This is a genomic window from Methanothermococcus sp. (assembly GCF_015523155.1).
Classification (GTDB): domain Archaea; phylum AGJL01; class Methanococci; order Methanococcales; family Methanococcaceae; genus Methanofervidicoccus.
In genome coordinates this window covers 1-55,826 of the sequence record NZ_WAKW01000002.1, presented here as the reverse complement: position 1 = coordinate 55,826, position 55,826 = coordinate 1, and the positions used below count along the sequence as shown (strand labels likewise).

Here is a 55,826-nt window from a genome sequence, read left to right as displayed (position 1 = left end):
ATGATGCGATAAGAACAGTAGCAAATCTTGATGAACCTGATGAAATGAATTTTGTTAAAAAGCACTGCAAACAGGAGGTTGAGGAAAAACTAAAAAATGGTATTGATGAAAAAACTGCAAGGGAAACGAGTTTATATAGGATATTCAGCGATAAGCCCGGCACTTATGGTGCAGGTGTTGCCAATTTAATTGATGAAAAGAACTGGGAATCAATCGAAGATTTGGCAAAGGTATTTGTTGAGTGGGGAGGTTATGCCTATGGTAAAAACATCTATGGTATTGATGCAAAAAAAGAGTTTGTAAATCGACTGTCCAAGATAGAATTAACCGTAAAAAATGAAGATTCTCAGGAATGGGATATTTTTGAAGGAGACGACTTTAACAGCTATCATGGAGGACTTATTGCAGCAGTTACCCATTACTCTGGAAAACAGCCGAAAAGTTATATCGGGGATACATCCAATCCGAACAAGCTTAAAACAAAACACTTAAAGGAAGAGGGAAAGCAGATATTTAGAACAAAAATATTAAATCCAAAATGGATTGAAGGTATGAAGAAGCATGGCTATAAAGGAGCAGGGGACTTTTCAAAGTATATCGACCATATATTTGCATGGGATTGCACATCCAACATAGTTGATGATTGGATGTATGAAGAGATTGCTAAGAAATATGTATTTGACAAAGAAATGGAGGAATTTTTTAAGGAAAACAATCCGTATGCATTGATGAACATTACAGAACGGCTGTTAGAGGCGATAGAAAGAGAAAAATGGAATGCCGATGAAGAGATGAAAGAAAAATTGAGGAAAAAATATTTAGATATTGAAGGTATGATTGAGGAAAAACTTTAATTTTAAGTAAATATTAAATTTATTTTTATTTTATTAATTAAAGTATAATGGTGAGGTCATTGGATTTTTTAAATTTATATATTATTTCCATAGCTTCGATAACCTTCGGGTATGTAATTGCAGAGATGATGAATGAAACAAATATAATAAAATTAATTGGAAAAAAAACCTCAAAAATAGCAAAAATAGGCATTCATCCAGCATTATCTACCATCCCTGCTTTATATCTTATAAGTCCAAGATTGGCTCATACAAATGCAAGTGCAATATTAAAAAAAGGTAAAATTAAACCTTTTGATTTATATGGGGCAATTTTAGGTTCTAATTTTTCATTGAGAATAATGTATATATATAGATATTATTTACCTGTTTTATTCCCGCTTCTTGGTGTTGTTGCACTATATTTTATAGGTTTAAGAATTATTTTTGATATTTTTCTTTTAGCTGTTGTTATGATTATTGGAAGAAAAAGATATAAAAATATGGAATATGGTAATGAGATAAATAGTAATATTAACCTTGAATTTTCGAGAAAGGTTTTTAAAAGAGGCATTTTAAGGGGTTTGAAACTATCTATAAATTTTACAGTAAAATTTAGTTTTATATTTTTAATTGTAATTTTAATGATATATTTTGGTTTGTTAGATGAAATAACAAAGATATTAACCCCAATACTTAAAAGTCTTGGATTGGACTCCTTTGGAATAACCTATATTTCAACTTCTATTGTATCACCAAGAGTGTCGTATGGTATTGCAAAGATTATGTTAAGCTATAACTATTCAATATATACAGTTTTAGGTTGTATGTTTCTTGGCAATGGTTTGTTTGTTTTAGCCTATGAATGGTGGTCAAGAATTTTGCCGTATTATTCTGGATTATATCCAAAAGATGTTGCTTTTAAACTTCTTTTTATTCAAGCGGTTCTTCCCTCAATGTATAGTGTTGTATTAGGGATATTATTACTTAAATTAAATGTATAAATTAATATGCTTAAAATAAATATGCCGTGGGGGTGATTCGAACACCCGACAACTGGATCTTCAGTCCAGCGTTCTCCCAGGCTGAACTACCACGGCATTGTAGGGCAAATCTTAAACTAAACAATGTATTCATCATATATATACTTTTCGCCGAAAAGTTTATATAGTAGGAATTAAATTGTTATTGTGCAAAAGATAAAATTGCAAGAGCCCCCATAGCTTAGTAGGTAGAGCGACGGACTGTTAATCCGTAGGTCGCAGGTTCGAGTCCTGCTGGGGGCGCCATTTTTTTTATAAATTAATAAACATTATGGGACCGTAGCTCAGCCTGGTTGGAGCGCTCGGCTCATAACCGAGTGGTCAAGGGTTCAAATCCCTTCGGTCCCATAAATAGCAATGCTCCAGTGGTGTAGTCCGGCCAATCATGCGGGCCTTTCGAGCCCGCGACTCGGGTTCAAATCCCGGCTGGAGCACTTAAATTTAATGTTCAGCATTAGGTTCCAAACCTTACGAAGTAAGGTTTGGACTTTGGATGGCATCCTTTTTTAAAGGATGCGTTTGAATCCCGGCTGGAGCACTTAATTTATTATGCAGGGGTTGTCGAGCCTGGCCAAAGACGCAGGACTTAGAATCCTGTCCAGTAGTGGTTCCAGGGTTCAAATCCCTGCCCCTGCACTACTTATTTGGGGTAGGGATGAAAGTTATTATTTTTTATTGTGGCCGGGGTAGGGTAGTGGCTATCCTGGGGGACTGTGGATCCCCTGACCCGGGTTCAATTCCCGGTCCCGGCCCTTTTACTTTTTTAACGATTTTAAGAGTTATTTGGTCTTTTTTATATTTATTTTTTTCTTAAAAATTAGTCCCCCTATCCAAGTCCTTTTGAATTTCTTTTAATAATTTCTTTTTTCTGCTGTTGGAGTGAGCATAAACCATAGTTGTTTTTATATCCTTATGTCCAACATAATCTCCAACAATATCCAAACCATAACCCTTATTTAGCAAATCTACCACCCTTCCATGTCTAAGGGAATGTAGTGTAATTCGTTTATTTTTTGGGATAATCCCCTTACCTATTAGGTCGTTTATAGTTCCCTTAAACACTTTCCTAATCCAGTAGTCTCCAACTTTGCCACCGTTTTTATTTTGGAATAGATTAGAGTGAAAGAATATGCTTGGAAATACTACTACTATTATTATATTGAACTTTGCAATTATTATTTAGATGAATTTAAGAATAGGAAAAAATTTGATTACCATTTAAAAAATTTCATAAAAGAAGCTGTTAAAGAGTTTAACAAAACCGCCAAAAAATATAGATGCAATATGTAATTATGCTTGGAAAGTTTATTCATCTTTGAAAACTGTTGAGGATAAAAAGAGAATTTTATATATACATTATTTGTATGCAACCATAAAATTATTGAGGCATTTAAGGATATGAAACTCGTAGAAGTTAAGAAAATATTAACTTCTGTAAAAGTAAATGAAGAAATTTTCAAAAGAAATTATTTAGTATATAATAGTGATAATTTTAGATTTCTTATTTATGACCGTGATAATAACTTAATTGAAGATATTTCGGAAAAAGATGAGGTCATGGAGTTATGCAAATACTTTAAAATTCCTGTGGGTGTGGTTTAACATGAAACTCGATAAGGTAATATTTTGGGGCATTGTAGTTCTTGCATTTACTGTTGCATTAACATACTCCACAAATAGGTTAATGGATGAGGTGAGGAAATGAAAGTAATGAGCAAGGGACTGCAAATATACAACTTAAAAAGATTTTTAAAAAAACATGGTATTGATGAAGATTTAATTGATTTGGAAGCATTAATTGACCCTACATTATCTTATCCAGAAAATAAAGAGATAGTAGCAAATTACATAAAGAACATGATTGAAAATAAAGAATACGATGAAGAAAAATATGATGATAAATACATCCAACATTTATTAAATATTGCCAGGGAGCTCCATGAAGAAAGAAGCAAATCTGCACAGGAACGGGATGAAAAAATTAAGAGTAAAAAAGTTATTGATTTAGAAAAATCGAAACACCCTGCAAAAGATTTGGAACAATGGGCTAAAAATCCTGGAAAAATGGACATACTTGGGATAGATTTTAACCTGATTTTTCAAAACCTTTGAAGAAAGTATTGAGAAGGTAATATGGTTGTTAAGGTTGCGATAGATAATAATATATTTGGATACTTACCTGAAAAAAGCGAGAGGGGGGATTATGCCTGCCTTTTCTTCAAATTTGCATGCATCAATCCACATATAAAAGTTATTGTTCCTCTTGGCGTGTCTATTGAATTGGCAAAAGCCCCTAAATTAGTTAGGAAAGAAGCACAGAAATATAAAAATTGTGTTGTTTGGTCAAGCAATAAAAAAATATTAAACAAAGCCAAAAAAATAAATATTCCAAAACCTTTGCTTGATAAAGGTATTAAAAAGGATGACTTATATATTGCCATTGAATCATCTTTGTTGGGATGTCAATATTTAATAACATATAATAGGAAACACCTTATTAATCATCGAAATCTAATAAAAAAAGAGTTTAAAGGAATAAATTTATCACTCCCCGAACTACTAATGCCAAATGAGTTTTTGAAGTTATTTTATATCCCCAAATAAAACCTCATCAACCCCTTTTTTATTAAGCTCATCTGCAAATTTTTCAAGTTCTTCCCAATACTTTTCTGTCGGCATTTTATTTATCCTATCCTCTGCCCTTCTTATCCATGCTGGGAGCTCATCATAATCAACATATTTTATTTTTCTTATTCTGGATTGTTTTTTAAATTTCTCGGTGTATTTTTTTGTGGTTTTTCCGTATTTCATATTTTCACCCAAATACATGCTGTTTTTTATGGAATTCCTACGGAACTATGTAATAACTTATGACAATATTGTATAAAAAATATTAAATCCCCAGTGCTTCCCGTAATCCTCCTTTTTTTAATTTATTGTAAGTAGTATCGAATAACTCATCTAACTCATCATCACTTAATTTTTCAATTTTGTTTTCTGCTTTAATAATCCATGCAGGTTTTTTATATTCCTCTTTTTTAGTTTTAGTTTTAACAATCATATCCCCACCAGAAATATTATCTCCCGATGAATTCATGAACTTAGTGTATATCCCTAAACACTAAATTTATAACACCACCTACTTTTTTTGCTTCTGTTCCAAATTTTATCATCTCCTCACAAAACTCTTCATGACTCATTTTATTTATCCTATCCTCTGCCCTTCTTATCCATGCTGGGAGCTCATCATAATCAACATATTTTATTTTTCTTATTCTGGATTGTTTTTTAAATTTCTCGGTGTATTTTTTTGTGGTTTTTCCGTATTTCATATTTTCACCAATATTTTTTATCTTTATTTATCTATAAATTCTTTCTTTATTAATTTTTTAGATTATATTTACAATTCTCTTTCTTCCTATTTTATATGTTTTTACCAGTTTTTTCTGTTCTAAGGAATTTATGTATTTGATAATTGCAGGAAGGGATACATTAAACTCTTTAGCTAATTCAGTTATTGTCTTTTCCCCTTCATTTAATGAAGCCAATATTTTTCTCTCAAATTTTGTTAAATTATATGGATGAGCTATTTTTGGAAATTCCACTATTCTCTTATCATGCACATAAACAATTTTATCGATTTTCTGGAACTCGTAAAGAGAAGCGTACAATAATGCAAAGGAGGTTATTTTTCTCCCACCAGTTAAATTTACAATAATATTATCATCTTCTTTTTTTATAATCTCCCTAAATATTTCTACATTCTTTTCAAATTCTATGCCATTTACCCTTATTTTTTTATATTCTAAACCCAACATCTTACATAGATTTTCTGCTTTTTTAACTGCATCATCTATAGTCTCATAGTCTTTTTCAGTAAGATACTTTTCATCATCCTTAGCATATATAATTATAACCTTTTTTGCTCCAAATTCAGCAATTGGTTTATAAATATGTTCTATATGGTATCCAATATTTATTATATGGGTAGTCATGTTCTCACGGGTGGTGTTATTATATCATTTTTAATAATTATAATTATTTATCATCATTTATCATTTAACATATTTATATTTTTAAGTATTATTTATATATGCTTATATATAAATATATAGATAAATAATATATGATTTTGAAAATCTAAATAAAAATAATAAAAATAAAATTTAAATTTTTTCCAATTTAATTTCATAATCATGAATCACAGGATTTGCCAATAATTTTTTACACATTTCTTCTACTCTTTCCATTACCTTATTTTCATCATCCCCTTCAACCATGAGTTCTACACACTTAAAGGTTTTTGCATCTTTTACTTCATCGTATCCTAAGAAGTTCAGAGCTCTCAAAACTGTTCTACCTTCTGGATTTAAAACTCCTTTTTTTAATTTAATTACAACTGTTGCTTTATACATATAAATATTACCTCCTTACTCCATACATCCTATTCTTTTTGCTACAACTTCGTATTTTTCAACAACATCTCCCATGTCCTTTCTATAAACATCCTTATCAAGAACATCCTTTGTTTCTTTGTCCCATAATCTCATGGTGTCTGGGCTAATTTCGTCTGCAACTACTAATTTTCCATCCTTTGTTCTTCCAATTTCGATTTTGAAATCTACAAGGGTTATGCCCTTTTCATCAAAGAATTTTTTCAAGGTTTCATTTACTTTCAATGCCAATTCTTTTAATTCTTTTAATTCCTCTTCTGTTGCAAGGTTTAAGGCAAGAGCTATATCATTATTTAACATTGGGTCTCCGTAGTCGTCGTTTTTGTAGTCGAACTGCACAATAGGGGTTGCTAACTCTTTGCCTTCTTCAAATGGGTATCTTCTGCATAAGCTCCCTGCTGTAATATTTCTAACTATAACTTCAATTGGTATGATTTCCACATTTTTAGCAATCATGTAGATTGGTTCAATGTATTCTATGAAATGGGTGGGAACATTATTTTCATTTAAAAGTTTGAATAATTTTGAAGATATTAAGGCATTTAGGTGCCCTTTTCCTTTTTTCACATCGTGTTTTTTCCCATTTCCTGCTGTAATATCATCTCTAAATTCAATTAAAACCTTGTCATCATCTATTTTGTATATGGATTTTGCCTTTCCACTATATATTGGTTCCTTTTTTAATATTTCATTGATAGCTATATCCATTTTATCACTAATTTCTATTTATTACTTTATTTTACACCATCTACTTTCTATTTAGTTTTTAGTTTCTATTTTCTTTTATTTGGTGTTTATTTACTTTCTATTTTTCTATTAATCTTATGGCACTTAAATAATTTACACTCTTTTAGCAACTTCTTCTGCCATTTCAAATGTTTTCAATGTTCCGCCTAAATCAGGTGTTGTTAATTTATTTTCAAGAACCTCTTCCAGTGCCTTCTCTACTCTATCCGCAGCATCGTTTTCTCCCAAATACCTCAACATTAAAACTCCTGTTAATATTGTTGCTGTTGGATTTGCTATACCTTTTCCAGCAATGTCTGGTGCTGAACCATGAACAGGTTCAAACAATCCGTATTTGTCCCCAATATTTGCAGAAGGAGCCATTCCAAGACCTCCCACTGTTCCTGCTGCACCATCCGATAAAATATCTCCAAATAAGTTTGATGTAACAACAACATCAAAGGTTTCAGGTCTTGTGATGGCATACATGTTCATGGCATCTATATAGAAATCGTTTGTTTTTATTTCTGGATAGTTCTTTGCAACTTCGTAGAATATACTTTTAAATACACCATCCGTTAATTTCAAAACATTTGCCTTGTGTGTGCATGTAACTTTTCCTTCTTTCCCTTGCTTTTTTCTATCTTTTGCCACCTCAAATGCAAATTTAAATATTTTTTCACAGGCATCTCTTGTAATTACTCTTGTTGCAGTATATACGTCTTTTGTTAGTTCTGCCTCTATTCCTTTATATAATCCTTCTGTGTTTTCTCTAACTATTATATAGTCGATATTGTCCTTTAAACAGTTTATTCCCTTATATGCCTTAACAGGTCTAACATTTGCATAGGTATTTAATATTTTTCTCAATTTAACAATCACATCAGCGGCGGTTTCTCCTGCTGCACCGAATAATACGGCATCACATTCCTTTGCTATTTCCACGGTTTCTTCTGGAAGAGCCACTCCTGTTTTTTCAAAGACCTCATCCCCTGCCTCAGCATGAACAAATTCAAAATCAATTCCAGTAGCCTTTAAAACATTAACTGTTGCAGGAATTACTTCTTTTCCTATTCCATCTCCTTCAATTACACATATTTTATACAAATACATCACCTATAATTTATTATAATATTTTAAATAAAATTATAAATTAATTTAATATTATATAAAATAAATAGTTAATGGATTATATTAAAAAAATTTAAAAAATTTAAAAAATTGGTGATATATTGAGATATGACTTTCACACACACACAGTTTTTAGCGACGGAGAGTTAATACCATCTGAGCTCGTCAGAAGGGCAAAAGTTTTGAACCATAAGGCAATAGCAATTACTGACCACGGGGATGCAAGCAACTATAAGGAGCTCATTGAAAAAACCACTCTTGCAAAAGAAGAATTAAAGAACTACTGGGATATTCAACTTATAGTAGGTATAGAGCTCACCCACATTCCCGCAAAATCCATTCCAAAGATGGCTAAAAAATGTAAAGATATTGGTGCTGAAATTGTGGTTGTCCATGGGGAAACGGTTGTAGAGCCTGTTGAAGAAAAAACAAACTACTATGCATCCATATCCGAAGATGTGGATATTTTAGCACATCCTGGAATATTAGATGATGAAACCGCACAAAATGTTAAGGAAAACGGCATATTCCTAGAAATAACTTCAAGAAAGGGGCATTCTTTAACAAATGGGCATGTTTTAAATGTTGCAAGGGGGTACAATATACCTACGTTGATAAATTCAGATACTCATGCACCTTCTGATTTAATAGATATTGATTTTGCAAAAAAGGTTGGTTTGGGATGTGGAATGAGCAAGGTAGAACTGGAAAATACATTATCAAAATATCCAAAGGAATTAATCAAAAAAATTTAAAAAATTATGGCGGTATTATGCTTGTTATTGATGTAAATCACGGTGCATTGGATATTGCAAAAGAATATATTGATTTAGGACATAATGTCTCTGTTTGGGATATTTATGGAAAATTGGAAAAAGATAAAGATTTTTTAAAAAATTTAAATTATTCCATTGAAAATATAAACCTAATATCATCAAAAGAAAAACCAGATTTTGAAAAATACGATAATGTTATTGCTCCCATTCACTGTCCTATTGACTATGATTTTATCTCTTTTCATGATGCAGTCTCGGAGCTCATACATAAGAAATACGGCAACATATATAAAAAGTTCATAGAGATTACAGGAGTGAAGGGGAAGACCACAACAACGGAGCTCATATACCATATATTAAGGGAGGGCTATAATATCTCCTTAAACAATAGCAATAAAGGTTCTATCACTCCTGTATCTATATTAAATCATATCAATAAATTAAATGAAGCTAATAAACTTGATTCTTATGACTTATTTATATTTGAAGTATCCTTGGGAATTACGACATGTAGATACGGAGCTCTTACAAATGTGTTGGAAAACTATCCAATTGGAGGGGGTAGAAGAAACGCACTTACTGCCAAACTATCAACTTTAAAAAACGCAGATAAAGGATATATTAATAAAAATATTTTTGATAAATACAAAACTGCGGTTAAAAATATTAAAAATATTAATTCATCCCAAAACAATTTAACAACCATAAATCCAGAAAATGCTGAAATTGTATCAAAATATCCTTTAAAATATAAATACAATAACAAAACTATTGAGTTTAGCAGATGCATATTCGGAGCTCACTATATAGAAGATTCCCTATTTGCTCTGAATATATGTAAAAATTTTGTTGATTGTGAATATATTATTGACAAAATAAAAACTTTTGAAATAAAAAATAGGATGAATATTAGTAAGATAAACAACCACTACATAATTGAAAATATAAACCCCGGTCTTGATGTTAAATCTATTGATTATGCCATTAACAACTTTGCAGATGTTTTTAATGGGGTTGTAATTGTCGGCGGGGACTTTGGATGCACCTGTGAAGAAATAGATGTAAAAAAATTACTAAATGTTATTGAGAAATATAAATCCAAAAATATTAAATTTATACTTGCAGGAGCTCTTGGAAAAGAACTGAAAAAATATGTTAATTATCCACATATCGATAGTTATAATCCCAAACCTACTAAATACGATAAAAACACATTGATAATATATAGAAAATCATAAATTATATAATTATTCGATATTAAAAGAAGATAATTTATTTTTAGATGAACATGCCATAATTCAAAATAGCCTCTAAAACCATTATTGTAATGGTAATTCCTAAAACTTTTTCAGGGCTTATTTTAATTTTAGATATATCAACATCCATATACCTAACAAGCCCAGCGCTTGTGCTAAGTCCAGTATCTTCATTTTTTCTAGCCATAGTATCACATTTATTTTTATCTCATCTACATTATATATATTTTCTACATATATATAATTATCTTCTCATTTACCTTTAATTTTTTAATTTTATTTTTTAATTCAACATAGATTGAAGTGGTGATGGTATTCTTCCACCTCTATTTATAAACTCCTCTGATGAGTATTCATTTACAGGCATTATTGGGGCTTTTCCTAACAATCCACCGTATTCTACATAGTCTCCAACATCCTTGTTTGGAACAGGTATTATTCTAACTGCTGTGGTTTTTTTGTTAATTACCCCTATTGCCATTTCGTCGGCTATTATTGCAGATATTGTTGAAGCAGGTGTCTTTCCAGGTATGGCTATCATATCAAGACCTACTGAACATACGCAGGTCATAGCTTCAAGTTTATCCAATTTCAATGCACCATCCTCAACTGCCTTTATCATTCCAGCATCTTCACTAACTGGGATAAACGAACCACTTAAACCTCCCACATAACTTGCTGCCATTGCCCCTCCTTTTTTAACTGCATCATTTAATAAAGCTAATGCAGCAGTTGTTCCGTGTGTTCCGCATCTTTCAAGACCAATTGCCTCCAAAATATTTGCTATACTGTCCCCTACCGCAGGAGTTGGTGCAAGAGATAAATCCACAATTCCAAATGGAACATTTAGCTCTTTTGATACCTCCCTTCCTATGAGCTCACCTACTCTTGTGATTTTAAATGCGGTTTTTTTAATCTCGTTGCATACCGTTCCTATGTCTGCACCTTTAAGTTTTTCAACGGTTGCCCTTACAACGCCAGGTCCTGAAACCCCAACATTTATTACTGCATCTCCCTCTCCAACCCCATGGAATGCCCCGGCCATAAATGGATTATCCTCAGGAGCATTTGCAAATACCACAAGTTTTGCACATCCCAATGCATCTTCTGTCATCTCAGATGTTTCCTTTATTACTTCCCCCATTCTCTTAACTGCATCCATGTTTATTCCAGCTTTTGTTGTTGCCACATTTACTGATGAACATACTGTATCAGTTTCCTTCATCATGTATGGTATGGAGTCAATTAACATAGCCTCGCTTCTTGTGATACCTTTTTGAACAAGTGCTGAATAACCACCAATGAAATCTATATTTATATCCTTTGCAGCTTTGTCAAGTGTTTTTCCCACTTCCACGCATGCTTTAATTGCCTCTTTCCTATCCATATTTTTTATGGCACTTCCAATAATAGAACCTATTGGAGTAACTGAAACCCTCTTTGTAACTATTGGAATTCCATATTTTTTAGATACTCTTTCAGCAGTTTCCACGAGATTCTCTGCATTTGAAACTATTTTATTGTATATATTTTCTTTTAGAGTATCTATATCTTCACAGGCACAATCCTTTAAGTTTATACCCATTGTAGTTGCTCTAATATCTAAATTTTCATGCTCTATCATTCTAATTGTTTCTATAATTTCTTCTGGAACATACATAATATCATCCTTCTTCGTTTTTTAGTTTTTTATTTTTTTTATTCTTTATTTTTTATTCCATCTACTATTTTATTTTATATTATTTTTTTATTCCTTATTTTTTTTATTATTTTAAACTTTTTAATTCCTTACATATTAATGAAGGCATTACAGAATCCTGACCACCATATTTGGAGCTCCTCCTATCGCAATAACCAACACTTGCAGGGGTGTTTGTTTTAGAGAATATTAACTGTCCAATCCTTTGATTTTTATAAAGTATTACAGGTTTATCATAAGCTACAATCTCCAATGTAATTTTCCCCATAAATCCTGCATCAATCCATCCTGCTGTTTGATGGGATTGTAAAAACACCCTTCCAAAGGAGCTTCTACCTTGATACTGGGCACATATATCATTCGGGAGTTTTATATACTCGTTTGTAGTTCCAAGTAATCCTCCACTAATCACAGCATCTACTTTGTATTTTTCCCTATAATATTTTACAGTATCTTCATCTAATTTGTGATATAAGGGGCATACCATTATTGAGTTTTCTATTTTAAATTTTTCGTGTTTAAGTTTTTCCTTTAAATCATAAACTTCATCGTTATATACTATAAACTCATCTCCAAGTGTAACATCATAAGAACATGGTCCAACAAAATCCCGATTAAAAGGTTCAATCAATAGTTTATTGGATTCCACATATTCAAAAATATCTTTATCACTTAATATCATTATTTCACCATGATTAATTAAATAAGCCTTGCCTCTGGTATGTAGAATTTTAGAACTTTTTATGAGAATAGCAAGATTATTTTGCGAGCTCTTTTAGAATACTTAATCTTTTAGAACACATTTAAATATTATTCAAAAATGCACAGAACATAATATATATCATATATTTATCTTAAAGAGTTATTTTTCAAGTATCACAAATTTTTCTTTTTTTGAAGGCATGACTTTTATTTTTGCGTCATCGTAATCCCTATAAAGTGTTTCTCCTTCAAACAGCCTATCTAAAAATATGGCAATTGCTGCAACTTCTGAATGAGGTTGATTTCCAATGGAAATGTTATAATCTGCCAGTTCATAAGCTTCCTTTGGAACCTTTTCTGCACCGATTATTATTATAATATTTTTATCATTCATATTTTTCTTAATGTTATCTATTGCTTTATTTATATTTTCCCCATACATGGTTAAATGAACAACAATTCCATTGTTTTCTTTAAATCTTTTTACATAGGATTTCCATGAATCTACTACTTTAAATTTAAAATCTCCGCCCCAATTTTCCACTACCTTATTTACACTTTCTCTTACATGATTATCCTCACATGTGAATATTATCTTATCTGCACCCAGAGCTCGCGCAGTTAATGCAACATGTGTGGATATTCTTTTATCTCGTTCTCCTCTATGACCCAATCTCAAAACTTCAATAGTCATTAAACCACCTAAAAAATTATATTAAAATTAAAAAATATAAATCGGGCGAAATAAAGATTTCACCTATTAACAACATTCGTTGAGAAAAATTAATTTAAATATTTATTTCCATAATCTACTTTATAAACCTTAAATCCTGGCTGAACTCCATAGTTTGTAGGGTCAATAGATTCTTTAACAAGTTTAATGTGTTTTAAACCTGCTCCATCAAGGAAATGAAGCTTTGTATATATACTATCTTCGAGATTTCTTGATGAAATCCAAACGTAGGCATAATACTGACCATTTCCTACTGGTTCTAATCTAACAATTTCACTCATAGTTCCATTTTCATTGAATGTATTTTCATATATATTATTTCCATCCTTAACAATTATTTTGTGGAATCCTGTGATTTTTTCACTCATTAAAGTTTTTGTTTTTAAGTTATAGGTAACATCATAACTTGCCATGGTTGAATTTTTTACCATAATGAGATTCATAACCATATAGTTATTTGTTTCTTGTAATGGAACCTTTACAATAAGTGAGCCATTACTTAAAAATCCTTCTCCTTTTAATTTTTGATAATATCCTTTTTCCCTTTGACTATCCGGAGTATTTGGTGAAAGATTGAAGTCCCACATACCAAACATACTCCAAACAGGAGCAATATCTGTCATTCTGTTATAGGTAATTAAATAATCAGGGTTTGGATGTTCTGGATGGGTTGCATTTAATACCTCATCTGCTTCCCTACTTGTTAAACCATATTTATTTGTTAATACATTATATGCCTCGGTTCTATCCAAAGGCAGTATTTCATTTAATATTTTTACAGTTTTCGCTACGCTGTGGTTTGTTTTGTTCATTAATACACTATTTTCATCAAATGCTTCATCACCACTTGTGGCAAGCATTCTAAGTATCCCAATGGAAAGATTTTCATTTGATGTGGAAAATGCTCTTCCTACCCAGTAAGCCCTTGGTGAGTTTTGGCTACCTCCATCAAAGGTTACCATTTTTCTTGTAGCCCATGTATATATATGTCCATTATCCCACCAGCTGGTAATTACTGAATTATTTGGAGTTTCTGTTTTTATCCAATTTAAACTATCCAACCATCCGTTGTTTAATGTTGGTACTGTGTTCAATGGAACTGCATTTGCAAGGGGTGGAAGAACTAAGGTTATTGCCAATAATATGCTAACAACCTTTTTTATCTGCATTTCTTTATTTGATGAGATTATATCAACTATCTTATATACTACAAGTATTGCAAGTGTGAGCAACATACCATAGGCTGCAATAGGAACATAGGTTGTAGGTACCAATATCTCCAATAATTTGGGTGCTGCAATTTTAAGTGCCACCAAAAATGAAATACCAATTATAGGATACAATGTCCATTTTGTTAAATCATCATTCCTTCTTTTTATTATATTTATTATCTGTCCGGCAAATATACCTACCCCTATGGATAATGGTGGAACCATTAATCCTATAAATCTAACACCTTTTGTAGATGCGTAGAATGTTGCAAATAACCAAAGTGTTAATAATATGGCATATTTTGCATCAAATTTGATACTCATTTCTTTGTATCTCATTGAAAGGAATGACAATATTACCCCAGTTATACCCAATACGAAGAGATACGTGCTACCTAATGAGTTATTTATTATGTCATTAATGGATGGAGTAGCGAGTTCCGATACTGTTGTATATACATTAGGCCATCCTGATGCCTCAGATACTGCCTTTATTGTTGTGAATCCCATAGGTGCAAGAGCTCCGTTTATGAAACTATTTATTCCATATATGGCAGATATTAATAGAGCTCCACCCACAGTAAATATTCCTATTATCGAAAGTATGTTTTTTATGTTTCCAACTTCTACAACAGATTTTTTATAACCATTCTTGATGATATAACTGTATATCAAATACAATACTAAAAATCCGCTCACAATATCATATCCATACCACCAACCTGCCCACATTCTTGGAGCCAGTGCCATCACCAGTGTTGCCAATGTGGCAAATATTAAAGATTTTTTTAGATTTTCCTGATTATGTATTGCCTCCATAATAAACCATACTATAAACAGTATTGGCAAAACCTCAAATATTGGAGTATCTGCAAAACCTGCTGAAGTTTTATACAATAGAGCAGGACTTGATATTATTGCCAATGCCCCCACAATTCCTCCAATATTACTTAATGTAGTTCTCCTCACTATAAAGAACACAGGAATTCCCAACAACATACCCATTACAGCAGGAACCCAATAAGCCGCATTCATCAGCGTTACAGTTGAATCAAATGAATGCCATATATTGTATATTGCGATCGTGGTTAAACATATTACTGGAACTGGACTTGTTATTGGATGCCCTGGTGGTGCATACTGACAGGTATCATAAGGCACCAATTTTCCATTAATTTCTTTTAGTGTCTCCCCGAGATGACCTTTATAGTAGTAATCTTCTGTCATCCTTAAATAGTAATAAGGGTCTAATGCCACTAAATACATTCTTCCGTGTTCATCTGCAAACATATGTTTCAATTGAGGATTATCTGTAAATCCCATATCTGCTGGCTGAGCTCTTAGCTGAAAGCTTATAAGTCCTATCACCAAAACTATTAAAAATAGTTTTATGTATTCATGTTTATTAAAGAACTCAGATATCTTATTTAATATATTTCCCATATTGTGCCTCCAAAATTTATCATTTAGAAATATATACTTCCTATTAAAATAATATATTTATAAATAGTTTATGAAATTTAATATACATTATAATTTATAATTGCAGCATACTACCATGATATTTATTCATTGCAGAGGGTTAGAATACTCTTATTTTATCTTAATTTAAATATTATTACTTAATATATTTACTTAAAGGTGAAAAAATGCTTGAACATCATTTAAATATTTACTTTTTAGTTTTATGTTTATTATGTTTTATATCCTCATACATTCTTACAAGGATTTTTATAACCAAGATGATTAATTACAAATACGGCATTGATTTACACAAGAGAGAAAAAACCAAAGTGCCTGAAATGGGAGGAATTGTTCCCGTATCATTGAGTGCTTTGGTAATATTTATCTTCAATCCTTTGATATCATCGGTTTTGTTTATATCTGGACTTATAGGCGTATATGATGATTTATACAAATTATCTCCCTATAAAAAGCTCATATTACTTGGATTAATTGGCATTCCCATAGGATATTTATTATTTGGTTTTGATATATTTAAGATAATACTCCTTATTTTAGGTATATCAATATCCTCAAATTTAACGAATATGCTGGCTGGATTCAATGGATTGGAAATAGGTTTGGGCATAATCTCGGCGTTTTTTTTAGGAATTATCCTACTGTTAAATGGGGATTATTATGGTTTTGAGATTACCATGATATTTTTAGCATCATATTTTGGATTTTTTATGCTTAATAAGTATCCTGCAAAGGTATTTCCAGGAGATGTTGGAACCCTCCCCATTGGAGCGTTTTTAGCTACGATAGCAGTATGGAGGAACATAATTCCAGAATTTGTTATTATCATGATGCCCTATATCATTGATGCCTCTTTAAAGTATTATTCAGCTGGCATAACTAAGAGGGAAGACCATAAACCCACAATATTGGGAGAAGATGGAAAGCTCCATGTTGTTGGTGGATATCTATCACTCCCTAGAATCATATTAAAGAAAAAACCTATGAAAGAATACAATATTGCCTTCATATTGTGGAGTATATCTATATTTTTTGGAGTATTGGCAGTTTTATTCAATACAGTGGTTAAATAACAATAAATAAAAGATTAATATAAAAAATTAAATTTTATTCTATTATTTAGTTTTTTATTTTTATTTTTTAATTAACTTTGCAAGTGCTGGGTGTAAATCTGAAATTTGCTCTTGAACAAGCTGCTCATACATCCTATAAACTATGGAAACTGTAAGCAAAACCCCTGTTCCTCCACCGAGAGCTCCTGTGAAATCAGCACCTGCTGCAAGTAGCCCAACGAATGCTGAGCTCATCACAGTAATAGGTTTAATATATCTTCTTAACCTCTGTTCTATGGATTTTGTACTTTTTCTAAATCCTTTAATTGCCATATCGAGACTTCCAAGCCTCTTTGCCATGGATTTTGCATCAAGACCTGATGTTTCGACCCAGAATATACCGAAAACTATACAGGATAACATCATCATTATTGTGTAAAATAGGGCATGCAATGGGTCAGATAACACACTTGTTAATCCATATGGTGTAGAGAAATAATATGCCAAACCATCTACTGCTCTACCATTTACATAATGCCCCAAAATTGGAAATCCCATCTTTTCAAGGAACATACCCCATAATTGAATATTTGCAAATAATGCAGCTGACAATATAACGGGAAGGTTTGTCACATATATGAACTTTATAGGGTATTTACCCACTGCACCTCTTACTCTTCCATGTGCCAGTGGAATTTCCACTCGCATACTCTCAGCATATACTACTATAAAGAATACCAATATTGTTCCCAATATTGGCAGTATAAATTTAAATGCTGTTCCCAATGAACCCTGCACTATGGCATTGAAGAATTCCCAAAGATATCCCTTTGGACCTAATGCTCCCACAAATATCGTCTGGGAAACACCTGCGGCAATGAAGAGACCAATGCCTGAACCTATACCATACCTTGAAACTATCTCATCAAGGTATATTAAGAGTATAGCTCCAATTGCCAATTGGAGAATTAAGGTTAGCATTATAGTAGGTGATAACGGACCAAAGGCTCCTGCACCAACAAACATTATAGCCTCTAAGAAACACATAAATATTGCAAATAGTTTTTGAAGTCCTTGAAACATTGCCCTGTTGTTTGGATTGGATAAATCCAATTTTATAATTTCAGACCCAACTAAAAGCTGCATGATAATTCCAGCTGTAACAATGGGTCCAATACCTAAGGTGATTAATGACCCCATTTTAGACGCAGTTACAGTTTGCCAGAATTCAAATACTGGTGGGACCTGAGCTCCCCCTGTATATACATCAATTGTCCCCATGATAAAATATAAAACAAGAACAATTCCCGTCCATTTCAACTTTTCTTTAAATGTTATGTCCCGTTCAGGTCTCTTCACTTCTGGAATATATTCGAGTATAGGCCTTATTTTATGAAGAAATTCCTCCAAGGTATCACCGTATATTTTTTAATATTATAAAATCACTTAGTGATTTTTCATCATTTAATAGGTTTATAGAGAGGATATATTATTAAATAAATAGATAAAAAATAAAATTAACATTATGTTGTATCCTTATCCTATATTTAATACATATATCCTACATTCTAAAACAATAATAAAAATAAAAAACTGTAAAAAATAAGAATATTAATTAAAAAAATATTATTACATTCAAATACATTGAAACTATTTTTAGAAGTAGTATTTAGACTAACATCGTCGTATTTATTAAAAATAAGAAAGAGCAATAATATAATCAAAAGATTTGTTTTAATTGAATTATAATTCAACAAACTCTCCACCAGCAGATTCTATTTTTTCTTTTGCTCCTTCTGAGAATTCTACTGCTTTTATAATCATTGGGCAGGATAATTTACCCTTTCCAAGAACTTTTTCATATTCAAATGCTGTTACATCAACAACAATTTTTCCGTCTTCAACTTCAAATGCATCCTTATTTTTGGATACTAATTCATCAATGTCTCCCAAGTTAATGGTATTTAATTTTTTAACCAATCTTGGATGTCTTTTGAATCCATATTTTCCAAAGTGGTCTGGCATGTATTTGACAATGTGAAGCCATTTGTGTTTATGACCTCCTGCCAAACCTCTACCTCCTCTATGACCTGCTCCTCTGTGCTTTTTAGCTGCACCATATCCACAGGTTCTGCTACCTCTTAACTTTGTGATTTTTTTACTTTTTCTTATCATCCAATCACCTTAAATGTAATTGCTTACATCATTTTCTCCAATAATGTGTTTATCTCAGCTCCTCTGTATCCCAGAGCTCCGCCTACTGAGAAAGGTTTTTTGATACCTGCTTTGTCGTATCCCTTTCTTGGAGGATGGAGTCTGAATACTGGTTTCAACGGGGTGTTTTTTAAGAGGATTTCTTCATTTACGATTTTTTCAGCTAATTCTTCAACTGATAATTCCATCAATTCTTTAACTTTTTCTTCGTTTAATCTTTTATTTCCTGGCAATCTTCCTCTTTTCAATATCAATTTTACAAGGGTGTCTTTATCTATTTCACCGTAGGTAATGTAGTCCTTTGCTTTATTCAACATACCTTTATATGTTTCGGTGTTTGGAACTATTACACAGTGATTTACCCTATGTAATCTTAACATTTTAAGGGTATCTGCAATGTCTCCTCTGACACCTACGCTACCTCTAACCCTTACAACTGCGTAAGCCATGTTTCATCACCTATATTATTAAAAATTTAAGTAGAATATATATTATTTTTCTATATACTCATATACTCAATTACAATGCTTTACCTTCGTTAATTCCAAGTGTTTTCTTGTGTTCTGGTAAATATCTAACAAAGTTCAAGTTTTTAAGTGCATCAAATGTAGCTACTGCAAAGTTGTATGTTGTTCTTGTGTCTCCAAATGTTTTTGTCCAGATGTCCTTTATACCTGCAAGACCCAATACTGCCTTTGCAACATCCCCTGCAACTAAACCTACTCCTCTTGGTGCAGGTAATAACTCAATTTTTACACTTGCACAGGAACCCTTTGAAGTGAATGGAATTGAATGAGGTGTTCCACAACCACATTCCCATGAACCGCATCCCAATCTTATTCTAATTAATGATAATTTTGCATGAGCAATAGCTTTTCTAATTGCAGGTCCAACTTCTTTTGCTTTACCCATTCCTACGCCAACATAACCGTTTTTGTTTCCTACTGCAACGGTAGCTCTAAATCTTGCTCTTCTTCCTGATTTGTGCATTCTCTGAACAAGCGAAACATCTAAAACCTGTTCGGTGATGTCTGGAAGTAATGCATCTACAATTTCAGGCTCCAACAAGGGAAGACCATTGTCTAAAATATAGTCAATATCAGTAATGGTTCCCTCTTTCACCATTTTTCCTACCTGGGTTTTAGGTTCCCAGGCTTCTACATTAAATCTTTTTTCAGCTGCCATGATTTCACCTTTATATTTCTCTCACTATTATAAACTGAGAACCTTCTCCTTTATTTCTTCAAAGTGTTCTGGCAAATCTTCAGGATTCAATCCTTTCTCTAAATACTTTGAAAACTGTTTTTTGTATTTTTCTTCATCTTCTTCTTTTAAGAGCTCAGCATATTCTTTTACATGAGAACCATTAACTCTCTCATCTTCTGGGAGAATGTCCTCGCTGTGTGGTATATTCATTCCTGCATCAACTGCACCCTTCAATATGGCAAAAACAGCAGCTCCTTTTGTAGCACTCTGCAATCCTAAATCAAGAACTGCTTCATCATAACCTTCTTTAAGTGCCTTTTTACCCAATAAAAGTCCAGTTAAGTATGCAGCAGGTATGTTTCCGCAGTGTCCTTTGTATCCCATTTTTACGAGCTCTCTTGAATGAGCTGAAACTAATATTTTATCTCCCTTCTCATCATAAGCCACGAGCTGAGCTATCATGTTATTTAAAGATTTTCTAGCAACCAATCTTGGTTTTTTTGATAACAGCAATTTCAATCTTAATCTATAATTCGTTTTTCCTTCCCTTCTTCTTCTGAAAGGGACTCTATATTTAGCACTATGTGCCATGCTTATACCTCCTTATATATTTTAAGTAAATGGAATTTGAGAGCAAAGCCTAAGTTTCCAGCACCAAAATCTAAAAAGATTTTAATTTATTCAGCAAGAAGTCCGTGGTCTTTCATATACATTTTCATGTGGTTTTTACTTCTGAATGCTCCACCTTTTGCCATTCTATATAATTTTCTGTATGTGCTTCTTTCAATTGCTTCCCCTTCCCTAAGCTCCTTCAACATTCTTCTCAAAGGTCTTATGGTGTTTATCCATTTCCTTTTCTTAGGTGTTCTAGCACCTTTTGCCCCTCTTCTTGAACCAGGACCTTTTCTTTTACCTTTTCTTTTCTGTTCTTTTAATTTTTGTGTTCTAGCTTTGCTTATTCCTTTTTTCTGTTTTTTTACAATAATTCCATCTTTGATTAACATCCTGATATCATCTTTGGTAATAGCCATTTTGACCTTATCCAAATTTTCAGGGTCAATCCATACTCTATCAATACCACAGTCCAGCACATCTGCGGCAATTCTCCTCTGGGTTGATATATCCATTATATCACCTTAATATAAATAAATGTAATAAAATTAATTATTTTATTCCGTTTCCACTTCTGAAACTTTATTGGTAATGTTTAAAAGTTCTTCCTGTTTCTCTTTGGAAATATTTAATAATCTAATGCCTAATTCATTAGCTCTTTTTACAATTTCTACTCTTTTCCTTTTACCAACAGTTGAAGCTACTCTAGCTCCCTGTGTTTCAGGATTTAATGCCTCTAATTCTTTTACATTGTGGATGAGAACATCCTCTAAACCTGATGGGTGCAATCCTCTTACAAGAGCAGGAGTTCTGTATCCTATTTTGACAATAGCTGGTCTTTGTTTCAACTGCTTTCTCATTCCACTGTGTAATCCTTTTGGTCTTCTCCAGCTTGTGCCTATTCTTTTACATTTGAACCAGTCCTGTCTTTTGAAGTCAGGTTTCTTTTGTTTCATTTTGAGTTTTAATCTCAATAACCTTTTTTTACTCATGAAACCACCTTATAACACTTTCCCTGCTTTTTCTACAATATAGATACCATCCTGGAATACCCTGGTATCTCTTCCCTTAACTCTTGTTGCCTGTTCAATGTTTGCGGCGGTCTGTCCTGTTTTTTCCTTATCAATCCCGCTAACTATAATATCCTCACCGCTCACTTTGACATTAACTCCTTCCATGATTTTTGCTTTTCTAGGGTATTTTTCCCCTAAAAAGTTGTCTATGATTACTTCATTACCCTTAACACTAATTTTCATAGGGAAGTGAGCATATCTTATTTTTAATTTATATTCAAATCCTTCACTTACACCCTTTATCATGTTGTTGATATGGGATGCAAATGTTCCAATAATTGCTGCCTGTTTTTTTCTCGGATATAAACTTTCAATAACTACTGTTTTATCATCTTCTTTTTTAATGCTTACATTTGGGAAAGAGAGTGTTCTTTTAAGTTCTTTTCCACCGGATTTGACAACAACTTCGTTGCCATTTATCTCAACAGAAACATTATCAGGTATTTCTATCTCTTCCCTCATTACAGCGGCAACTGGCATAACCATACCTCCATTTAATTCGTGTTTAAATATAATTTAAATTAGTATATGTATGAAATTAATCTTCCACCTAATCCCTGCTCCTTTGCTTCATCATGAGTCATTAATCCTTTTGGTGTACTCACAATTAACAAACCGAAACCTTTTGCAGGTAAATATCTTTTTTCAAATTTTTCAAATTCATTCTTTTTAACAGCATATCTTGGCTTAACTGCTCCACATTTGTTTATATGCCCTGTTAATTCTACCTTATAAATTCCTGCCTTACCATCTTCTATGTATTCAAAGTTTCCTATGTATCCTTTATCCTGCATAACTTTCAATACTCTTCCTATGAGTTTTGAGGCGGGCTTTATGTATGCCACATTCTTTCCCACTCTTTCACAGTTGGATAGATGGTTCAATGCATTCGCAAGTGGGTCCATTAGACTCATGTTGATACCTCCTTAATCCTTATCCTTAATCATACTTTTTAAATCCTAATTTTGGTGCTAATTCTCTAAAACACTGTCTGCATAAGTTCAATCCGTATTTTCTAATGATTCCAGGTCCTTTTCTTCCACATCTTTTGCATACCTTAGAACCATACCCATATTTTTTCTTATATGGTGCTTTTGCCATTTTTTAACCTCCTGGGAATATGACTTTTTATATCTCAAATTAAATAATTTTTCCATTATTCTTATTCTTCTTCCACCACATCAACGCCGAAATTCAATTTTATGTATTCAATAGCTTCATCTTTTTTAACTTGGTGTCTTTCTGGAAGGTTATTCTTTTTTGCCTTTCTTCTTTTAACTCTATATCCTGGTTTTTCAAAGGTTACACATACATCCATTCCATAGATTCCGACATCTGGCTCATATTTTTGACCAGGGAAGTCGATATGTTCTGGAATACCAAAGGAAAAGTTTCCTCTTTTATCGAATGAATAGGAGTATAATGTTTTCCCTGATGCTTTAAATGCTATGAATGCATTTTTTAAGAATTCTTCTGCTTTCTTCCCTCTCAATGTGACTTTTAATCCAATTGGGAGTTTTTTTCTGATACCAAATGCAGGGTTAGTTTGTTTAGCCAGTGTTCTTACAGGCTTTTGACCAGTGATTTCTTCTATAACTTTTGCACCAGTGAGCAACCTATCTCCACTTTCGCCTACACCCATGTTGATGGTAACCTTTTCTATCCTAGGTTTTCTCATAGGCTGTTTTTCCCATGTTTCTTGGAATGTCATTTTTCCACCATGTTTATTTATTCAAATTTATAATTATATTCTCATCTTTAAGTGATGATTTACTCTTTATAGTGCCTTCAATGATGATAAAACAGGCTCTTCATCGCCTACTACAAATACGTAGTCTTTAATAGTTTTAAACTGTTCTCCATCTTTTGTTTCAAGGGTAATAATGTCAGGATACAATTTTCTCTTTTCTATCTCAATTATTTTTGCAAAATCTCCTGCGTGTTTTCCACCAGTAATATATGCCAATTTTCCTTCACCAAACTGGACATGACCTACTATTTCTTGCTCAGGGATTGAGATGAGAACGCAGTCTCCAGTTTTATAGATATCCTCTTCTGCCTTTGTAGCGTCTGAAACCTTCACAATCTGGTTTCTACCATCATGAAGGTTTAACTGGATGTGTCCGCCTTTGATTACGGTTTTGTTTTTAATTTTGCATAATTTTACATCATTTTTATCTGTTTTCTTCAACGTGATTCTACCTTTTTCATCAAGCAATACTAAAAAGTTCTCATTTGTATCAGGTATGGAAATTACATCCATTAAACCTGTTGGATATCTGTGTTCTTTTCTTTTTACACCATCAACTAATATTTTACCCATTTTAATGATTTTTTTAGCTTCTCTTGCATTGTCTGCATAGCCTAAAATATCCCTAACAATCAACAATAATGGCAATGAGTTTTCCATTGAATGTGGTCCTGGCAAAGGTCTTGTAGTAAATTTCTTAACTTTTCTTGGAAGTTGCCAATTTGTTGGAGCGGGTAATCTTTTTAGATGTCTTTTAGGTCCCTTACTTGCCATATTCGCACCTCAGTTATTCATTTTTTAAAAATTTAAATCTCCTTTCGTCTGAGTCATCCAATTTAACAATCATGACATTTGACGGATGAATTGGATATGGAGATTCTTTTCCATCCTGTTTTCTATTTACTGCTCCTTCTACATATATTTTGTAAGATTTGTAATCGACTTTTGATACTTCGCCTTCTATATTTTTGAAGCTTCCTCTTAATATCTTCACAACATCTCCTTTTCTAACAGGAAGTGCATTTTTATTGTATTTTTCCTTTAACTCCTTTGAGAGCATTGCAGACATCAATCTATTTCTCAAATGGAGCGGAGCATTGTAAAGTGCTTTTCTTTGTTTCCTTGGCTGTTTTGAGTTTGTCAAAACCATTTTATTCACCTTTTATTTTATAATATTAATATTTATACATTAGTGAATTATCTTAGCCAGTCTTGATACACCAGGCCATCTTTCAGCTGCTTCTTTTGCAACAGGTCCTTTGATTTCTGAACCTTTTGGGTTTCCGTCAGGGGTTACAATTACCGCAGCGTTATCTTCAAATTTAACCCTTGAACCATCTGGTCTTCTGTATTCCTTTTTCTGTCTTATGATGATAGCAGGCAATACTTGTTTTCTCATTTCAGGAGTTCCTTTCTTAACAGAAACAAAGACCATGCTCCCTACTCCACCAGCAGGCAGTCTTCTAGTAACACCCTTGTAGTTTTTAACTGCAATTACTTCAAGTTCTTTTGCCCCGGTGTTATCAGCACAAACCAGCCTAGCTCCATTTGGAAGAGCCCTTATTACTTTTGAACCAAATCCCTTCATGAAATCACCTTATTCTGTAAGTTCTGTTTTTTCAATAACTACAAATGACTTAGTTTTACTTATAGGTCTGCACTCTGCAATTTTTACTTTGTCTCCAACTTTTGCATCTATGCATGATGGATTGTGAGCAACCATTGTAGCCGTTCTCTTTTCATATCTCTCATATTTTGGTATATATTTTACAATCTCCCTTTTAATTACAACGGTATTGTGTCCTTTATCACTTACCACAATACCTTCAAATATCTGTCCTCTTACTGGCAAATTGCCATGGAATGGACAGTCATTATCATTACATGTGTTTTCAGGAGATTTCACATCAATTCCTATATTTCTCATAATAATACCTCCCAAATATTTTTTTACTTTAAGTGGCATATACCACATTAAAGATTCAAAGTAAATACTAATTAAGTATATAATACTTTTTGATAATAGCAACAATTCACTTTGGGGACTTTAAAATAGATAATGAATTAGTATGGATAAATGGTTTTTATTTTTCTCTTCAATCTATCCTCTGGTCTTCCGATTAAAAGGCTTCCCATAACATCAACAGATTTGTCATTTAATTCAAATCTAAATACTGCAACATCCTTTGGAATTCTTACCTCTTTGCCATTGTCAAATCTTTCAATGACGAGAGTGTTTCTTGTTTCATCAACAACCCTGCCTTTTATTCCAACCAGGAATAAATTTGAAGATTTTACAATCTCAACATTTAATCCAATCAATTCATGTCTCAATATGTTTTGTGGAGTTATCATTTGGGTGTCCCCCGACCCATAAGGACATAAGGGTGTGCCAACAGGCATCCTTATTCCTTGATTTTATAATTTTTATAACATCTTAGAGTATAATAAAATATAATTATATAATTGCATCACTTCAATGATATAATGGTTATGTCATATATAAAGATTATCATCAACACGGAGCTCATCCTTATCTAACATCGATAGTATCCTTTGAGAATCCCATCTTTATCAGAGCTTCTTCGACTTTTCTCCTGTGGTCCCCTTGTAATTCAATAGAATCTTTTTTCACAGTTCCCCCACAGGCGCATATATCCTTTAATTTCTTTGCAAGGTCTTTAATGTCAATTAAATTTGTATCGAATCCTTCAATTACGGTCATTAATTTTCCAAACCTTCTTTTTGCAACATATATTTTTATTTTTTGTTCTTCCTTTGCAATTTCTTCACATACACACAATTCTTTTGGTAGCCCACATCTTGGACAAATTTCAGGCATTACTGCACCTCTTGGTTTAAATATTTCTTATTCTTTTAAGAATATGGTAATTAAATCTCTAATGATAATTTGTTAGGCGACCATATTTATAATTTTTGTTAAATTTAATATACTTATTTTTGTAATTACTTTAATTAATTATGCCTCAGCTTCTCCTTTCTTTTCATTCATTATTGTATATATTCTTGCAATTGTTCTTTTTATCTCTTTGATTTTACCAGGATTTGACGGAGAGCCTCCTGTGGCTTTGTTTGCATTTTCTTTCATGAGTTCTTTTTTTAATTCAGCTAATTTCTCATTCATTTCAGAAATAGTCATTTCTCTTATCTCACTAGCTTTTAATATAGCCATTTTTATCACCTTCAAAATCTAATAATTTATTCTTCTAACACTTCACTTACTTCTTTAACTTCTCCAACACCTTCTCTTATAACAATTTCATCTGGCAATACAATTTCTGGTGGCATGATTTTTACAGTGACTCCGATTATTCCAAGTTTTAATTTTGCAAGTTTGTGTGCTTTTTTAACAAGAACTTCTGATGGTTCTCCACAGTGTTTCATGTATCCGTCCATGAATTTTTCTGTTCTTGACCTTTCCCCAGTTAATTTTCCTGAGATAATTACAACGACACCTTTCGCACCAGCTCCCATAACTCTCCTAACTGCTGAGTGAGCAACTCTTCTGAAATGCATTCCTCTTTCGAGGGATGATGCTATTTTCTGAGCTACAACTTCTGGGTCTAAATCAGAGTTTTCGATTTGTTTAACTTCAATTTGTGGGTTTTCTACGCCGTATTCCTTTGCTATGGTCTCTGTTAATTCTTTTACCATTCTACCTTTTCTTCCAATTACAAAACCTGGTTTTTCAGCGAATACTGTTATTCTTGTTCCTACTGGTGTCTTTTTTATATCCATGTGACTGTATCCTGCTCTTGGCAATTTGCTTTTAAGATATTCATCAACTAATGTTTCTACAACATTTTCTTTTACAAATGCTCTTTCAATCATTATTTTCACCTAACATACCTTTTTTAATTTTTCTTTATTTTCTTTTTTTAATTTCTTTTTTATTTCTTTTTATTTTTCATTTCTATTTCTTAATGGAATTCCTCTAATATTACCTGAATATGAACTGTTTCTTGGAATTTAGGTGATGCCCTACCAAATGCCCTTGGCATGTATCTCTTTATTGTAAATCCTTTGTTTGAAGAGATGTGTTTTATTCTCAATTTCTCAGTGTTTAACCCTTTGTATTCTGCATTTTTCTTTGCATTATCGAGAACTTTCAATATTTCACTTGATGCTTTTTGTGGGAATCTTCCTGCTGTCCAGCCGTATTTTCCCTTTTTATGCGGAACGTCTTTTCCATGTCTTTTGAATGGAACTACTTGTTTTAACTCAATTACCCTATTCAAGTATGCAATAGCATCATTTAGCTTCATGCCATTTATTTCTCTGCAAATTTCAATTGCATGCTTTCTTGAAATTCTTAAAGCCCTTCCCATGGCTCTTGCGGTTTTGTTTGGGTCTGCTTCTACCTTATAACCTAATTTGCTCATCTTTATTCACCTTTTTTCTTTTTCTTTGGTTATAAAATTCCAACGGATTTTTAACCTAAGTTTCTATTTTTAAAATCATCATGGTTATGACTTCAATAGCTCAATGCCTAATTTTGCTATTAATATAGTGGTGTTTATATAATGAATTTTCACATCACCGACTGTGTTTTTTACTATATAATTGGATTTTTTAGTCCCAACTTCCAAAATAGGTTTATCTTTATGATGAATATAAATAGAGTATCCACTATCTTCAATACATTTGACAACTTCTTTCATTTGCTTAAACTTGTTTATATAGTTTATCATGCTATCATAATGTATATTATGAATATACCATCTAATCATCATAAAATAATTAATAAAAGAATAAAAATTAGAAATTAAACTAGTGAAACCTCTACGGCATCTACACTTTCTACCTCTTCCAATTCAGCCAGTGCATTTTCAACAGGCTCTGTTCCACCTTCTCTTTCCTCCATCTCTACAAGGACATATATTGCATACAAACCAAATGCCAGTGGTTCATCAGATACATTTCTACATATTGTATCCATTTTTTCTACGGTTTCTTTTACTTTTTCTTTTAAACTTTCTTTATCCACTTCTGGACTTACAGGCATTATTTTTAATTTTGCTATAACTTTCGCCATATATACACCTTTCATTATTTAAAAATTATTTAATAAAAATAATTAATTTAAGGTCCCTCATATCCACAAACTGGACATTTATAAGGGTTGCTCAATTTTCTGCATTTTTCACATCTTACTATTTCTGCCTTTCCGCAATTTGGGCATAAAAATCTTGTAGCATGCTCTCTTGGAGCTATCTCTGCATTACATGATGTGCATTTATATTTCATATTATCACCATTGTTTTTATAGGTTATTGTTCCAATTATTTTTTATCAATTGTAATTTTGGTATATATATCATTATTGTTTTTTAAAATATTTATTATTCTACTGGGATGTTTTCCATTGACCACGAAACATTCGATATTGTGTTTTAATAATAATTTTGGTAAATAACTATCAACCGATGTGAAACCTTTAATGGATTTTGCATTTATAGTATTTAATAGTTTTCCTTCTGGATAGTTATCATATATACCATCTACATCAGTAGCTATTATAACACTATTTAAATTCAAAAGTCTAGCAATATAAGCCGCTATTGAGTCTGAGGTAATATTCCACGAATGTGGGAGCTCATCAGTTGATAATACAATTTTTGAAGGAAGTAATATAACAATATTATCATCTTCCAATATCTTTTTTGCCTCGTATAAATTATCCGCTGTTTTTATATTGGAAATTTCGGAGAAATAAATACCCGTCAAATCCATGGACATGGTGGCAAGTTTATGTGAGCTCCTGTTGCTTAAACCGCCTTTTTCATTTAAATCCCTAACAACATTGGCAAATGCTCCACCGCCAGGAACTATAATTATTTTATTTTCTTCACTATTGCTAAAAATTTTTAATTCACTTAAAAGGGGTTTTGCAAAATATGTTAAACTTCCACCTACTTTTATCAGATGCATGGTATCAATTCCGAAAAGTATATATATTACTTTCTAATTTGTATATTTATCGCATTGTAGTTATATTATTTATATTTTGGGGATATGGTGTAGTCTGGCCTATCATCGGGGACTCCAAGTGCCTATATGGACCTGGACTAAATCCCGATGCAGGAGAAATCCCTGGACCTGGGTTCAAATCCCAGTATCCCCACTTATTTTTTTTAATGATTATTTTGTAAGTTTTATCTTTATTTTTTATTATTTAATAATATAATGGGTTTAAACCATAAGTTTTAAATAATAAAAAATAGCCATTATTAACTGTAAATATAAAAGGTGGTGCAATGAAATTGTTAAAAAAATTAACTTCTAAAAAAGGGCAGGTTTCAATGGAAATTGGAATATTAGTTGCTGCTGCTGTTGCTGTTGCTGCTATTGCGGCATACTACTATGCAACGAATGTTAAAAATAGTGCATCCAAAGCAGGAGGAGCAGCAAATACAACCGTTGGTGCTATGGGAAATGCTTCTCAAAACTATGCAAATAAACTTAGTAAGATATAATCACTTTAATTTTATTTTTTTTATTTTTTGGTGTTTTTTATGTTAATTAAAAAACTTTTTTCTAAAAAAGGGCAGGTTTCAATGGAAATTGGAATATTAATATTTGCTTCTATTTTAGTATCGACTATTGCATCCTATTATTATATATCAAATTATTTAAACACTCATCCTGAGAATATTGGAAAAACTGCAAATAGAACTATAAACGCATTAAATAATGTTTCTACAAAGTATAGTAATAGTTTAACGCATGTTTAATATTGGGAAAGTATGGATATATTTTATTTTTTAATTTTGTTGATATTAATTTATCTTATAAATCCACAGAATAATGAGGAAAAAGTATTAACAACGCCATTTTTAACAGTTTCCTATGTGGTAGTTTTATCCTACATACTATCTATTTTAAATATTCCGTTATATAAATATTTATATATTGCTCCATTGTTAGTGTTATTATTAATACACTTAAAAAATAAAAAACTCAATTTTAAATTTATTAAATTAAAAAAATCTTATGCAATTCTTGCTATAATAACCATATATGCTGTTTTTATTGGATATATTTTATTTCCACAAAATCCTGCAAATACAACAGACACTCAATTTCATTCTTATAAATCAAAGGAAATACTCGAGGAAAAGACAATATTTTATAAAACCAGTGAAGTTCCCTATAAATTTTATGTAAATTATCCATCTGGTTTTCATTCTATGATATATTTGTTATCATCATCAGTAAGTGATATATTAAATTCAATTCAATTTATGAAATTTTATATACTGGTTCTCTTTGTTTTAGGTTATTATTTAGTTGGTGAAGGTATAAAAAAAGGGTTAGGAATATGGATTGCTATGTTTTTTCCATTGACAAATGTTGTTTATAGAATTGTTGGAACATTGCTTCCAAATACTCTTGGATATGCATTGATGCTTATAAACATATTTTTTATATTAAAATATAGAATAACAAAGGATAATAAATACCTGTTTTTATTATTCTTCGTTACATTATCTTTGGTATATATTCATACATTTCCATTGATAATATTAACATTATTCTTAACATCCGTATCTATTTACGATTTATATTCAAAACATTATAAAGATATTATAAAATATTGGAGCTCCTATATTTTATCCATATTTTTGGCTGTTTTGTTGATATATCCAAAGATAGCTAAAAGCGTTGTAGCATATGGAAAATCTACAAATTTTTCTCCTGAACCTATTTTAACAATAATCCATAATATATTGGCAGGATTGGGAATATTTTACATATATATTTGGACAAATTCCTCAAAAACTGGTATTTTAGATAATAGCAATACATTTATAATTTCACTTGTATTTACCTTTTTATTAATTGTTGGATTGTATAATTTAAACAGGATTAAATACATTAATTTAAATAAATACCAATTAAATAACGGAGCTCCGTTTATTATATTATTGCTTTTGTTGATATTAAATATTATAAATATAAAATTTATACATATATATATTCCATTTTTCAGTAACCAATACGATAGTGCAAGAATGGCAATGCATATCCAAATAATTATGCCAATATTTTACGGTTCAGGATTGTATGCCATATATAGGTTAATAAAGAAAAAAAGAAAATATAATTTTTTAAAGCCAATGTTTATAATTTTTGTATTGATATTTTCATTACATACATCCTATACAAATTATACCATATTATCAAATTATCAAAAAAATACATATATAATTCATCAAAACGATTTAAAAATCTTTGAATATATGAACAAATATGATATAACAAATCAAACGATACTAAATTTCGGTGAAGATGCGGGGCAGTTTTTACCCATATATGCAAAAAATAGGCCCGTATTTAGCTATTATAATTTTTCCTCTGGTCATGATAAATTAAGGAACAATATATCATTGAATGACATTACAACAGCCATTGATAATAAAAATTATACTTTTATAGTGGAGTTATGTAAAAATGAAAATATAAAATACATATATATTTCTGAATACTTAGGAAAATACGACGGCGGATTCTTTAACAATAGCAAATATTTTAAAATAATATATAGAGTAGGGAATGCAAAATTAATAAAAATAAAATAAAAACAAGAGAGATATATTTAAGTAAAATTAAGAGGCAAACTATGAAAGCAAGTAAAGCTGTATATGATGCAATAAGAGAATCTAAAATAGATTTTGTTGTCGGAGTTCCATGTGCAAATTTGAAAAATCTTATAAATTTAATTAACGACAATAAAAATAATAGCCAAATTACATATATTCCTGCCACAAGGGAGGAAGAAGCCATCGGAATATGTGCCGGAGCTCACTTGGCTGGAAGAAAAACCTGCCTATTAATGCAAAATTCAGGACTTGGAAACTCAATTAATGCAATAGGTTCCCTATGTAAGGTATATCAAATACCAATGTTAATAATCATAAGTCATAGGGGAGAATTAAAAGAAAAAATACCTGCCCAAATTCCAATGGGTAGATGGACTAAAAATTTACTTGAAACCGCTGAAATTCCATACTACTGTCCAAAAACACCAGAAGAAGCATATAAAATAATAATTCATGCATCCGAATATTCTGAAACAATGGGGTATCCCGTCGCAATATTGTTAGATGCTTTGTATTGGGAGCATGACATATATAATAACCTGTCCCCTTAATAATCTTTAAAAATTTCGTATTTATCGATAGGTTGAGTTTTTTATAGTTTTCAAGATATTTTAACAAAATTTAACTTCTTTAAACATGGTATCCCCTATATTATCCATATGACCACATATTTTGGTATGGAAACATCCTTATCTAACATCGATAGTATCTTTTGAGAACCTCGTCTTTATTGGAGCTCCTTAAATATATCAGTAGATAGGAATATTTCATAGTTTTTCTTCTTGACCGTAATAGAAGGTTTCAGGCAAAATAATAAAAAGGACATATAGAAAATATAAAACCATTATTGGTGATAAATTATGAAATTCTACAACAGAGAAAAGGAACTAAACTATCTAAAAACCTACTGCCAATTAGAGCCTAATTCCATATTATTCGTCTATGGTCCAAAATCATCGGGGAAATCAACAGTTATGTTAAAAGTTATAGAAGAACTAAATAAAGGAGACGATATCATATTTTTCTATTACGATTTAAGAAGATATGCAACTCCTACAAATGAGGAATTTTTAGAGATATTTTTTGAAAAGTCAGATAAAAAATATCTATCAAATAAATTTGAATTTAACTTAAAAGTCTTTAAATTTGGGATAGAAGAAAATTTTGATTTTAATAACATAAAGTTAAATAATGTATTTGATAAAATTTATGAAGGTATTGAGGCTGTTGTTAAAGAAGGTAAAAAACCAGTTCTAATAATTGATGAACTACAAAAGTTAAAAAATATTTACTTCAATCATGGAGAGAAGGAAGGAAAATCTCTACTAAATGAATTATTCAATCTATTTGTTCATTTAACAAAAGTTAGACATCTCTGTCATGTTATCTGTTTAACCTCTGATACTTTATTTATTGAGGAGATTTATAGCAATTCCACATTGGAAAATACTTCTAAGTATTATTTAATTGATTGGTTAAGAAAAGGATGTGTAAGAGATATTTTAAAAAAAGAAGGATTTACAAATGAAGAAATAAATTATGCCATAAATTACATTTCCCTACCTTATGAAATAGTTGATTTAATTGAAAATAAAAAATTAGGATTATCTGTGGAGGAGACAATAAAACAATGGATAAATATTGAAAAGGATAAAATAAAGTATCTAATGGATACAACTGAACTGGATGAGGGAGAAATATATAATATATTATCTAAATTCAAAGATAAAATAAACATTAACTACTATACAGAGGTTAAAAAGGAAGAGATGAAGTATATGCAGTTTTTAATAAAAAATGAAATCCTATTCTATGATGTAATAAACGGCATAATTAAACCTACTTCTGTCAAAAAATGGAATGCTATTAAGGAATTAATCAATATCTATAAAAATAAATAAAATGGCATTATTAACAGTCTTACAGTATCTCCATTTTTGCCACAAGGGGGAAGAAGCCATTGGAATATGTGCCGAGCATATAATACACCCCATAGCAATATTGTTATATGCTTTGTATTGGGAGAATGACATATATAATAACCACTAAAAAAATAAAAAATGCAATATAAAACCAGTGAAAGGCCATAAAAAACTTAATAAATCCTATCCATTATAAAATCAGCAATGGCTTCCAATCTTTTTCTTTTTTCGGCATCAAATATTTTTAAATAAGCCTTAGCCTCTTCTGTGGCATTCTTCATAATATTTTTTGCATAATCTATGGAATCACTCAATATCTCTATTGCCTCTTTAATCTCTTCATCTGTGGCATTGCTATTTCCAAGAACTTTTAATAGTTTTTCCTTTTTCTCACTTGGGAGATTTTTAAGAGCATGTATTATGATAACAGTTTTTTTACCCTCTTTTATATCGCTTCCCACAGGCTTTCCTATCTTTTTATTATCCCCTACTAAATCTAAAATATCATCCTGTATTTGGAATGTCATACCTATTCTTTTAGCATATTCACACAAGGCATTTTTTTCCTCTTCTGTGCATTCTGCCATTATTGCACCAATTTCAACAGGTGCCACGATTAAAGCCCCAGTTTTCTTTGAAATCATTTCAAAGTAGTCATCTAAACTTATATCATCCCTATCCTCAAATTCCATATCCATTGCCTGACCTTCACATACCTCTACGCAGGATTTTGACAGTACCTTTAAAACCTCATGGGCTTTTTTTGGGTCTTCAATATTTGATATTGCTTCAAAGGCTTTTGCATAGAGTAAATCACCAGCAAGAATAGCTATTGGTTCTCCATATTCAACATGCACAGTTGGTTTTCCCCTTCTCTCATCGTCGTTATCCATTATGTCATCATGGATAAGGGTATAATTATGAATTAATTCTACGGCAGCAGCAGGAGGTAATATCTCATCAAGATTGTCTTTTTTCAACATGTATGTTAAAGTTGCTAAATAGGGTCTTATTCTTTTACCGCCAGCAAGTAAAAGATGTTTCGAGGCATCATATAGTATATCCTCTTTTTCAACATGTTTTTTTAATTCTTCCTCTATTTTTGACAGTAAATCTTTATCGAATATTTCCATGATTCCACCAAAAGAAGTAAAGTATAATAAAATTATAATAATTTAAATAATAAATTATAATGATTATAGTTAATAATTAATGTTCTTCTTTTTAAGTTTTTTGTTTTTATTATGATTTTTATTTAATTTATATTTTAAATAATTCTTTCAAATTTCAAACTCTGCCCATTTCTTAGAAGATGCACATCCTCTCCAAGCCTGTATCCTTCTTCCTCTGCAAGCTTTGCATAGGTTGCCGTGAGATTGAAATCTCCATGAGAAGGTATTAAATGTTCAGGATTTAACCATCTTATCATGTCTCTGTGGTCTTCCTTAGCAGCGTGCCCTGAAACATGAGCTCCTTTGAACAACCTTACACCCATCAATCTCAAACGAGCCTCTAACATATACCTCTGTGCCGCATTCATTGGGTTTGGTATTACATCTGCTGAAAATACCACCTGGTCATGCCTTTCAAATCTAAAAGGAGTTTTATTTGTTGCCATTCTTGATAAAACTGCTCCCTCTTCCCCTTGGTGTCCGGTAACCACAAGCATGTAATTTTCCTTCCCTTCTTTCATTATTTGATGGAGTATCCTATCAACAGACGATGGGTCTCCTGCTATTTTTGTATTCTTCGGGAATTCTACAAGACCTATATCCTCTGCTATTCCACAATATTTAGCCATAGACCTTCCTATCAATACGGGTATTCTGCCCATTCTCTCGGCAATATCTGTAATAGATTTTATCCTTGCAATATGGGATGAGAAAGTCGTAACTACAACACCGTTATTTTCATTATCGGTTCCCAACAAATCATTTTTCAAAAAATTTGCCGCCACACCCTCTGATGGAGTTTTTCCTTCAAAATCTACCCTGGTGCTTTCGGAAATCATACAGATTACGCCTTTCTTTCCAACTTTTTTTATTGCCCTGTAATCTGGTTTCTCACCCACAATGGGTATGTTATCAAATTTAAAATCATTTCCATAAACTATTGCACCATATGGCGTATGAAGAACTGGAAGAACAGCATCTGGAATACTGTGTGTTATTTTTATAAATTCCAATGATAGATTTGGAGTTAAATCCATTGTTTCTTTTGCATTTAATGTTATCAGTGGATTTCTTACATCGAATTTTTTTTCACTCAATATCTCTCTTTTTACGAGTTCTAATGTATATGGTGTTCCGATAATAGGAGCATTATATCTATGAGCAAGCTTTGTAATGGCTCCTATGTGGTCAAGGTGTCCATGAGAAACCACGATTGCTTTAACTTCCCCTTCTATATTCTTCATTACGGTATCATCTGGAATTACGCCCATTTCAATTAAATTCAAGCTGTGCATTTTTGAAACATCGCTGTCTTCATGTATCATGACCCTGTCAAGTCTCAATCCCATATCAAATATTATTATTTCTCCATCTACATTAACAGCGGTCATGTTTCTTCCAACTTCTTCGTATCCTCCAATAGCTACTACTTCTAACTGCAAAATATCACTTCCTTTTACTTTTTTTGTTTTTTATTTTTCACTTAAAATGATGAATAATAATAAATGCCAATGACAATAAATAATAAATGTAAATATAATAATCTAATAAAATTGCAAATAATAAATAAAATGATAAACGATAATAAAGATATAATTATCACTTACTAATCCATTCTTTTAACTCATTTTTTATAATATACCGAGATTTTTTTAAATCACCTATATTATCGCAGCCCATCAAAAACATGACAGTTTTCAATTCTTTTATCATTTTTTCAAGAACCTTTATCACTTCATCGGAACTCCTTAATGCTGCCCTTAATATAGGCAGTGCCAAACCGCAACAATCGGCACCTATCACTAACGATTTTGCAATATCTATTCCAGACCTTATACCTCCCGTGCCAATTACTGTGCCATCAAAAACACTTCTAACCTCCAATATAGATGCCGCCGTTGGAATCCCCCACTCTAAAAATTGTTCTGAGAAATTTTTAAAATTCTCATCTTTTATTCTATAATATTCAACAGATGCCCACGATGTGCCTCCACTTCCTCCCACATCGATTGCATCAAACCCAAGATTCTTTAAAATCACTGCATCTTCTTTTGAGAATCCTTCTCCAACCTGCTTTGCTATAAATGGGATATTTTTATATTCTGCCTTATAATTTGACATAATATTCTTTAATATATCTATTCCCTTAAAATTAACATCCCCTTCTGGCTGGATTGCCTCTTGAAGTGGGTTAAAATGGATTGCCATGGCATCGGCATCTATCATATTCACTGATTTATCAATTATTTCTTCGTCCCAATTATCCTCTATAAAATTAACTGCTCCAAGATTGCCAATAACTAAGGATGAGGTATAATCCCTCACAACTGAATATGTATCTATCAAACTACTGTTTAATAATCCTGCTCTTTGAGAGCCTACGCCCATCCCTAAGTTAAGTTCTTCCACTGCCTCTGCTATATTTTTGTTAATTTCCTTTGCCTTGGAATGACCACCAGTTATTGCAGCTACAATCAATGGAGCATCTAATTTTTTCCCAAAAAGTTCAATTGATGTATCAATGTCGTTTAAATCACAGTTTGATGTTCCTCTGTGAATTAATTCAACATCATCAAGAAGTGTTCCTTTTTTATATTCAACATCACAGTAATTGCACACCAAAAGGTGTTCAAGTTTCCGAAATTCTATACTATTGTTATTCATTAAACCACCTGATATATAAGATTACCTATTATGATATTATATATATTAATCTATAAATTTAAATAGAATATTTAAATAATAAAAATAATTCCTTTTAGTTTAAACTAAATAATAAAAAATACCTAATAGTATATAAAATTTTTAAAAATTTTAAAAATTAATGGTATTAAATAAGGTAGTAATATGACAAACCTAACTACAACACTTAATATAAAATATGATGGCAAATCCATAACTGAAAATCAAATAAAAATACTTAAACTAATTTCTGAAAAAAAATCTCAAAATAAGGTTGCAAAAATATTGAATATTCCTCCATCTTCTATAAATATCCAAATAAAGAGGCTTGAAAAAAAACTTGGTGTAAAACTTATTTATTCTTCAACATCTGGCACAATCTTAACAGAACCTGCCCAAAATATAGTTAAATATTACGAATCGGTGCAAAAAAGAGTATCTAAACATCCATTTATTGCCTGTGGATTTATAAGTGGAGAATTGGGAAAAATACTATTTGATGACATATTAATATCATCATTTGATAATATTCTAAAACTTCATGAGATGGATTTAACGAGCATTGTTGGCATAGATGACCCCTATTGGAGTTTCAGGCTTGGAGAGCCCATACCAATAGCCTATGACCATTTTATTATAGTATATAAAGAAAATTTTAATGTAAAAAATCTCATAGGAATAAGATATTCCCCCCAGAGGATTGTTTGGAATATATTGAAAAATCAAAATATCGATTTCAAAATAACAAAAGTCGTTAAAAACCCATTTTATGCTATTGATTTAATTGAAGATGGATATAGTCTATTTTTAAATGAAAGTTTTGCTAAATACATAAAAAAGAATTATATTGTTAAAAAACCTTATTTTTATGAAAAAACAAAACATACTTTAAATTTCATAGCGTCAAATAAAGAACATGAAAAACTAATTAATCGTGTTGTTAATAAAAAGAAAAAAGAAATAGAAAACAGAGGATTTAAAATTATCGAGTGTTTTTAATTTCCTTATTCTGGAATATTTCCCCCTGGAACCATGACAGTTAATTTAACCTGTTTTACACCTTTTTGAGAAGTTAATTTATCGGTTAAGTCCCTTATTTTCTTAGCATCCCCTTTAACAAGAATTACCTCCATACAGTGGTCGTGGTCTAAATGCATATGAAGAGTAGCTACTATTAAATCAGTATAGGCATGTTGTATTTCAGTTAATTTTTCCATTAAATCAGATACATGGTGGTCATAAATTATAGTAATAGTCCCAGCTCTTTCTCCTTCTAAACTATGTATCCATTTGTGTTTTATAATATAATCCCTTATAGCATCCCTGATTGCTTCACTTCTGCTTGCATATCCTCTATCAGCAATTATTTCATCAAATTCTCCCAACAATTTAGTAGGCAAAGATATGCTTATTCTATCCATATCTACCATATTATCTACCCCAATTTTTTATATATTATATTTTTTTATTTTTTAATCATCTATTGTTTTATTATTTCTATATTTTTAATATTTAATAATATCTTTTTATAAGTATTTAAATATTGTATAATACAACAGTTTAACAAAAATCTATATATATTATTAATTATAATTTAATATTAAGATATAATTTATAAATATTAAAATTAATTTTAATAAAATTTAAGGTGATTTCATGAGTATTGTAATAGGATATTGTGGAAATAATGGGGCAATAATTGCAGGGGATAGAAGAAATATAATATTTAGGGGAAATCCTAAAAAAAGAGCTGAACTCGAAAAAGACCTATATTCTGGAAAAATTAGAAATGAAGAAGAGTTAAAAAATAGAGCTGAGGAATTAGGTGTTAAAGTGTTTATAGAAGATAAACAAACAAAAGTAAGAAAAATAGGAGATGTCCTTGTTGGTGAAGTAAAATCCTTAGGAGCAGATTCTAAAAGAAGAAGGATGTATTTAACTAATGGAACTTATGCAATTATAGAAATACTAAACGATAAAATTATAAATAAAAGCATCAACAACAAAAGTGGAATTATTATCTTTGGAAATAAATATTTGAAAGATATCGTTCAAAGGGAATTAAAGGAGTGTATGAATAATTTTGGAAGAATGAATATCGAAGATGTAATGAATAGTATTAAAAATATATTGAAAAAATGCGATGGTCCAACTTTATCAAAGGAGCTCGACATAATACATACCAACATAAAAGCCTTTGATTTCGAAAAAATTATTGAAAAAGATTTAAATGATTTAAAAGAATATAGAAATGAATTAAAACAAAAGATGGTAGATTTTAAAAAAGTAATGACCATAGCAGATAAAATAGAGCATAACGGGGAAGTTGGAGTTATTAAAAATGGAAAACTTGTTTTAGATGGGAACCATGTGGCAATAGACAAGGTATGCCCTAATCCAAACCTTTTTAACGAAATAGAGGTGGAAGGGGATGTTGAAGATGGGGATATTGTAGTAATAGAAAATGGAAGCTTAAAAATAAAAGGGAAAGATACTCCAATTAGTACAAAATATACTATATGTAAAAAATAATAAAAAAATAGAAAATATATATTTTTTATTTTTTTTATTTATAGACTATTAAGATGATTGGAACATAAAAAAGATATGAGAATTATAAAAGTTAAAGCCCTTGTTAATTCATTAGAAGCTCCTAAAACATCACCAGTAACATAGTTTAAACTTTTATTTGAATTCCATGCAATAAAGGTACCAACAAATATTGCAAATGTTGAACATAACACCCCTATTTTTGGAATATTAAATATGAATGATAGTATTATCAACAATAGATATCCTATAAATAACTGATACTCATCGGTGTTTTTAACAAAATATTTACCAGTACCCTCTTTTGAAGGAATTCCACAACATGCACATGCTAAAAGCCCCAATCTTGAACAGGCTTCAACTAAAATAATAAATTTTACAAATAGTAAAAAATCTAAATATGTTATTTCATATAGATACCCTATTGACGCCACAGAGATGAGCTCTGTAAAAAATATAAACACAAATGCACCGACGCCCATATACTTATCCTTCATTACACCCAACTTTTTTCTTGCACTCCCCATCACCATCCAGGCATCCCCATAATCCCCCAATCCATCAACGTGATGAAATCCTTGAATATATAACATAATAAACAATACAAGAGCTCCTACAACAATGTTGGATTTAATTCCTAAATAATAAAATGGATACGATGCAATTGACCCAATAAATCCTATGAACATGCCTATGAATATAATAAACACAAAATATTTTGACATCTCTTCGAAACCACTTTTAAAATTCCCCATAGGTATTCGAGTCATAAATGCAGTTAATCCCCTTATGGCATCTATTGCACTGTTTATTTTAATTAATACATCTTTGAACATAATCCCACGATTAGCCTTTTAAGTTTTTTACAATACCTACTACTTCCAGCAAATTATTCACTTCATAGGCACATTCACCGCCCTCTACATCCTTGTATTTGCCTTTTAAGATTCTAATAGCACACATTCCAACTTTATTGGCGGGAATTATGTCCCTATCTACTCTATCTCCAACATATACCGCTTCATCTGGATTTAGGCCCATCTTTTTAATGCCGTATTCGAAGAATTCTATATTAGGCTTCCCAAGTCCAAATTCTTCTGATGTCACTACTTCATCAAAAAAATCCACTATACCCAGCCGTATAAGTTTTTCCCATTGCTTTATTGTAATACCATCGGTAATTACTCCCAATTTTAATCCCATTTTTTTTAGTGCTATAAGTGTCTTTATAGTATCTGGATAAGGTCTTAGAAGGGCAAATTTAACATTGTGGTAGGTAATTATCCCCATAGTTATTATCTTTGGCTCGTAATGTCCCATAATTGCCTTTACCAAATCATCAAAATGGCGGTTATAGTTTGAACCCTTCTGTTTTATTATTCTTTGAAGGATATTATATGCCTCTTCCTCTGTGGCATTTAATCCTGCATCTATCATCATTTTTATTGCCTCTCTCCGAGCTCTATCTGCAAAGCTCGAAGAGTCGTAGAGTGTGTCATCTAAATCAAATAACACTCCTTTTATCATAAAATCCACCATAAAATTATAAGTCGTATATATATTTATTATATTAATTAAGCCCTTTTTACTCTCTCTTGAACCATTTTATACATTCCCACAAAATCGTCTTCAACACTTACAGGAACAACGATTAAACCAAGATTCTTATGCCTCTCCACCCATTCATCATCATAGGCAGGCACATCTATCTTTATAGGTTCATCCGTTGGATTACCCACAATTACATTTCTGTATGGAAATGGTTTTGCCTCATCCTCACCATAAGGCGCTACTGTTTCCCTTATGTATCCTCCAAGAGCCATTGTAAGTTTTGGAAGTAAAACCATCTTTGGCATTTTATCAACTCCTTTGACTAATTTATTTTAATTATATCTTTTTAGATAATATTTATATGTTATTAGTTAATGTTTTAATTAAATTTGATTATATTTAAATTTAATTTTTAATCTTCTTCTTTCCGTATTTCCATCTCCAACCGCTTCTTACCCATTCATCATCTAAATTATTTCTTTTTGCATAATCTATTAAGAAATCTTCCCATCTTTTCCAGAGCTCAGGATATAATTTTTTAATTAATTCAATTTCTCCGAGCTCCATGGCAGGACACATGTAGCATCCGACCCTATCAAAACATTTTTCATATAACTTATTATATGGTGCATTGTTTTTAAATAGATAAATCCAAACATGCATGGCAGACCAATTTAATATTGGAGCGGAAAGCATTTGTTTTTCAATATAGGGGCTTTTCCAAATTCTAGGCTTTTTTGAACGGTTCATAGACTCGTATTTCCTTAAACCTACAAATGTTAAACAGCCATTTGGATACCTATTGTTTATTATTTTTTCAAGAGGCTTCATTTTACATACTTCACTACACCATCTGTAATCCCTTCCAGGAGGTCCGTATTCTTCAAGTTTTTCCCAAAAATCATTTGATTCTGCTTTAATTATATTTATATTATACCTCTCTTCAACATCAGATATGTTTTTTAAAGTTTCCGGAAACTCTAAATTTGTATCTGTAAATAAGACATCAAAATCTATATCTTCATTTTCAAATGCTTTCAATGCAAGTAAAAGCACTACAAGGCTATCTTTACCTCCCGAATATGCAACAACTGGCGGTTTGTTTGTCCTTTCTTTTATTGTATTTCTCATAAATCCTACTGAATTGCTTTCAAATTTACTTATTGCATTTTCATTTGCTTCAATCATTTTATTTATTGATTCTTCAAAATTCCCAGTTTCTTTTAAATAATTTGCCTCTTTCGGTGTTTCGGCATGTCTGACCTTTGCCACCATGCCTTTTTCTGAATTAATTATTTCGTTGTAGTTCGTTCTAGCCCTTCCAACACCCAAAACATTTATATCTTTGAGATTTATATTTTTTTCATGTTTATATTTTTCATAATCTTCACCCCTTTCTTCATTTTCATTCCCAACTAAAATAATTACATCGTCATTTTTTTCTATATCCTCTGATGCATATAGAACTCCCGGTCTTAGAACTGATGCATGTTTTTTTAGGATAAATGGAACAACATCTTCCTTTATAACAATTATTTTTTTATTACCTCCTGCATTTATTATCCTCCGAGCTCCTTCAACAGAGGGTATAATTGACCATCTGTTTTTTTCTTCATTTTTTTCACTTTCTTCATCATACTTCAAAATCCCAAAAACTACTCCATCAATTATTATCTCCTTCATATAGTCATTTCCGGGAATTTTATTTATGAGAACTATTTTATTTTTAAAAATATCTTCCTCAACTCCAAACTGATTTTTTAATATATTATTAATCATAACAATATCTTCTTTAAATGCCGGTCTCGCATCAGCAGGAGGGGTTAATTTCACATCAAATGTATCGTTTTCACATATCCCGCATTTTTTATCAAGAACTGGAACATTGCAGTCTTTACACCATTTTAAATGAATTTTTCCGAGTATTGTTTTCATGAGCTCACCAATAAAATAATATAAATATTTTTTTAAATTATTTATTTATTTAATTTAGCAAAACCATTTTTATGCCAATAATCATTAATATAATAGATAGTATCCATTTTAAATGTTCTGATTTTGTTTTTTCACCAATTATTACACCGTATTTGGAGGATATCATGGCAATAGGTGCCATAATTAATCCCGTAAGAATTGAAACATAACCTATATTATATAAAGTTGGATTAAAGGGTGAAGAACTTATTAAATACCCTATTAAACCAGACAATGAAATAATCATCATCATTCCAATTGAAGTTCCAATTGCATATCGTATTGGAAATTTTAAAAAAATGTTTAGAAATGGTACAATTACAATCCCACCACCAACTCCAAAAACAGAAGATATAAAACCTGTTAAAAATCCTATTAAACCCACCTTTTTATAATCAATAGTATGACAGATATTATCCACATAATAATTCTTTTCTCTTATTTTTGATTTGACATTGTTACTATCATCTTTTTTATTTCTATATTTTATATTATTATATATTATATTTAATGAAATTAACATTAAAAACAGTCCAAACAATATTTTATAAATATTTCCATTTAAATATTCTACCACTAATTTAACGCCAACAATTGAACCTATTATTCCACACAATCCCAATGTAAAAGAACATTTCCATATTATATTTTTGAACATATTGTGCCTATAAACCCCTGAAATAGATGTCAAAAAAATTACGAATAAACTTGTTCCTACTGCTGTTTTTACAGAAATATTTAGAGGAATACCTAAATAAGTATATAGGTAGATTAACACTGGCACCATTATAAATCCTCCACCAATACCCAATAAACCAGCTATAAAACCAATAAATGCCCCTAAAAATAAAAGCAATATTATGATTATTAAACTCATTATATTACCTCAATATATAAAAAAATAAAATTACTTTTTTACCAATATACAGCCAGGATCTCTTTCCATATAATCTTTATAATATGAATATGCCCGAGCCCTACATCCACCACATACATATTTGTAATTACATTTCCCACAAAATTTTAACTTATCCCTATCCCTTAAATCATTTAATATTTTATTTTCTCTCCAAAATTTTAAAAAATCATTTTCATCTTTAAATTCTTTAATATTTCCCAATTTTAATGGAAAAAATACACAAGGTTGAATATCTCCATTTGCCCTTAAACTTAAATAAAATCTACCACAACCACAACCCCCTATGAAATTTGCAAGCGTTTTTAATTTATCATTTTCATCCAAATCTACATTTGCAAAATGCGATGCCAAATAACATTTATTATGTTGAAGGGCAATTCTTGAATAGTATGGGGCTGTTGATAAAAAGGCAGGTTTTTTACTACCTCTACTTTGAAGATGTTCCCAAAGTATATTCAATAGATGTTCCCTTTCTTCTGGGGATATATCTATATCATAGCTACCAGCACCAACAGGAATGTAATTATAAAGCATAAACTGATCTACCCCAAGTTCCTCAGCCAACCCCATAACTCCCATAACATCTTTAAAGTTTAATTTTGTTGCAGTCATTGCTATTGCACAGATGATGCCACTATCCACCACATTTTTTATTCCTTCCACTGTTTTATCAAAAATTCCCTCTATTCCCCTAAATTTTTCATGAGATTCTTTTAATCCATCTAAACTTATCTGAATAAAATCTACACCATGCTCTTTTAATCTTTTAACTTTTTCTTTGGTTAAAAGAGTACCATTTGTTGCAATAGATACTTGCATTTCATATTCCTTTGCTTTATCAATTAATTCAAATAAATCCTTTCTCATTAATGGCTCGCCACCTGAAAATGCCAATGCCACAACTCCAGCCCTAGCTAATATATCAATTACATGTTTTGCCTCTTCTGTATTTAACTCATCTATTAACGGCTTTCCAGCATTTGCATAACAGTGCTTACATCTGAGATTACATTTATAGGTAATATCCCAAACTACTAAAAATGGAGCTCCAGATACAAATGGTCTTCTTACACCAAAATACAATAAACCCCTAATTACACTTATCAATCCTTTTTTGAAATATGTATCTTTGAATTGTTCTTTAGCCTTTTCGTTAAGTTCGTTTCCAGCAAATGTACCTACTCCTTTTTCCAATATATTTTTTAAAAGGTTATATTCCAAAGAGTCGATATTGTAATCATTTATATAGGCATCTATATAGTTTTCAATAATCAATTTTCCATTTTTATCTTTTTTAAAAAGGCGTCGTAATCTATATTTGGTTAAGGGGTTTAATATCATCTTTGAAAATGCGATTACCATATTTTCAGTGTTCATATTATCACCATATATAAAGAACTAATATAAAATTTTAAAATTATATTATATTTAAAACTTCCGATACATTGATTAATTTTAATATATTTTAGGTAAATTTAAATATATAAATATAGTAGCATAAGATAATATTAATTATCATAAAAAATTATAAAATAGATAAAAGAGAAATAAATAAAATTATATGTAATTCAATAAAAAATAAATTATTCGTCTTTTTCCAATCCGCACATTTTTCTTAATTTCTTACCGGTTGTTTCAAGTAAGTGTTCTTTTTCCAATCTTCTCATAGCATTTAAGTGAGGTTTGCCACTCATGTTTTCCAATGCCCACTCTCTTGCAAATCTTCCATCCTGTATTTCCTTTAAGATTTCTCTCATTGCTTTTCTTGATTCTTCGTTTATTACTCTTTCTCTTCTGCTTAATCCACCGTATTCAGCAGTGTTAGAGACATCGTGCCACATCCCAGCAAGTCCTTTTTGATATATCAAATCAACGATTAATTTTAACTCGTTGCATGTTTCAAAGTATGCCATTTCTGGGGCATACCCTGCTTCAACAAGTGTATCGAATCCTGCCTTTATAAGTTCTGTTACTCCACCACATAATACTGCCTGTTCTCCAAAGAGGTCTGTTTCTGTTTCTTCCCTGAATGTTGTTTTAATTACTCCTGCTCTTGTTAAACCTGCTGCCTTAGCCATTCCAAGAGCTATATCCAATGCATCTCCTGTTTCGTCCTTTTCAACACATACCAAACCTGGAACACCGAAACCTTCTTCGTATGTTTTTCTAACCATAGCACCAGGTGATTTTGGAGCAACCATAATTACATTTACTCCTTTTGGTGGAACAATGTATCCGTAGTGTATATTGTATCCGTGTGAGAATCCAAGTGTTTTTCCTTCTGTTAAGTATGGTTTTATCTGTTTTTCATAAACTTCTGCCTGAACTTCATCAGGTATGAGTATGTGTATTATGTCTGCCTTTTCTGCGGCTTCCTCTATTGTCATTACAGTATGTCCATCTGCTTTTGCCTTTTCCCACGAAGCTCCGTTTGGTCTTAAACCTACTATAACATTTAAACCGCTATCCTTCATGTTTAATGACTGAGCTCTACCTTGGCTACCGTATCCTATTACAGCTATTGTTTTATCCTTTACAGCGTCAAGATTTGTATCTTCATCATAATATACTTTCATTTTTTTCACCTCAAAATTTGTTATAGTTTATTGTTTTTAAATATATATTGTTTTTTATTTTCTATTATTACTTTATTATTTTTATTCTTAACATTATATTTAACATTATTTTAGTTTTTTATTTTATTTATTGTTATGGATTTTATATTAAATACACATTAATTGTCTTTATTAAAATTAAAATATTTACAAAATATGTATAATATCGATAAAAGCTATGAAAATTAATATTAATGGCAATTATAACATAAATAATATTCAATATCTTTTAAGTAATTTACAACATGATGATTCTCTAATTTGTGGTAATACTATTTTTTTACAAAATAATAAAAAGGTATATATATCTTATTTATATTTAAATTATAATGATTAATAATGATAATTAAATCATCATGTAATATTAAATAATTATTATTTTGGTGGAATCATGAAAGTTGAAGGAGACATAAAAAAAATAGTATCACCCCTACTTAAATCCAAAAACTTAAAAATAACAGGTAGTATAAAAATAGGAGATTATGAAGAGCCCAGCGAAGAATGGGAGTCTATAGGTCCGACACCTAAGCCAAAAATAACCGATTTGAGAAAATGGGATTTCAAACTTTTAAAAAGATATCCTCCCTTTTATATGCCAATCTGTGATATGTGCTGTCTATGTACCTTTGGAAAGTGTGATTTAAGCAGGGGGAAAAAGGGAGCTTGTGGTATAAATATAAAAGCTCAGCAATCAAGAATAGTATTGATAGCATGTTGTATAGGGGCTGCCTGCCATGCTGGACATAGCAGACATGTATTGCATACATTGATAGAAAGATTTGGAAAAGATTATCCAATAGATTTAGGAAATAGTATAGATGTAGAGGCCCCAATTACAAGAACAGTTATGGGAATAAAACCAAAAACTCTTGGAGATTTAGAAAAGGTGCTGGATTACTGTGAAGAGCAAATTACCCATTTGCTCTCAGCTACACACACAGGCCAGGAGGGTAGTTATTTAGATTTCGAAAGTAAAGCCCTGCATGCTGGAATGATAGATGATTTAGCACGAGAAGTTGGGGATATTGCTCAGATTGTTGGATTTAACATGCCAAAAGGAGATGCAAATGCTCCATTAATAGAGATGGGACTTAAATGCGTTGATAAAAACAAATCCGTAATATTGTGTATAGGGCATAATGTTGTTCCAGGTGCTGAGATTATGAATTATATTGAGGATAATAACTTGGAAGAAGAAATAGAGGTATGCGGGATATGTTGTACTGCAATAGATGTAAGCAGGTACAATGACAGGGCAAAAGTAATAGGCCCTCTTTCAAGACAGCTGATGTTTATTAGAAGTGGTGTAGCAGATGTTGTAGTGGTGGATGAGCAGTGCATAAGAACAGATGTTCTTGAAGAGGTTCTCAAAACTGGTGCTGTTCTAATAGCCACAAATGAAAAGATGTGCTTAGGATTGGAAGATTTATCCCATTTAAGTGAAGATGAGATAATAACTAAAATATTGCGAGATAGGGCTGGATTGATACTTGATGAACATAAAGTTGGAAAAGTAGCCACAGAGCTCGCAAAAATTATTTCAAAAGAAAGGAAGCATACAAAAGATAAATGTCTGCCTACATTAGAAGAAGTTAGAGCTCTTGCAAATAAATGTACAGAATGTGGATGGTGCGATAGAGTATGTCCAAACTCCTTCGAGGTAATGGACGTTATGATAGGGGCAAAAGAAGGGAATTTTGATAAATTCAAAGAACTATATAAAAAATGTTATGGTTGTGGAAGATGTGAATGCGAATGTGAAAGAAAACTTCCAATTGTATCCATGACTACAAAGGTTGGAGATTACTTCTTTAAGGATTTGGACTTTAAAATAAGGGCGGGTAGAGGACCCATCCAAGATGTTGAAATAAGAAATGTAGGGGCTCCAATTGTATTTGGAGACATTCCTGGAATCGTTGCACTAGTGGGGTGCGCTAATCATCCAAACGGTGAAGAAGAAGTTGCAATGATTGCTAAGGAATTCTTAGAGAGAAAATATATAGTGGTAACCACAGGATGTGCTGCAATGGCAATAGGTATGTGGAAAGATAAAGATGGAAAAACATTATACGATAAATATCCAGGAGAATTCAAAGCAGGAGGTCTTGTAAATTGTGGAAGTTGTTTGAGTAATTGCCACATTACAGGAGCTGCCATAAAAGTAGCCAATATATTTGCCAGACTTCCATTAAGGGGAAACTATGAAGAAGTTGCAGACTATATATTAAATAAAGTCGGAGCTGTTGGTGTAGCATGGGGTGCTATGTCCCAAAAAGCTGCTTCAATTGCAACAGGGGCAAATAGATGGGGAGTCCCTGTAATAGTTGGACCACATTCAACAAAATACAGAAGAATGTATTTAAGTGATGGAAATGATTTTGAAGTATTTGATAAATCCTGTAAAGAAGTTGTGAAAATTGGTCCAGTGCCAGAACATTTAATAACTCCTGCTGAAAATATGAAAGAATGCATATGTATGATACCAAAATTATGTATGAGGGCCTCCGATGGACCAAAAGGTAGAGGTATGAAGATATATCATTATGTAAGTGTTTATGAAAAGTATTTTGGTTGCATGCCTCCTGATTTAGAAAAATTTGTTAGAACAGAATCTGATATACCATTTATGATGAAAGACAAAATAAAAGAGTATTTAAAAGAAAAAAACTGGAAACCAAGAGAAAAATTACCAAAAGACCCAACATTAATTTATTAAATTTTTTATTATAAAAATTAATACTATAAAATTTATTACTAAAACTGGTGAAAACATGCTTGGAAAAACTACTCCTTATCAACCAACTGCTGGGTCAAATTTAAACCATGCTGAGATTGTTAGCACAAAAATAGCAGTAAGCATGATTAAACGAAGCAAACATCCAATATTGATATTAGGTTCATATGGGGAAGGACTTGAATATTTAGAAAAGCTCAACATAGAAAAAATATACACCCCAAGAGATATGAATTTATTGGATGCCATAAAAAAGATTTCAAATGAAAAAAAACATGATTTAGTGATATTCTCAGGCATAACATATTACTATCTTGCTCAGGCTATAACCCACCTAAAACATTTTTCAGATATTACCTCATTGACTATCGATAATATGTATCATCCAAATGCAAAATATTCTTTTCCAAATATGGAAAAAAAAGAACATTTAGAAGCAATAAAAAGACTTGTAATGCTTGTTAACAATCCCTAATATTTATCTGGTGGTAATAATGAACCCAAAACTAATAGTTCTCGACCCCTCAAAATGTACCAAATGTAATGATTGTATTAATAAATGCAAGGAAATTCATGGTGTAAGTAGAGTTAAAAAAGCTGGAGATATTCCAATATTCTGCATGCAATGTGAAAATGCACCGTGCATGAACATTTGTCCAGTAAATGCAATTTATTTAAAAGAAAATATACCTATTGTAAATAAAGAAAGATGTATAGGTTGTGGAATGTGTGAAATTGCCTGTCCCATTGGAGCTATATTTATAGAGGAGAAAATAGCCCATAAATGCACTTTATGTTTGGATACAGATAGAATCACCCCTGCATGTGTAGAGGCGTGTAAAGATAATGCCTTAAAATTAATATGTGATGAATGTCTCGATATAATTAAGGACGATAAAAGAAAAAAATTGATAAAAATAATATCAGATGAATGGAGGGAAGAAGTTTAAATTAATTTAATATTTATTCTTAATATATTATATTATTATATTTTTTTATTAAATATTCTCATTATTTTGTTTAATTTATTAAACAACTATTTATATAATTTTTTTATATAATTTTTTAGGATTTTTAAATAACTATTCGATTTTATATTATATCTTCAAATAATTTTCATATATTTTATATAAATTGGTGAAATGATGGTAGTTGAAAATATAATATCTGGCGGAAAGGTAGTGTTGAATATAACTAAGAAACTTTTAGCAGATAAGGAAAATAGAAATGTTGGATACCCCTCAACAAATTATAATCTCCCAATAATATACGGTTTATTAGGCAAAAAAATTGAGAATATTGAACAGTTGAGAGAATTAATTAATTCTCTTGAAATTAGTGAAGAACCCACATTGGATAATGCCCTTAATGTAGGGGTTAAAACATTACTATGTGCTGAGGCTATTGAGGGATTAAAATATGCAGAAAATGAAAATCCATATGGAGCTCCCTATGTGGGATTTATTCCAGATGAGGTTTTAAGAGAGTTAGGGGTTCCACTTGTTGAAGGAAAAATTCCAGCAATACTTGTAGTTATCGGTAAAGTAGGTAATATGGAAAAACTAAAAAAATTAATCGAAGATATTAAAAAAAGGAATATATTGGGGTTATTTATTGGAGATATTGTTAAAGAAATGGAAGAGGCTGGAATAGAATTTGGATTAGATAAACTCCTTGTTCCAGTAGGCGACAGTATTACATCTGCAATACATGCTGCAAACCTTGCAATAAGAGCTCCGCTTATATACGGCGGTATTGAACCTGGTAAAACCGAAGAAATTATTGAATATATTACAAACAGAGTTCCTGCCATTGTAGTTGCATTAGGTCCTGTTGATGACATTACACTTGCCGCAGGTGCAGGATGCATAAAAGCAGGAGTTCCAGTAATTACAAATAACCCTGTGCCTGAAATAAAAGGCGCATTGGAGAGCTCCGATATAGAAAATATTGTAGAAAATGCTTTGAAGATGAAAGGAATCGAGGTTAAAGTTGCAGAATTTGATGTGCCTGTTTCAGTGGGTCCAATGAACGAAGGGGAAAGAGTTAGGGGTCCAGATATGCAGGTAGAATTGGCAGGTCCAAAATCCTACGGTTGTGAAATTGTTCTTGTCAATGAAAATGCAGGGGATGGCGTTGAAATCATTGGGAAGGATATTGATGAAATAGAAGCAGGTAGCAGAATACCAGTTGCAATAGTGGTTGAAGTAAGTGGGGAAGGGCTTGAAGAAGACATCGAAGGAGTTTTAGAAAGAAGAGTGCATGAATTTTTAAACTACATTGAAGGAGTTATGCATTTAAACCAGAGAGACCAAGTTTGGATTAGAATCAATAAAGATGCTTATAACAAGGGATTAAGATTGAAACATATTGGAGAGGTTGTAAGAACCTTATTTAAGGAGCATTTTCCAATAATTAAAAACTGCAATGTGAAAATTATTACTAAACCTGAAAAGGTTAAGGAAATTATCAAAATGGCGCAGGCTAGGTATAAAGAAAGAGATGCAAGAGCCCGGGAGTTAAGTGAAGAGGATGTCGATACATTTTACGGTTGTATCATGTGTCAGAGTTTTGCACCTACCCATGTATGTATAATTACACCAGATAGACCATCACTTTGCGGTAGTATTAGCTACTTTGATGCAAGAGCTGCGGCTAAAATAGACCCAGAGGGTCCAATATTTGAAGTCCCAAAAGGAGAATGTTTAGATGAAAAACTTGGAATATACGAGGGAGTTAATAATATTGTCCAAGAGAAATCTGGAGGGGCTATTAAAGAATTTGCACTTCATAGTGCTATGGAAAAACCATGCACATCCTGTGGTTGTTTTGAGGCTATTGTATTTTATATTCCAGAAGTTGATGGATTTGGTATAGTTCATAGACACTTTAAGGGTGAAACTCCATACGGTCTTTCATTCTCAGCACTTGCTGGTCAATGTAGTGGTGGAAAACAGGTTGAAGGATTTGTTGGGATTGCCATAGAATATATGAGGTCTCCAAAATTCTTAAAAGGAGATGGGGGATGGAATAGAGTAGTTTGGCTTCCTAAGGAATTAAAAGAGAAGGTTAATGATGCAATTCCAGAAGAATTGAAAGATAAAATAGCAACAGAAAATGATGTTTCAAATACTGAAGAGCTCACAAAATTCCTAAAGGATAAAAAACATCCTGTAATGGAAAAAATTGGAGAAGGTAATACAGCAGTTGAAGATATGAAGAAGGAAGAAAAACCTGTTGATACATCAGTTGAATCTGAAATAACTATACCTACAATGAACTTACCATCTGGATTTGGAGGGCTTCCTTTAAATGTAAAAATAATATTGAAAAATGTTGTAATAAAAGCAGAAGAGTTAATAATCACAAGAGAAGACCTTAAAAATAAATCTAAAAAATGAAATATAGAATATTAATTAATTTTTAACATTAATTCTATTTTAAATATTAATTTATTTATTTAATTTTATATATTAATCTGCTCTTTTAGTCTATTTATTTAGTTTATTCAATGAGATAATACAATTTTAAATTTTTTTCACAATAAGGTATATATACCTATTATTAAAATATATGAATTATAATGATTAATAATGATAATTTTAGCATTATTAACAATGGTGAAAAAATGGCCGAAAATATTGAAATTCCTGTTTCAGTAGGACCAATGAACGAAGGGGAGAGAGTCAGAGGACCTGATATGCAGGTAGAATTGGCGGGCCCCAAATCCTATGGTTTTGAATTGGTCAAGGTTGTAGATAAGGCTTCCGATGAAATTAGTATTGTAGGAAAAGATCTTGACGGTATGGAAGAAGGTAGTAGAACACCATTCGCAGTAATAGTAAATGTTGGTGGAGAATCCTTAGAGGAAGATTTAGAGGGAGTTTTAGAAAGGAGAATCCATGAAATATTTAACTATATAGAAGGTGTTATGCACTTAAACCAAAGAGATAGTGTTTGGATTAGAATCAGTAAAGATACCTATAGTAAAGGATTGAGATTAAAACATATAGGTAAAGTAATTCAGGATATATATAAAGCAGAATTTCCATTCATCAAACATGTTGATGTCAAATTAATAACTGAACCAGATATAGTTAAGGAAGAATTGGAAAAAGCAAGAAAAATATATACGGATAGAGACGAAAAAACAAAAAACTTACATGAAGAGGATGTCGATACATTTTACGGTTGTATCATGTGTCAGAGTTTTGCACCTACCCATGTATGTGTAATTACTCCTGACAAGCCTGCATTGTGTGGTGGAATAAACTATTTCGATGCAAGAGCTGCGGCTAAAATAGACCCAGAGGGTCCAATATTTGAAGTCCCAAAAGGAGAATGTTTAGATGAAAAACTTGGAATATACGAGGGAGTTAATAATATTGTCCAAGAGAAATCTGGAGGGGCTATTAAAGAATTTGCACTCCATAGTGTTATGGATATACCTTCTACATCCTGTGGTTGTTTTGAGGCAATTACATTTTATATTCCAGAGGTTGATGGATTTGGAATAGTTGATAGGAGCTATAAGGGAGAAACCCCCATTGGAGTTCCATTCTCAGCACTTGCTGGTCAATGTAGTGGTGGAAAACAGGTTGAGGGATTCTGTGGTATGAGTATAGCTTATATGAAATCTCCAAAATTCTTCCAAGCAGATGGAGGTTGGAATAGAGTAGTTTGGCTTCCTAAGGAATTAAAAGAGAAGGTTAATGATGCAATTCCAGAAGAATTGAAAGATAAAATAGCAACAGAAGAAGATATATCAAATATAACTGAATTGCAGGAATTCTTAAAAAATAAAAACCATCCTGTTGTTGAAAACTGGGGAAGTATGGAAGAAGAAGTTGGAATGGATGAAGAAGAAGTTGAAGGGGAAGAATCATACGATGAAGAAAATGAAATATCTGTTTCCACTATGAGCTTACATTCTGGGTTTGGTGGTCTGCCATCAAATGTAAAAATAATATTAAAAAATGCCACCATTAAAGCGGAAAAAATAATAATTATGAAGGAAACTGAAAAACCTAAGAAAAAATAAATAATATTTATCTTCCTCTTTTTTTTATCTCTCTTTTTTTCTTTTTTTTAAAATTTTAAATACCATAGTATTTCATGATACTACTTATTG

The 55,826-nt window shown here is 31.4% G+C and carries 70 protein-coding genes and 7 tRNA genes (1 of these 77 running past the window's edge); 28 read left to right on the top strand and 49 right to left on the bottom strand.

The features are described 5' to 3' along the window. Window positions 1–854, top strand: the 3' portion of a protein-coding gene (gene cobN, locus F7B34_RS00730) for a cobaltochelatase subunit CobN (RefSeq protein ID WP_292459492.1). It extends 2,863 nt beyond the left edge of the window; only the last 854 of its 3,717 coding nucleotides appear in the window; its start codon lies off the left edge, out of view; the stop codon is at window positions 852–854. A gap of 59 nt (window positions 855–913) precedes the next feature. Next, on the top strand, window positions 914–1,837 hold the full coding sequence (locus F7B34_RS00725; RefSeq protein WP_292459491.1) for a hypothetical protein: 924 nt from the start codon (window positions 914–916) through the stop codon (window positions 1,835–1,837). A gap of 22 nt (window positions 1,838–1,859) precedes the next feature. On the opposite strand, the gene F7B34_RS00720 is transcribed toward F7B34_RS00725, so the two are convergent. Then, a tRNA-Phe gene (locus F7B34_RS00720) sits at window positions 1,860–1,933 on the bottom strand. Between the two features lie 113 nt (window positions 1,934–2,046). On the opposite strand from F7B34_RS00720, the gene F7B34_RS00715 reads away from it, so the two are divergent. From F7B34_RS00715 to F7B34_RS00695, 5 genes are all read left to right on the top strand, one after another. Further along, window positions 2,047–2,122: transfer RNA gene (locus F7B34_RS00715), tRNA-Asn, on the top strand. Between the two features lie 27 nt (window positions 2,123–2,149). Continuing rightward, window positions 2,150–2,224: transfer RNA gene (locus tag F7B34_RS00710), tRNA-Ile, on the top strand. A gap of 11 nt (window positions 2,225–2,235) precedes the next feature. Continuing rightward, window positions 2,236–2,310, top strand: a tRNA-Glu gene (locus F7B34_RS00705). Window positions 2,311–2,427: 117 nt separating this feature from the next. Next, window positions 2,428–2,512: transfer RNA gene (locus F7B34_RS00700), tRNA-Leu, on the top strand. 44 nt (window positions 2,513–2,556) lie between these two features. Beyond that, window positions 2,557–2,628 (top strand) — tRNA-His (locus F7B34_RS00695). Between the two features lie 58 nt (window positions 2,629–2,686). Here F7B34_RS00695 and F7B34_RS00690 read toward each other — a convergent pair. Beyond that, on the bottom strand, window positions 2,687–3,007 hold the full coding sequence (locus F7B34_RS00690) for a site-specific integrase (protein ID WP_292459509.1): 321 nt from the start codon (window positions 3,005–3,007) through the stop codon (window positions 2,687–2,689). Here F7B34_RS00690 and F7B34_RS00685 point away from each other — a divergent pair. From F7B34_RS00685 to F7B34_RS00670, 4 genes are all read left to right on the top strand, one after another. Further along, window positions 2,996–3,166, top strand: coding sequence for a hypothetical protein (locus F7B34_RS00685; RefSeq protein WP_292459490.1), 171 nt, complete (start codon window positions 2,996–2,998; stop codon window positions 3,164–3,166). The genes F7B34_RS00690 and F7B34_RS00685 overlap by 12 nt on opposite strands. A 108-nt stretch (window positions 3,167–3,274) precedes the next feature. Next, complete coding sequence (locus tag F7B34_RS00680) at window positions 3,275–3,478, top strand: hypothetical protein (protein WP_292459488.1); 204 nt, start codon at window positions 3,275–3,277, stop codon at window positions 3,476–3,478. Window positions 3,479–3,577: 99 nt separating this feature from the next. Then, a complete protein-coding gene (locus F7B34_RS00675; RefSeq protein ID WP_292459486.1) occupies window positions 3,578–3,988 on the top strand; it encodes a hypothetical protein in 411 nt (136 codons plus the stop codon). 21 nt (window positions 3,989–4,009) lie between these two features. After that, window positions 4,010–4,480, top strand: coding sequence for a hypothetical protein (locus F7B34_RS00670; RefSeq protein WP_292459484.1), 471 nt, complete (start codon window positions 4,010–4,012; stop codon window positions 4,478–4,480). Here the strand turns inward: F7B34_RS00670 and F7B34_RS00665 are convergent. The 7 genes from F7B34_RS00665 to F7B34_RS00635 all read right to left on the bottom strand — a co-directional run bounded on the left by F7B34_RS00665 (window position 4,460) and on the right by F7B34_RS00635 (window position 8,163). Further along, window positions 4,460–4,687, bottom strand: a complete 228-nt coding sequence (locus F7B34_RS00665) for a hypothetical protein (RefSeq protein ID WP_292459482.1) — start codon at window positions 4,685–4,687, stop codon at window positions 4,460–4,462. The genes F7B34_RS00670 and F7B34_RS00665 overlap by 21 nt on opposite strands. An 82-nt stretch (window positions 4,688–4,769) precedes the next feature. Beyond that, window positions 4,770–4,937 carry a hypothetical protein gene (locus tag F7B34_RS00660; RefSeq protein WP_292459480.1) on the bottom strand — a complete coding sequence of 56 codons (168 nt, stop codon included), beginning with the start codon at window positions 4,935–4,937 and terminating at the stop codon, window positions 4,770–4,772. 40 nt (window positions 4,938–4,977) lie between these two features. After that, entirely contained in the window at window positions 4,978–5,208 is a 231-nt protein-coding gene (locus F7B34_RS00655) for a hypothetical protein (protein WP_292459479.1), read from the bottom strand. A 57-nt stretch (window positions 5,209–5,265) separates the two neighbouring features. Beyond that, window positions 5,266–5,871, bottom strand: a complete 606-nt coding sequence (gene csa3 / locus F7B34_RS00650; RefSeq protein ID WP_292459477.1) for a CRISPR-associated CARF protein Csa3 — start codon at window positions 5,869–5,871, stop codon at window positions 5,266–5,268. 171 nt (window positions 5,872–6,042) lie between these two features. Then, window positions 6,043–6,291 carry a phosphoribosylformylglycinamidine synthase subunit PurS gene (gene purS, locus F7B34_RS00645; protein ID WP_292459475.1) on the bottom strand — a complete coding sequence of 83 codons (249 nt, stop codon included), beginning with the start codon at window positions 6,289–6,291 and terminating at the stop codon, window positions 6,043–6,045. A 15-nt stretch (window positions 6,292–6,306) separates the two neighbouring features. Continuing rightward, a complete protein-coding gene (gene purC, locus F7B34_RS00640) occupies window positions 6,307–7,038 on the bottom strand; it encodes a phosphoribosylaminoimidazolesuccinocarboxamide synthase (protein ID WP_292459474.1) in 732 nt (243 codons plus the stop codon). Window positions 7,039–7,170: 132 nt separating this feature from the next. Further along, window positions 7,171–8,163: a 3-isopropylmalate dehydrogenase gene (locus F7B34_RS00635; protein WP_292459473.1), complete on the bottom strand. Its 993-nt coding sequence runs from the start codon at window positions 8,161–8,163 to the stop codon at window positions 7,171–7,173. A gap of 125 nt (window positions 8,164–8,288) precedes the next feature. On the opposite strand from F7B34_RS00635, the gene F7B34_RS00630 reads away from it, so the two are divergent. Both F7B34_RS00630 and cfbE read left to right on the top strand, forming a co-directional pair. Beyond that, window positions 8,289–8,942 (top strand): histidinol phosphate phosphatase domain-containing protein, encoded by a 654-nt coding sequence (locus tag F7B34_RS00630; protein WP_292459471.1) that lies wholly within the window; start codon window positions 8,289–8,291, stop codon window positions 8,940–8,942. Between the two features lie 17 nt (window positions 8,943–8,959). Continuing rightward, window positions 8,960–10,201 (top strand): coenzyme F430 synthase, encoded by a 1,242-nt coding sequence (cfbE, locus tag F7B34_RS00625; protein ID WP_292459507.1) that lies wholly within the window; start codon window positions 8,960–8,962, stop codon window positions 10,199–10,201. Between the two features lie 40 nt (window positions 10,202–10,241). Here the strand turns inward: cfbE and F7B34_RS00620 are convergent, their stop codons facing one another. From F7B34_RS00620 to F7B34_RS00600, 5 genes are all read right to left on the bottom strand, one after another. Then, entirely contained in the window at window positions 10,242–10,406 is a 165-nt protein-coding gene (locus F7B34_RS00620) for a preprotein translocase subunit Sec61beta (RefSeq protein WP_292459470.1), read from the bottom strand. A 96-nt stretch (window positions 10,407–10,502) separates the two neighbouring features. Beyond that, window positions 10,503–11,879, bottom strand: a complete 1,377-nt coding sequence (locus tag F7B34_RS00615) for a PFL family protein (protein ID WP_292459468.1) — start codon at window positions 11,877–11,879, stop codon at window positions 10,503–10,505. Between the two features lie 106 nt (window positions 11,880–11,985). Continuing rightward, a complete protein-coding gene (gene dcd / locus F7B34_RS00610) occupies window positions 11,986–12,600 on the bottom strand; it encodes a dCTP deaminase (protein ID WP_292459467.1) in 615 nt (204 codons plus the stop codon). Window positions 12,601–12,780: 180 nt separating this feature from the next. Next, window positions 12,781–13,314, bottom strand: a complete 534-nt coding sequence (locus F7B34_RS00605; protein WP_292459465.1) for a tRNA (cytidine(56)-2'-O)-methyltransferase — start codon at window positions 13,312–13,314, stop codon at window positions 12,781–12,783. Between the two features lie 89 nt (window positions 13,315–13,403). Continuing rightward, window positions 13,404–16,007 (bottom strand): STT3 domain-containing protein, encoded by a 2,604-nt coding sequence (locus tag F7B34_RS00600; protein WP_292459464.1) that lies wholly within the window; start codon window positions 16,005–16,007, stop codon window positions 13,404–13,406. A 206-nt stretch (window positions 16,008–16,213) separates the two neighbouring features. Here F7B34_RS00600 and F7B34_RS00595 point away from each other — a divergent pair, with 206 nt between their 5' ends. After that, window positions 16,214–17,119, top strand: coding sequence for a glycosyltransferase 4 family protein (locus F7B34_RS00595; protein WP_292459462.1), 906 nt, complete (start codon window positions 16,214–16,216; stop codon window positions 17,117–17,119). 60 nt (window positions 17,120–17,179) lie between these two features. On the opposite strand, the gene secY is transcribed toward F7B34_RS00595, so the two are convergent. The 24 genes from secY to mfnE form a co-directional block, all read right to left on the bottom strand. Further along, a complete protein-coding gene (secY, locus tag F7B34_RS00590) occupies window positions 17,180–18,508 on the bottom strand; it encodes a preprotein translocase subunit SecY (RefSeq protein WP_292459461.1) in 1,329 nt (442 codons plus the stop codon). A gap of 333 nt (window positions 18,509–18,841) precedes the next feature. Beyond that, entirely contained in the window at window positions 18,842–19,273 is a 432-nt protein-coding gene (locus tag F7B34_RS00585; RefSeq protein WP_292459460.1) for an uL15 family ribosomal protein, read from the bottom strand. Window positions 19,274–19,296: 23 nt separating this feature from the next. Then, window positions 19,297–19,761 carry a 50S ribosomal protein L30 gene (locus tag F7B34_RS00580; RefSeq protein WP_292459459.1) on the bottom strand — a complete coding sequence of 155 codons (465 nt, stop codon included), beginning with the start codon at window positions 19,759–19,761 and terminating at the stop codon, window positions 19,297–19,299. Between the two features lie 70 nt (window positions 19,762–19,831). Further along, window positions 19,832–20,497, bottom strand: a complete 666-nt coding sequence (locus tag F7B34_RS00575) for a 30S ribosomal protein S5 (protein ID WP_292459458.1) — start codon at window positions 20,495–20,497, stop codon at window positions 19,832–19,834. A gap of 27 nt (window positions 20,498–20,524) precedes the next feature. Beyond that, complete coding sequence (locus tag F7B34_RS00570; protein WP_292459457.1) at window positions 20,525–21,109, bottom strand: 50S ribosomal protein L18; 585 nt, start codon at window positions 21,107–21,109, stop codon at window positions 20,525–20,527. Window positions 21,110–21,195: 86 nt separating this feature from the next. Continuing rightward, window positions 21,196–21,645, bottom strand: a complete 450-nt coding sequence (locus tag F7B34_RS00565) for a 50S ribosomal protein L19e (RefSeq protein WP_292459456.1) — start codon at window positions 21,643–21,645, stop codon at window positions 21,196–21,198. A 42-nt stretch (window positions 21,646–21,687) separates the two neighbouring features. Continuing rightward, window positions 21,688–22,122, bottom strand: a complete 435-nt coding sequence (locus tag F7B34_RS00560) for a 50S ribosomal protein L32e (protein ID WP_292459455.1) — start codon at window positions 22,120–22,122, stop codon at window positions 21,688–21,690. Window positions 22,123–22,131: 9 nt separating this feature from the next. After that, entirely contained in the window at window positions 22,132–22,683 is a 552-nt protein-coding gene (locus F7B34_RS00555; RefSeq protein ID WP_292459454.1) for a 50S ribosomal protein L6, read from the bottom strand. A 41-nt stretch (window positions 22,684–22,724) separates the two neighbouring features. Then, window positions 22,725–23,117 (bottom strand): 30S ribosomal protein S8, encoded by a 393-nt coding sequence (locus F7B34_RS00550; protein ID WP_292459453.1) that lies wholly within the window; start codon window positions 23,115–23,117, stop codon window positions 22,725–22,727. 25 nt (window positions 23,118–23,142) lie between these two features. Next, window positions 23,143–23,304, bottom strand: coding sequence for a 30S ribosomal protein S14 (locus F7B34_RS00545; RefSeq protein WP_292459452.1), 162 nt, complete (start codon window positions 23,302–23,304; stop codon window positions 23,143–23,145). Window positions 23,305–23,365: 61 nt separating this feature from the next. After that, window positions 23,366–23,914: a 50S ribosomal protein L5 gene (locus tag F7B34_RS00540; RefSeq protein WP_292459451.1), complete on the bottom strand. Its 549-nt coding sequence runs from the start codon at window positions 23,912–23,914 to the stop codon at window positions 23,366–23,368. A 66-nt stretch (window positions 23,915–23,980) separates the two neighbouring features. Then, the gene (locus F7B34_RS00535) at window positions 23,981–24,727 is read right to left on the bottom strand and encodes a 30S ribosomal protein S4e (RefSeq protein WP_292459450.1); all 747 of its coding nucleotides are present in this window, start codon (window positions 24,725–24,727) and stop codon (window positions 23,981–23,983) included. Window positions 24,728–24,740: 13 nt separating this feature from the next. After that, window positions 24,741–25,103, bottom strand: coding sequence for a 50S ribosomal protein L24 (gene rplX, locus F7B34_RS00530; protein WP_292459449.1), 363 nt, complete (start codon window positions 25,101–25,103; stop codon window positions 24,741–24,743). A 39-nt stretch (window positions 25,104–25,142) separates the two neighbouring features. Further along, window positions 25,143–25,541 carry a 50S ribosomal protein L14 gene (locus F7B34_RS00525; RefSeq protein WP_013866938.1) on the bottom strand — a complete coding sequence of 133 codons (399 nt, stop codon included), beginning with the start codon at window positions 25,539–25,541 and terminating at the stop codon, window positions 25,143–25,145. Window positions 25,542–25,550: 9 nt separating this feature from the next. After that, window positions 25,551–25,880 carry a 30S ribosomal protein S17 gene (locus tag F7B34_RS00520; RefSeq protein ID WP_292459447.1) on the bottom strand — a complete coding sequence of 110 codons (330 nt, stop codon included), beginning with the start codon at window positions 25,878–25,880 and terminating at the stop codon, window positions 25,551–25,553. Between the two features lie 137 nt (window positions 25,881–26,017). After that, window positions 26,018–26,308, bottom strand: a complete 291-nt coding sequence (gene rnp1 / locus F7B34_RS00515; protein ID WP_292459444.1) for a ribonuclease P protein component 1 — start codon at window positions 26,306–26,308, stop codon at window positions 26,018–26,020. A 178-nt stretch (window positions 26,309–26,486) separates the two neighbouring features. Continuing rightward, window positions 26,487–26,795, bottom strand: a complete 309-nt coding sequence (gene yciH, locus F7B34_RS00510) for a stress response translation initiation inhibitor YciH (RefSeq protein ID WP_292459443.1) — start codon at window positions 26,793–26,795, stop codon at window positions 26,487–26,489. A gap of 138 nt (window positions 26,796–26,933) precedes the next feature. Continuing rightward, on the bottom strand, window positions 26,934–27,146 hold the full coding sequence (gene rpmC / locus F7B34_RS00505; RefSeq protein WP_292459441.1) for a 50S ribosomal protein L29: 213 nt from the start codon (window positions 27,144–27,146) through the stop codon (window positions 26,934–26,936). 26 nt (window positions 27,147–27,172) lie between these two features. Next, complete coding sequence (locus F7B34_RS00500) at window positions 27,173–27,805, bottom strand: 30S ribosomal protein S3 (RefSeq protein ID WP_292459440.1); 633 nt, start codon at window positions 27,803–27,805, stop codon at window positions 27,173–27,175. An 89-nt stretch (window positions 27,806–27,894) separates the two neighbouring features. Further along, complete coding sequence (locus F7B34_RS00495) at window positions 27,895–28,356, bottom strand: 50S ribosomal protein L22 (RefSeq protein ID WP_292459439.1); 462 nt, start codon at window positions 28,354–28,356, stop codon at window positions 27,895–27,897. A gap of 84 nt (window positions 28,357–28,440) precedes the next feature. Beyond that, window positions 28,441–28,665, bottom strand: a complete 225-nt coding sequence (locus F7B34_RS00490) for a hypothetical protein (RefSeq protein ID WP_292459438.1) — start codon at window positions 28,663–28,665, stop codon at window positions 28,441–28,443. 74 nt (window positions 28,666–28,739) lie between these two features. Further along, a complete protein-coding gene (locus tag F7B34_RS00485) occupies window positions 28,740–29,009 on the bottom strand; it encodes an elongation factor 1-beta (RefSeq protein ID WP_292459437.1) in 270 nt (89 codons plus the stop codon). Between the two features lie 47 nt (window positions 29,010–29,056). Further along, window positions 29,057–29,221, bottom strand: a complete 165-nt coding sequence (locus tag F7B34_RS00480; RefSeq protein ID WP_292459436.1) for a zinc finger domain-containing protein — start codon at window positions 29,219–29,221, stop codon at window positions 29,057–29,059. Window positions 29,222–29,256: 35 nt separating this feature from the next. Further along, window positions 29,257–29,904 carry a [5-(aminomethyl)furan-3-yl]methyl phosphate kinase gene (gene mfnE / locus F7B34_RS00475; RefSeq protein WP_292459435.1) on the bottom strand — a complete coding sequence of 216 codons (648 nt, stop codon included), beginning with the start codon at window positions 29,902–29,904 and terminating at the stop codon, window positions 29,257–29,259. Between the two features lie 78 nt (window positions 29,905–29,982). Here mfnE and F7B34_RS00470 point away from each other — a divergent pair. The 7 genes from F7B34_RS00470 (at window position 29,983) to F7B34_RS00440 (ending at window position 34,625) form a co-directional block, all read left to right on the top strand. Then, a tRNA-Trp gene (locus tag F7B34_RS00470) sits at window positions 29,983–30,097 on the top strand. Window positions 30,098–30,230: 133 nt separating this feature from the next. Further along, entirely contained in the window at window positions 30,231–30,449 is a 219-nt protein-coding gene (locus F7B34_RS00465) for a class III signal peptide-containing protein (RefSeq protein ID WP_292459434.1), read from the top strand. Window positions 30,450–30,488: 39 nt separating this feature from the next. Further along, entirely contained in the window at window positions 30,489–30,707 is a 219-nt protein-coding gene (locus tag F7B34_RS00460) for a class III signal peptide-containing protein (RefSeq protein ID WP_292459432.1), read from the top strand. Between the two features lie 12 nt (window positions 30,708–30,719). Continuing rightward, window positions 30,720–32,555: a DUF6541 family protein gene (locus tag F7B34_RS00455; RefSeq protein WP_292459429.1), complete on the top strand. Its 1,836-nt coding sequence runs from the start codon at window positions 30,720–30,722 to the stop codon at window positions 32,553–32,555. A gap of 41 nt (window positions 32,556–32,596) precedes the next feature. Then, window positions 32,597–33,127 carry a sulfopyruvate decarboxylase subunit alpha gene (gene comD / locus F7B34_RS00450; RefSeq protein WP_292459427.1) on the top strand — a complete coding sequence of 177 codons (531 nt, stop codon included), beginning with the start codon at window positions 32,597–32,599 and terminating at the stop codon, window positions 33,125–33,127. 309 nt (window positions 33,128–33,436) lie between these two features. After that, on the top strand, window positions 33,437–34,477 hold the full coding sequence (locus F7B34_RS00445; protein ID WP_292459426.1) for an ATP-binding protein: 1,041 nt from the start codon (window positions 33,437–33,439) through the stop codon (window positions 34,475–34,477). Between the two features lies 1 nt (window position 34,478). Beyond that, window positions 34,479–34,625 (top strand): hypothetical protein, encoded by a 147-nt coding sequence (locus F7B34_RS00440; protein WP_292459424.1) that lies wholly within the window; start codon window positions 34,479–34,481, stop codon window positions 34,623–34,625. Between the two features lie 46 nt (window positions 34,626–34,671). Here the strand turns inward: F7B34_RS00440 and F7B34_RS00435 are convergent, their stop codons facing one another. From F7B34_RS00435 to fni, 3 genes are all read right to left on the bottom strand, one after another. Further along, window positions 34,672–35,631: a polyprenyl synthetase family protein gene (locus F7B34_RS00435; RefSeq protein ID WP_292459422.1), complete on the bottom strand. Its 960-nt coding sequence runs from the start codon at window positions 35,629–35,631 to the stop codon at window positions 34,672–34,674. A gap of 134 nt (window positions 35,632–35,765) precedes the next feature. Further along, on the bottom strand, window positions 35,766–37,112 hold the full coding sequence (locus F7B34_RS00430; protein WP_292459420.1) for an RNase J family beta-CASP ribonuclease: 1,347 nt from the start codon (window positions 37,110–37,112) through the stop codon (window positions 35,766–35,768). A gap of 157 nt (window positions 37,113–37,269) precedes the next feature. Continuing rightward, complete coding sequence (fni, locus tag F7B34_RS00425; RefSeq protein WP_292459418.1) at window positions 37,270–38,334, bottom strand: type 2 isopentenyl-diphosphate Delta-isomerase; 1,065 nt, start codon at window positions 38,332–38,334, stop codon at window positions 37,270–37,272. A 183-nt stretch (window positions 38,335–38,517) separates the two neighbouring features. Here fni and F7B34_RS00420 point away from each other — a divergent pair, with 183 nt between their 5' ends. Next, complete coding sequence (locus F7B34_RS00420) at window positions 38,518–39,351, top strand: LysR family transcriptional regulator (RefSeq protein ID WP_292459416.1); 834 nt, start codon at window positions 38,518–38,520, stop codon at window positions 39,349–39,351. A gap of 5 nt (window positions 39,352–39,356) precedes the next feature. Here F7B34_RS00420 and nikR read toward each other — a convergent pair whose 3' ends face one another. After that, the gene (gene nikR, locus F7B34_RS00415; protein WP_292459415.1) at window positions 39,357–39,782 is read right to left on the bottom strand and encodes a nickel-responsive transcriptional regulator NikR; all 426 of its coding nucleotides are present in this window, start codon (window positions 39,780–39,782) and stop codon (window positions 39,357–39,359) included. Between the two features lie 226 nt (window positions 39,783–40,008). On the opposite strand from nikR, the gene F7B34_RS00410 reads away from it, so the two are divergent. After that, window positions 40,009–40,884 carry a DUF2121 domain-containing protein gene (locus F7B34_RS00410; protein WP_292459413.1) on the top strand — a complete coding sequence of 292 codons (876 nt, stop codon included), beginning with the start codon at window positions 40,009–40,011 and terminating at the stop codon, window positions 40,882–40,884. Between the two features lie 38 nt (window positions 40,885–40,922). Here F7B34_RS00410 and cobS read toward each other — a convergent pair whose 3' ends face one another. The 7 genes from cobS to ilvC all read right to left on the bottom strand — a co-directional run bounded on the left by cobS (window position 40,923) and on the right by ilvC (window position 47,922). Next, a complete protein-coding gene (cobS, locus tag F7B34_RS00405; protein ID WP_292459412.1) occupies window positions 40,923–41,738 on the bottom strand; it encodes an adenosylcobinamide-GDP ribazoletransferase in 816 nt (271 codons plus the stop codon). A 10-nt stretch (window positions 41,739–41,748) separates the two neighbouring features. After that, window positions 41,749–42,429, bottom strand: a complete 681-nt coding sequence (locus F7B34_RS00400; protein ID WP_292459410.1) for a TIGR02253 family HAD-type hydrolase — start codon at window positions 42,427–42,429, stop codon at window positions 41,749–41,751. Window positions 42,430–42,476: 47 nt separating this feature from the next. Next, a complete protein-coding gene (locus tag F7B34_RS00395; RefSeq protein ID WP_292459408.1) occupies window positions 42,477–42,758 on the bottom strand; it encodes an energy-converting hydrogenase B subunit P in 282 nt (93 codons plus the stop codon). 100 nt (window positions 42,759–42,858) lie between these two features. Further along, on the bottom strand, window positions 42,859–44,388 hold the full coding sequence (locus F7B34_RS00390) for a phosphoadenosine phosphosulfate reductase family protein (protein WP_292459406.1): 1,530 nt from the start codon (window positions 44,386–44,388) through the stop codon (window positions 42,859–42,861). A 49-nt stretch (window positions 44,389–44,437) separates the two neighbouring features. Continuing rightward, the gene (locus F7B34_RS00385; RefSeq protein WP_292459405.1) at window positions 44,438–45,304 is read right to left on the bottom strand and encodes a sulfite exporter TauE/SafE family protein; all 867 of its coding nucleotides are present in this window, start codon (window positions 45,302–45,304) and stop codon (window positions 44,438–44,440) included. Between the two features lie 30 nt (window positions 45,305–45,334). Further along, complete coding sequence (locus tag F7B34_RS00380) at window positions 45,335–46,723, bottom strand: radical SAM/SPASM domain-containing protein (protein WP_292459404.1); 1,389 nt, start codon at window positions 46,721–46,723, stop codon at window positions 45,335–45,337. Between the two features lie 206 nt (window positions 46,724–46,929). Beyond that, window positions 46,930–47,922 carry a ketol-acid reductoisomerase gene (ilvC, locus tag F7B34_RS00375; protein WP_292459403.1) on the bottom strand — a complete coding sequence of 331 codons (993 nt, stop codon included), beginning with the start codon at window positions 47,920–47,922 and terminating at the stop codon, window positions 46,930–46,932. A 430-nt stretch (window positions 47,923–48,352) separates the two neighbouring features. On the opposite strand from ilvC, the gene cdhA reads away from it, so the two are divergent. The 5 genes from cdhA (at window position 48,353) to cdhC (ending at window position 55,736) form a co-directional block, all read left to right on the top strand. After that, on the top strand, window positions 48,353–50,677 hold the full coding sequence (gene cdhA / locus F7B34_RS00370) for a CO dehydrogenase/acetyl-CoA synthase complex subunit alpha (protein ID WP_292459402.1): 2,325 nt from the start codon (window positions 48,353–48,355) through the stop codon (window positions 50,675–50,677). A gap of 55 nt (window positions 50,678–50,732) precedes the next feature. Further along, on the top strand, window positions 50,733–51,170 hold the full coding sequence (locus F7B34_RS00365) for a carbon monoxide dehydrogenase beta subunit family protein (protein WP_292459400.1): 438 nt from the start codon (window positions 50,733–50,735) through the stop codon (window positions 51,168–51,170). Window positions 51,171–51,189: 19 nt separating this feature from the next. After that, window positions 51,190–51,645 carry a 4Fe-4S dicluster domain-containing protein gene (locus F7B34_RS00360; protein ID WP_292459399.1) on the top strand — a complete coding sequence of 152 codons (456 nt, stop codon included), beginning with the start codon at window positions 51,190–51,192 and terminating at the stop codon, window positions 51,643–51,645. A gap of 195 nt (window positions 51,646–51,840) precedes the next feature. Beyond that, the gene (gene acsB / locus F7B34_RS00355) at window positions 51,841–54,096 is read left to right on the top strand and encodes an acetyl-CoA decarbonylase/synthase complex subunit alpha/beta (protein WP_292459398.1); all 2,256 of its coding nucleotides are present in this window, start codon (window positions 51,841–51,843) and stop codon (window positions 54,094–54,096) included. A 227-nt stretch (window positions 54,097–54,323) separates the two neighbouring features. Then, on the top strand, window positions 54,324–55,736 hold the full coding sequence (gene cdhC / locus F7B34_RS00350; RefSeq protein WP_292459397.1) for a CO dehydrogenase/CO-methylating acetyl-CoA synthase complex subunit beta: 1,413 nt from the start codon (window positions 54,324–54,326) through the stop codon (window positions 55,734–55,736). Window positions 55,737–55,826 lie beyond the last annotated feature (90 nt).

What these genes read in the sequence shown, in the direction of transcription:
- comD (WP_292459427.1), top strand. Translation starts at nt 32,597, where the DNA reads ATGAAAGCAAGTAAAGCTGTATATGATGCAATAAGAGAATCTAAAATA.
- F7B34_RS00435 (WP_292459422.1), bottom strand. Translation starts at nt 35,631, where the DNA reads ATGGAAATATTCGATAAAGATTTACTGTCAAAAATAGAGGAAGAATTA.
- F7B34_RS00365 (WP_292459400.1), top strand. Translation starts at nt 50,733, where the DNA reads ATGCTTGGAAAAACTACTCCTTATCAACCAACTGCTGGGTCAAATTTA.
- F7B34_RS00490 (WP_292459438.1), bottom strand. Translation starts at nt 28,665, where the DNA reads ATGATAAACTATATAAACAAGTTTAAGCAAATGAAAGAAGTTGTCAAA.
- F7B34_RS00660 (WP_292459480.1), bottom strand. Translation starts at nt 4,937, where the DNA reads ATGATTGTTAAAACTAAAACTAAAAAAGAGGAATATAAAAAACCTGCA.
- F7B34_RS00465 (WP_292459434.1), top strand. Translation starts at nt 30,231, where the DNA reads ATGAAATTGTTAAAAAAATTAACTTCTAAAAAAGGGCAGGTTTCAATG.
- F7B34_RS00670 (WP_292459484.1), top strand. Translation starts at nt 4,010, where the DNA reads ATGGTTGTTAAGGTTGCGATAGATAATAATATATTTGGATACTTACCT.
- purS (WP_292459475.1), bottom strand. Translation starts at nt 6,291, where the DNA reads ATGTATAAAGCAACAGTTGTAATTAAATTAAAAAAAGGAGTTTTAAAT.
- F7B34_RS00680 (WP_292459488.1), top strand. Translation starts at nt 3,275, where the DNA reads ATGAAACTCGTAGAAGTTAAGAAAATATTAACTTCTGTAAAAGTAAAT.
- F7B34_RS00520 (WP_292459447.1), bottom strand. Translation starts at nt 25,880, where the DNA reads ATGAGAAATATAGGAATTGATGTGAAATCTCCTGAAAACACATGTAAT.
- acsB (WP_292459398.1), top strand. Translation starts at nt 51,841, where the DNA reads ATGGTAGTTGAAAATATAATATCTGGCGGAAAGGTAGTGTTGAATATA.
- F7B34_RS00550 (WP_292459453.1), bottom strand. Translation starts at nt 23,117, where the DNA reads ATGAGTCTAATGGACCCACTTGCGAATGCATTGAACCATCTATCCAAC.
- F7B34_RS00385 (WP_292459405.1), bottom strand. Translation starts at nt 45,304, where the DNA reads ATGAGTTTAATAATCATAATATTGCTTTTATTTTTAGGGGCATTTATT.
- F7B34_RS00595 (WP_292459462.1), top strand. Translation starts at nt 16,214, where the DNA reads ATGCTTGAACATCATTTAAATATTTACTTTTTAGTTTTATGTTTATTA.
- cfbE (WP_292459507.1), top strand. Translation starts at nt 8,960, where the DNA reads ATGCTTGTTATTGATGTAAATCACGGTGCATTGGATATTGCAAAAGAA.
- F7B34_RS00585 (WP_292459460.1), bottom strand. Translation starts at nt 19,273, where the DNA reads ATGATAAGAAAAAGTAAAAAAATCACAAAGTTAAGAGGTAGCAGAACC.
- F7B34_RS00410 (WP_292459413.1), top strand. Translation starts at nt 40,009, where the DNA reads ATGAGTATTGTAATAGGATATTGTGGAAATAATGGGGCAATAATTGCA.
- F7B34_RS00545 (WP_292459452.1), bottom strand. Translation starts at nt 23,304, where the DNA reads ATGGCAAAAGCACCATATAAGAAAAAATATGGGTATGGTTCTAAGGTA.
- F7B34_RS00525 (WP_013866938.1), bottom strand. Translation starts at nt 25,541, where the DNA reads ATGAAGGGATTTGGTTCAAAAGTAATAAGGGCTCTTCCAAATGGAGCT.
- F7B34_RS00605 (WP_292459465.1), bottom strand. Translation starts at nt 13,314, where the DNA reads ATGACTATTGAAGTTTTGAGATTGGGTCATAGAGGAGAACGAGATAAA.
- F7B34_RS00500 (WP_292459440.1), bottom strand. Translation starts at nt 27,805, where the DNA reads ATGATTGAAAGAGCATTTGTAAAAGAAAATGTTGTAGAAACATTAGTT.
- cdhA (WP_292459402.1), top strand. Translation starts at nt 48,353, where the DNA reads ATGAAAGTTGAAGGAGACATAAAAAAAATAGTATCACCCCTACTTAAA.
- F7B34_RS00580 (WP_292459459.1), bottom strand. Translation starts at nt 19,761, where the DNA reads ATGGCTTACGCAGTTGTAAGGGTTAGAGGTAGCGTAGGTGTCAGAGGA.
- F7B34_RS00665 (WP_292459482.1), bottom strand. Translation starts at nt 4,687, where the DNA reads ATGAAATACGGAAAAACCACAAAAAAATACACCGAGAAATTTAAAAAA.
- mfnE (WP_292459435.1), bottom strand. Translation starts at nt 29,904, where the DNA reads ATGCATCTGATAAAAGTAGGTGGAAGTTTAACATATTTTGCAAAACCC.
- cobS (WP_292459412.1), bottom strand. Translation starts at nt 41,738, where the DNA reads ATGTTCAAAGATGTATTAATTAAAATAAACAGTGCAATAGATGCCATA.
- rnp1 (WP_292459444.1), bottom strand. Translation starts at nt 26,308, where the DNA reads ATGATAACTCCACAAAACATATTGAGACATGAATTGATTGGATTAAAT.
- F7B34_RS00620 (WP_292459470.1), bottom strand. Translation starts at nt 10,406, where the DNA reads ATGGCTAGAAAAAATGAAGATACTGGACTTAGCACAAGCGCTGGGCTT.
- F7B34_RS00455 (WP_292459429.1), top strand. Translation starts at nt 30,720, where the DNA reads ATGGATATATTTTATTTTTTAATTTTGTTGATATTAATTTATCTTATA.
- F7B34_RS00675 (WP_292459486.1), top strand. Translation starts at nt 3,578, where the DNA reads ATGAAAGTAATGAGCAAGGGACTGCAAATATACAACTTAAAAAGATTT.
- F7B34_RS00565 (WP_292459456.1), bottom strand. Translation starts at nt 21,645, where the DNA reads ATGGATATATCAACCCAGAGGAGAATTGCCGCAGATGTGCTGGACTGT.
- F7B34_RS00540 (WP_292459451.1), bottom strand. Translation starts at nt 23,914, where the DNA reads ATGACATTCCAAGAAACATGGGAAAAACAGCCTATGAGAAAACCTAGG.
- dcd (WP_292459467.1), bottom strand. Translation starts at nt 12,600, where the DNA reads ATGATATTAAGTGATAAAGATATTTTTGAATATGTGGAATCCAATAAA.
- rplX (WP_292459449.1), bottom strand. Translation starts at nt 25,103, where the DNA reads ATGGTTTTGACAAACTCAAAACAGCCAAGGAAACAAAGAAAAGCACTT.
- cdhC (WP_292459397.1), top strand. Translation starts at nt 54,324, where the DNA reads ATGGCCGAAAATATTGAAATTCCTGTTTCAGTAGGACCAATGAACGAA.
- rpmC (WP_292459441.1), bottom strand. Translation starts at nt 27,146, where the DNA reads ATGGCTATATTAAAAGCTAGTGAGATAAGAGAAATGACTATTTCTGAA.
- F7B34_RS00570 (WP_292459457.1), bottom strand. Translation starts at nt 21,109, where the DNA reads ATGGCACATAGTGCTAAATATAGAGTCCCTTTCAGAAGAAGAAGGGAA.
- F7B34_RS00535 (WP_292459450.1), bottom strand. Translation starts at nt 24,727, where the DNA reads ATGGCAAGTAAGGGACCTAAAAGACATCTAAAAAGATTACCCGCTCCA.
- F7B34_RS00390 (WP_292459406.1), bottom strand. Translation starts at nt 44,388, where the DNA reads ATGAAAACAATACTCGGAAAAATTCATTTAAAATGGTGTAAAGACTGC.
- purC (WP_292459474.1), bottom strand. Translation starts at nt 7,038, where the DNA reads ATGGATATAGCTATCAATGAAATATTAAAAAAGGAACCAATATATAGT.
- yciH (WP_292459443.1), bottom strand. Translation starts at nt 26,795, where the DNA reads ATGCCTGAAATTTGTCCAAGATGTGGGCTACCAAAAGAATTGTGTGTA.
- F7B34_RS00615 (WP_292459468.1), bottom strand. Translation starts at nt 11,879, where the DNA reads ATGTATGTTCCAGAAGAAATTATAGAAACAATTAGAATGATAGAGCAT.
- F7B34_RS00400 (WP_292459410.1), bottom strand. Translation starts at nt 42,429, where the DNA reads ATGATAAAAGGAGTGTTATTTGATTTAGATGACACACTCTACGACTCT.
- F7B34_RS00395 (WP_292459408.1), bottom strand. Translation starts at nt 42,758, where the DNA reads ATGCCAAAGATGGTTTTACTTCCAAAACTTACAATGGCTCTTGGAGGA.
- F7B34_RS00460 (WP_292459432.1), top strand. Translation starts at nt 30,489, where the DNA reads ATGTTAATTAAAAAACTTTTTTCTAAAAAAGGGCAGGTTTCAATGGAA.
- F7B34_RS00380 (WP_292459404.1), bottom strand. Translation starts at nt 46,723, where the DNA reads ATGAACACTGAAAATATGGTAATCGCATTTTCAAAGATGATATTAAAC.
- F7B34_RS00440 (WP_292459424.1), top strand. Translation starts at nt 34,479, where the DNA reads ATGGCATTATTAACAGTCTTACAGTATCTCCATTTTTGCCACAAGGGG.
- F7B34_RS00655 (WP_292459479.1), bottom strand. Translation starts at nt 5,208, where the DNA reads ATGAAATACGGAAAAACCACAAAAAAATACACCGAGAAATTTAAAAAA.
- F7B34_RS00420 (WP_292459416.1), top strand. Translation starts at nt 38,518, where the DNA reads ATGACAAACCTAACTACAACACTTAATATAAAATATGATGGCAAATCC.
- F7B34_RS00555 (WP_292459454.1), bottom strand. Translation starts at nt 22,683, where the DNA reads ATGCCAGTTGCCGCTGTAATGAGGGAAGAGATAGAAATACCTGATAAT.
- F7B34_RS00495 (WP_292459439.1), bottom strand. Translation starts at nt 28,356, where the DNA reads ATGAGCAAATTAGGTTATAAGGTAGAAGCAGACCCAAACAAAACCGCA.
- ilvC (WP_292459403.1), bottom strand. Translation starts at nt 47,922, where the DNA reads ATGAAAGTATATTATGATGAAGATACAAATCTTGACGCTGTAAAGGAT.
- fni (WP_292459418.1), bottom strand. Translation starts at nt 38,334, where the DNA reads ATGAATAACAATAGTATAGAATTTCGGAAACTTGAACACCTTTTGGTG.
- F7B34_RS00480 (WP_292459436.1), bottom strand. Translation starts at nt 29,221, where the DNA reads ATGAAATATAAATGCACATCATGTAATGCAGAGATAGCTCCAAGAGAG.
- F7B34_RS00360 (WP_292459399.1), top strand. Translation starts at nt 51,190, where the DNA reads ATGAACCCAAAACTAATAGTTCTCGACCCCTCAAAATGTACCAAATGT.
- F7B34_RS00575 (WP_292459458.1), bottom strand. Translation starts at nt 20,497, where the DNA reads ATGGCAGCTGAAAAAAGATTTAATGTAGAAGCCTGGGAACCTAAAACC.
- F7B34_RS00485 (WP_292459437.1), bottom strand. Translation starts at nt 29,009, where the DNA reads ATGGCGAAAGTTATAGCAAAATTAAAAATAATGCCTGTAAGTCCAGAA.
- nikR (WP_292459415.1), bottom strand. Translation starts at nt 39,782, where the DNA reads ATGGTAGATATGGATAGAATAAGCATATCTTTGCCTACTAAATTGTTG.
- F7B34_RS00560 (WP_292459455.1), bottom strand. Translation starts at nt 22,122, where the DNA reads ATGAGTAAAAAAAGGTTATTGAGATTAAAACTCAAAATGAAACAAAAG.
- F7B34_RS00445 (WP_292459426.1), top strand. Translation starts at nt 33,437, where the DNA reads ATGAAATTCTACAACAGAGAAAAGGAACTAAACTATCTAAAAACCTAC.
- csa3 (WP_292459477.1), bottom strand. Translation starts at nt 5,871, where the DNA reads ATGACTACCCATATAATAAATATTGGATACCATATAGAACATATTTAT.
- F7B34_RS00600 (WP_292459464.1), bottom strand. Translation starts at nt 16,007, where the DNA reads ATGGGAAATATATTAAATAAGATATCTGAGTTCTTTAATAAACATGAA.